The organism is Nocardiopsis baichengensis YIM 90130 (assembly GCF_000341205.1).
In the GTDB taxonomy this organism is placed as follows: domain Bacteria; phylum Actinomycetota; class Actinomycetes; order Streptosporangiales; family Streptosporangiaceae; genus Nocardiopsis_A; species Nocardiopsis_A halophila.
In genome coordinates, this window is record NZ_ANAS01000033.1 from 54,845 (window position 1) to 109,949 (window position 55,105).

A 55,105-nucleotide genomic window follows, 5' to 3' on the forward strand; every position below is an offset into this window, starting at 1 on the left:
GCCGTGGCCGCCATGGTCGAAGAGGCCGGCGAGTTCACCGGCACCATCGGCCAGCTCATAGAGGTCGTGCCCGCCCCCGAACCGCGGCCCAAATCCTGGCCGGTCGACGCGACCCGCGCGGCCGGACAGCTCAAGCGCGACGCCCCCGTGTTGAGGGCAGTGGGCATCACCGTCGAAGAGGCCGGCCGCTCCCGCGACCGCCACCGAAGCCGCCTCTACCGGATCGCGCTCACCTCAGGGGTAGAGACAGCCCCGCTGCAGCGTCCGCACCTCGCTCGCCCCACTGAAGTGGGCGATGAGGAGGACGGACACGTTTTTTCGGCCCATGCGACCACACCAGACCCGACAAAGCCAGCGTCCGCACCAGTGACCGAACAGAACGCCTGTTCAGAGGCGGCAGCGGACACTGCGGGGGCTGCGGACGCTGCCGCAGCCCAACTCTCTAATGACACTGCCCCGGAGCCGGTAGAGAGCGGAACCTGCCGCACCTGCCACCGCACATTCCGCCGCTACCAGGGCGGGACCGGCTACGGCGACCAGTGCGCCTCGTGCGCCCTGGGAGCCCCGCCGCCTTCGACCTCACCGGGGTGACCCGGCCTTCCCTGTCCGTGAACACGACGCGGCCCCGGCATCGCCTGCAAGCACTCGCCGGGGCCGCACCTCTACCTAGAGAGGCACACCCATCATGTCCGACACCTCGGCAACGGAGAAGGGCGAACGCGTCTTGGTCCGCCTGATCGGCCCCAAGGCGGCCATCGACCGACTGCTCGCCGGCCTCCCCGCCGACTGGGGCGCCGCCTGCGAGCGGCGCTTCCCCGCCCACACCCCCGGGCACGTCCGCGTCTACCTGGAGGTCACCCCCCGATGAACGCTCCCACCACCAACCGCGGACACCAGGGCTGGCTCACCCTTGACCAGGTGTGCGAGGAACTGCAGATCTCGCGGGACACCTTCTACGACTGGCGGAAGAAGGGGCGCGCGCCGAAGTGCGCGAAGCTCCCGAACGGGAGCCTGCGCATCCGCCGCTCCGAGTTCGAGAAGTTCATGACGAAGGCAGAGGCCAACGCCTGATGATCGACCCCAACGACCTGGGCTACCAGGTCCGGATCTGGAAGACCGAGGTCTATGAAGGAGCGCGGGTCAGGACGTACACCGTGCGCTGGCGTGTCGGTAAGAAGCCACACCGCCGGCCGCACGGTTCGTCCGCTCAGGCCGAAGCGTTCCGCTCCCAACTCGTACAGGCTCAGAGCAGGGGCGAAGGGTTCAGCATCACTCGTGGGCTCCCCGTGAGCCTTCTCCGGGCCGAAGCCGAGAAGGAGGCTGAGAAGCGGGCAGAGGTGACTTGGTACGACTTCGCGGTCTCCTACGTCGACCACAAGTGGCCGGACATCTCCGCAAAGCACCGGGGGAACATCGCGTTCGCGCTCACGATGGCGACGACCGCGCTGTTCACCACCGACCAGGGCATGCCGGACCCAGCTCTGCTCCGCACTGCACTCCGCAGGTTCGCGTTCAGCAAAACCTTCCGGGCGGGTGACCGTCCTCAGGATGTGGTGGACGCCCTGGAATGGGTCGCCGCGCATTCACGGCCGGTCGCTGACCTGGCGGATTCAGAGGTGGCCAGAGCCGCCGTCCAAGCGGCGATTCGTGACCTGCGCGGCAAGAAGCTGGTGATCGGCTCGCAGCGGCGCAATCACGGCATCCTCAGGGCGGCCCTGGCCCACGCGGTCGACAAGGGCCTGCTCGACAGGAACCCGATCGGCCCCCTGGAGGTCTCCAGCTCCCGGACGGTTCACCAGGTTGATCGGCGCTGCGTGGTCAACCCGGAGCAGGCCAGGTCCCTCCTGGACAAGGTTCGCGAGTACGGGTACGAGGAAACCGAGCAGCGGCAGGGCATGAAGTCCGGCCCGCGGCTGGTGGCGTTCTTCGGAGCGATGTACTACGCCGCGCTGCGCCCCGAAGAAGCGGTGAACCTCCACAAGCGCGACTTGTCCCTGCCGCCCCCGAAGCGCGAGGCCGGCGAGGACGGAAGCGAAGTCGTCACCTACGACTGGGGAACGATCTATGTAGGCGAGGTCACCCCGGACGCGCGGCCGGAGTTCACCGACGACGGCACCAGCCGCGACACCCGACAGAGCCCCAAGCAGCGAGCGGAGGGCGAGGTTCGGCCGGTCGCCTGCCCTCCCGAGCTGACCAGGCTGCTGTGGGAGCACATGGAGCAGTTCGGCACGGGCCCCATGGGCCGACTGTTCACCGGTGTCCGCGGCGGCCCTTTGTCCACGATCACCTACCGGCGCGCTTGGTCCTGGGCACGCGAGCAGGCCTTGAGCGAAGCCGACGTGGCCTCTCCCCTCGCACAGCGGCCGTACGACCTCCGGCACACGTGCGTGTCCACGTGGCTCAACGCAGGCGTGTCGGAGACGCTCGTGGCTCAGTGGGCAGGGCACAGCGTGGCTGTGCTGAAGCGGATCTATGCCAAGTGCCTCGTGGGAGAGGAGGACCGGGCCAAGCGGCAGATCGAGGAGGCGCACCGGCGTTTCTGAACTTCAGCGCGTATTCAGCGCAGCCACCCGCTGAGAGCCACCACGGTCCACCGACAACCACCGAGGCGTGAAGAAGCCCCGTGTCCTGCTGTGCAGGTCACGGGGCTTCTTTCGTGTTCTTCGAGTGTGGCCAGGGACGGGGTCGAACCGCCGACCTTCCGCTTTTCAGGCGGACGCTCGTACCAACTGAGCTACCTGGCCCCCGCCACTCTCGTGGCGCGCGGTCCTGACGGGATTTGAACCCGCGGCCTCCACCTTGACAGGGTGGCGAGCACTCCTAACTGCTCCACAGGACCTTGTATCCAGTTGTCGCGGCCGCCTCAGCGGCCGCTCTCCGTGTCTCTTATTGTGCCAGACCTTCAGCACTGCTTCGACCGGAGCCGTACCCCCAACCGGATTCGAACCGGCGTTACCGCCTTGAAAGGGCGGCGTCCTAGGCCACTAGACGATGGGGGCCTCGACGACGAACGAGGTCGCCAACCGCCCGCGTCGCCTGTCGTCGGGGACGCGTCAAGCATAGGGGAGATTCACCCCCAGTGCCAAAGCGTTTCATCCGCCCCGCCCTCCAGGGCCCTTCTAGATCGTCGCCCCAGGCGAACCCGGGTCGCGGCCGGGCGTGCCGCCCGACGGCGTCGGGGCCTCGGGGGAACCGGCAGGAGGAGAGCTCGGAGCCGGGGAACTCGGGGCCGGAGACGGCGGGGCCAGCGCACGGTCGGGCTCCTCCTCGATGTGCCGTTCGATCTGGGCCGACGTCAGCCCCAGGCCGCCCAGTGTGATGTCGTCCCAGGCCTGCAGGCGCTTGGTCTCGGTGTCGATGTAGAGCACCGAGGCCTCATAGGGCTTAGGGCGGTCGACGCCGCCTTCGAGGCCGCGCAGTCCGGCGCCGCCCGTCGACCCCTGGACGAGGTAGCGGGTGCCCGCCTCGGTCAGCTCGGTCCAGCGCCGGTGGCCGTGCCCGGACAGCACCAGCGGGACCAGGCCGTCGAACGCTTCCGCCTGGGCGGGATCGTGCAGCACCGCCACGTCCATGGGCGGGTCCTCCCCTGCCGCCTGCGCGGCCTGGGCCTCGCCGATGTCCCGCAGCTCGTCGCCGTCGGGGTTGTCGGCGGTCTTGTCGGGGGTGAAGCGGGGGTCGCCGGCCCCGTAGAAGACGATGCCGCCCACCTCCTGCGCCTCTTCGTCCAGGACCACCGCGTTGGGCTGGGCCTCGACCGCGCGCTGGGTGCCCATCGAGTCGTGGTTGCCGCGCACCCACACGTAGGGGACCTCGAGGTCGGCGATCTCGCCGGCGAACGCGTCCTCGGCGGCGCTGCCCCGGTCGGTCAGGTCGCCCGAGTCCACGACGAGGTCGACCTGGAACTGGTCCTGGATCGAGGAGATGACGTTCCAGGCCGCCGGGTTGAGGTGGATGTCGGAGACGTGGAGCACCCGGACGGTGGACTCGTCCCCTTCGTAGACCGGCAGGGTGGAGGTCACCTCGTACAGCCGCGACACGTTCCCGACCAGTGAGGCGAGTTGCTCGCGGTACTGGTCGAACCGGCTCACCACGGCCTCGGCGCTGCCCACGACCTGGGGCGCGCCGGCCAGCAGGCCCGAGTAGCGCGGCTCGGCGACGGCCGAGGGGTTGAACGTCGCCGCGGCGGACCCCCCGGCGGCGACGAAGGCGGCGAGCGCGGTGGCGGCGCTCAGCCCGGCGCGGCGCCAGTCGCGGAAGACGAGCAGGCCCACGAGCGCGGCCCCCAGGGCGGCGGAGGCCGCCGACTGCGCCATGAGCCGGATCACCCCGTCCCTGACCTCGCCGCCGATGGTCCGCCCCATCCGGTCGATCGCCTCGGGGTCCTCGAACATCTCCTCCGCGGCCGCCAGGCGGATCTCGTCGATGGAGGCCTCGAAGCGCAGAGGGGAGGAATGGGTGTCGAACTCCAGGGTGCCCAGCGGGGCCACGTCCACCACGGTCTCGCCGCGCCAGCTCGGTCCGACCGACAGGCTCACGTCCGCCGGGCCGATGGGGGTGAGCACCTGCCCGCCGAGCGCGAGGCCCAGCCATCCCCCGCCCAGGCCGGCCACGACCACCGCGGCGACCCGTCCGGCCTTCAGCAGGCCCTGCCGCCTCGCGGCGAGGCGGTCCCCGACCGCCGCGAGGACCGGTCTCAAGCGAGGCAACACGGTATCCATCATGCCCATACGCCCGGCAGAGGCAACGCCCTGAGCCCGAGGCGGCCGAGACCGCGGAGGATCACGCAGAATACGGGGTGTGGTCGAACTCAGCCGCGGCCGTTTCGAGGCCCTCGTCGCCGATGCCCTGGACACCATCCCCGAAGAGCTGACCAGCCTGATCGACAACGTGGTCATCACCGTGGAGGACGAACCGCCCGAGCCCGGGCTGCTGGGGCTCTACGAGGGGGTGCCGCTGACCGAGCGCGGCGAGTTCTACTCCGGGGTGCTCCCGGACCGGATCTCCATCTACTGGCGGGAGATCTGCGCCGTGTGCGAGACGCCGGAGCAGGTGGTGGAGGAGGTGCGCATCACCGTCGTGCACGAGGTGGCCCACCACTTCGGCATCGACGACGCGCGCCTGCACGAGCTCGGGTGGGGCTGACCGCGGCGGCGGAGCGCAACGAAAGCACGACGAATTCCGGCGAACCGCTTGCGAAATCCGGCCACCATCAGGGACTGTAGGTCATCGAATAGCGACCGAGAGTGACGCAGCAGCGCACCACGAGGGAGTCGCCGGTGGGTGATCCGCGCACGGGGCGCGAGCGGTCCGACGGGCCGTCCGATTGGAAGAGCGCCTACGCCGAGGTCGTCAGAATCCCCGAGTTCCGCACCCTGTGGCTCGCCCACGCCCTGTCCATGGCGGGCGGCTACCTGCTCAGCATCTCCGTCGTCCTGCTGGTCTACCAGCAGACCTCCTCCCCGCTGGCCGCGGGCGTGACCATCGCCCTGACCTTCATCCCGCAGATCATCGCCGGGCCGCTGCTGTCCGGCCTGTCCGACCTGCTGCCGCGCCGCCGCGTGATGCTCGCGGCCGACCTGGCGCGCGCCGCCCTGGTGTTCGGCATCGGGTTGCCGGGGCTGCCGCTGTGGGCGATCTGGGCGCTGCTGTTCTGCTCCATCCTGCCGATGGTGCCCTTCGGCGCCGCACGGGCCGCCCTGATGGCCGAGGTGCTGCAGGGGGAGCGGTACGTGGCCGCCTCGGCGATCATCAACCTCACCTCGCACGTGGGCACCCTGGCCGGGCTGATCGCCGGCGGCTGGGTGGTGGCCGCGGTGGGGCCGAACGCGGCGGTGATGGTCAACGCCCTGACCTTCCTGGTCTCGGCGCTGCTCATCCGGATGGGGGTGCGGGCGCGGCCGGCGCCGGCGGCCCCCGCCGGCGGGGCGGGGCCGGTTCCGGGGCTGTGGCGGGCCACCCGGGACGGCGCGCGGCTGGTCTTCGGCGACCCGCGGCTGCGCACCCTGGCGCTGTTCGCCTGGCTCGCCGGGTTCTACATGGTCCCCTACGGGCTCGCAGGGCCCCTGGCCGACGAGGCGGGCGCGGGGTCCGGGGCGGCGGGGCTGCTCATGGCCGGGCCGTCGCTGGGGGCGCTGGCCGGCGGCTTCGTGCTGACCCGGCTGATCGGGCCGCAGACCCGGATCCGGCTGATCGGACCGCTGGCGGTGGGCGGCTCGCTGCCGCTGCTGGCCTGGTGGGCCGATCCGCCGCTGTGGCTGATGACGGCGCTCCTGGTGGTCTCCGGCGCGCTGGCCTCCTACCAGCTGGTGGCCAACGCCGCCTTCGTCCTGTGCGTGCCGGACGAGGGCCGCGGCCTGGCGTTCGGCCTCGTGGCGGCGGGGCTGCAGGCGGCCCAGGGCGTGGGGATCGCGGTCGCCAGCCTCCTGGTGGAGGTGGCCGACATGCGCACGGTCGTCACCGGCGCCGGCCTGCTCGGCGTGGCGGGGGCGCTGGCCCTGGCCGTCCCCTGGGCCCACCTGTCCAAGGAGGCGGCCACACGGATGCGCGCCCCCGAGCCCACCGCGTGACCGCCCCGGGCCCGGCCGCTCACAGGTTCGACTGCTTGCCCTGGAAGTTGCGGATGATGTGCTCCAGTACGGACGTGTCGGTTCCCTCCTCCGGCATGATGAGCCAGGCGATGATGTAGAGCAGGATCCCGCTGCCGCCGAGGAGCGTGAACACCGCGAAGGCGAGGCGGACGATGTTGGCGTCGATTCCGATGAACTGTCCAATGCCGCCGCAGACACCTGTCAGCATCCTGTGCTCGGCGCTCCGGCGGAGCCGCTTCTTCTCCCAGTCGTTGCTCATACCCCCACCCTGCCCGCCGGCGGGGCCCCGCACATCAGGTAGTCCCCTGGGCGTCCCCTGACCCCAGCCCCTGAGCCCTGACGGGGCTCTGCCCAGGAATCCTCAGCTGTGCATCCCCGTTGCCACTCCGGTAAAGTGACGCCCGGAGTAGTGCGCCCAGCTAAGGGCCACGCACTCGGGGCCCTTAGCTCAATTGGCAGAGCAGCGGACTTTTAATCCGCGGGTTCAGGGTTCGATCCCCTGGGGGCCCACCACAAACTTGCAGGTCAGCAGCTTGCGTGGTGCCGTTCAGGGGTGGTGTGAACCTCACCTTCGGCTCCCCGTTCGCTCTCCAGCTCGGACTGAGCTCGCCCCCGGCCCAGCGGACAAGCCGAACCGCGCCCATCGCCGTCCCTCACGCGTTCAGGGACCGCCCCCAGGGGGCCGTCCCTGAACGCCCACCACGCTGCGCCCCGCCCCCACAAGACGCACTACGGCCAGCCAGCCGCCTGACCAGCTCGACGGCCCTCCCCTTCCCACCTGCGCGGCCCGAGAGTCGTGGCACGACGCCCTCCGGGGGGAGAGGCTCACTGCAGAGATCCCCTCCATCAACAAGCCGACCCCGGGACCGCACGAATGAAGGCCTCTCCTCTGCGGTCACCGGGGAGGACCATCGCCGTCGTGCACATACCGGGCAGCATCTCCGACGGGTGGCCCCTTACTCCCACGAGGTCGCCCACTTTCTTTGTCAACGGACAGCCACGCGGCAGGCCATCAACGGCGCAAGCATTTCAAATGTCATTATCTTCCTAGAATGAAATGGTCATCCTATGATTCCATCAATCGACTGCCTTTCAAGGAAATTTCCGCAGAGCACACCATGGGCACCTGAACAGGCGTAACCCAATTTGGCCGAGTTGGGCCACAAGTCCCCCATGGGAAACAGCGAGCAGACCGACCCTCCAGCTATCCAGGACGGACCCCTGCGAGGCTGGGCTAAATATGAGTGCGAAGTGAATATTCCTCATATTTATCCGCCTTGACCCTCTTCCACTATTCCAGTTATCTTTCGAATACCAGATCACGCAGTTGGATTTTCCCAGGTCAGAACAATGACTCGACTGCCGGCGGGTCGGCTCGCACACCGAGCGGCCCACCGGCACGTGCTGTGGCCGCCCCACGACGCCCGTGCCCCGGTGGAGAGGCGGCCCGCCCCACCGCATTGAGAATCCCGCTTCTCTCGTTGTGTCCGCCGCCGACGAAGACGGCGGGCTCAGTTGCGCGCGCACGTCCGAACTATTGGAGATGACATGCGCCGGACCACCCCCATCGCGCTGCTCTTCACACTGCTGACCGTCGCCTCATGCGCTGAATCCAGCGGAGGCGAACTGAACTCACAGGGAATACCCGGAACCCTCCGCGTCGGAGTCATCCCGAACGAGGCGCCCGACGAACAGCGGGCGCGTTACGCCCCGCTGGCGGAATACCTCGGACAGAAACTCCAGACCGAAGTCGAACTGTTCGTGGCCAGTGACTATGCAGGGGTCATCAGCGCACTTGCCGCGGACAAGGTGGACATCGCCTATGTCGGAGGCCTCACCTACGCCCAAGCCCTCGAACAGACCGATGTCGAACCGCTCGTCTCCGAGGTCGACCAGGAGACTGGAACACAGGAGTACCTGTCGGCAATTGTCGTTCGCGACGACAGCCCGCACCAGACGACTGAGGAGATCGTCGAAGCCGGTGAGACCTTCGCCTTCGGCGATGTCGGCTCCACGTCCGGGAGCCTCTATCCGAGGATGATGCTCAACGACGCCGGGGCGAACTGCTCCGCCGAGGAGATCACCGACTGCAGTCCATTGGAGCGCGTCTCCTTCACCGGCGGACACGATGCGACCGCGCAGGCCGTGGCCAACGGTTCGGCGGGGGCCGGCGGCCTGGAACTCAGGATCCTCCACCGGCTCGAAGAGGAAGGACACATCCCCGAAGGAGAGCTCAGGGTCGTCGAGGAGCGGCCTGTCATGGGCTACCTGTGGGTGATGCGCTCCGGTCTCGGCGATGAGGCCGCCGATTCCGTCCGGGAGACATTCGAAAGCCTGGAAGACCCGGAACTGCTCGATTTGATGCAGACGAGTGAATACCGGCCCGTCGATCCCTCCGACTACGACGAGATCAAGGAGAGCGCCGAAGAGCTCGGCCTCACCAGAGCCGACCTTTGAGCACCTCTCCGTTCAACGGGGACCTCTTAGAGGAAGAATCCATGCATATCGAGTTGTCGGACATCACTGCCGCCTTCAAGGAAAGAGACGACCCCGCGCTGGACGGCGTCTCGCTGACCATCGAGCGGGGCGAACACGTGGCGCTCCTCGGGCCCTCCGGCTCGGGGAAGACGACCCTCCTGCGCTGCCTGCTGGGTGCGGTTCGGCCCCTCTCCGGAACCGCCCGCGTGGACGGCCTCGACCCGACCGAACCGCGCGACCTGAGACGGATCCGGCGCAGTTCGGGGGTGATCCGGCAAGGCAATGACCTGATCCTGGCATTGCGCGCGCAGACCAACGCGGTCCTGGGCACCGCACCGGGGTGGACCGCCGCGGACTGGGTCACCATCCTGCGGGGACGGGTGCCCGCACGCTTCCGGGATCAGGTGTCCCGCCTGGCGGAGCGCCAGGGGATCCTTCCGTTCCTCAAGTCCCGAGCGGAGCACCTCTCGGGAGGCCAGCGCCAGCGGGTCGCTCTCGTGCGGGCCGTCCTCCCCCAGCCTCGGCTCCTGCTGGCTGACGAGCCTACGTCCGGGCTGGACCCGGTGACGGCCCGGGCCGCTGTTCAAGCCCTGCGGGAAGCCACAGGAGTGACCGTCGTCGTCTCGACTCACGACCTGGCGATCGCCCGCCGCTTCCCCCGCATCGTCGCCCTGCGCCAGGGGCGGATCTGCTTCGATGGCGACCATCTCTCCGAGGCCGACGCCGACGCCATTTACGACGAGCGGGTGGTGTCGGCATGAATTCCCCGAGCGGTGGCGCGGCACCGGGCCCCGCCGTCTCCGAAACACCCCCCGACTCAGCGAGCGCACCCCCCGCAATCCCGCATGAGCGCCGGTCCCGCACTCTCTGGCTGGTCCTAGCGGTCGCGACGGCCGCGATCGTCTGGTCTATGAACGGCACCGGCGTCAGCGTCGCCAGCCTGGTGAGCGGCTGGGAGGGCGCCCAGGAGATCCTGACCGGCCTCTTCCCGCCCGAGGTGGACCGTCCGCTACTGGCCTCGGTGGCACAGGCGGCCGTGGAGACATTGCAGATCTCGATCGCGGCGCTGTTCTTCGGCACCATCATGGGCCTGGTCCTCGCCGTCCTCATGGCGGGCAACGTGGGTTTCCCCGCCTGGCTGGCATCGGCCGCGAGCTTCGTCGCCATGGTCTTCCGGTCGGTTCCCGAGCTGCTGTGGGCACTGGTCTTCGTCGCCATGGTGGGGCTGGGCCCGACCGCCGGGGTCTATGCGATCTCCCTGCACGCCGCGGGTCTGCTGGCCAAGCTCGTCTCCGAGCAGCTGGAGGCCGTGGACCCCGCGCCTGTCGAGGCCATGGAGATGACCGGGGCATCGAAGGTGGCCGTCGGCCTGCTCTCCATCATCCCGCAAGCCCGGAACAACATCGCCTCGCTCATTCTCTACCAGTGGGAATGCAATATCCGCACGTCGGCGATCGTCGGATTCGTCGGCGCGGGCGGGATCGGCCAGGCGCTCGTGGTCGCGATGCAGCTGTTCCGGTACCAGGAGCTGGCCACTCTGATCCTGGCGCTCCTTGTGCTCGTCATCGTCGTCGATCAGATTTCGCGCTTCTTCAGGCGGCGCATGGGATCGGCGACCCGGTGAAGAGCGCCCCCTCTGAAGGAATACCCCTCCGGAAATGCAAGGGAAGTGTTCATGAAGTTCCTCTACGTCCTGCACGACCCGCCCTATGGGACCGAACGCGTCTACAACGCCCTTCGTTGGGCCAACGAGATCGTGAAGGACAAGGACCACGAGGCCAAGGTCTTCCTCTTCGGCGACTCCGTGATCGCGGCGGTCGCCGGCCAGAAGACTCCGGACGGCTTCTACAACACGGCCCGCCAGTGCGAGAGCTTTACCCGCAAAGGCGGGGAGATCGGCTGCTGCGGAACATGCATGGACGCCAGAGGCATGGACGACGAGGGGCTCGTCAGTGGTGCGCACCGCTCCTCCATGAAGGAGCTCACCGAGTGGACCCTGTGGGCCGACAAGGTCATCAACGTCTGATCTGACCTCTTTCGACGATGCGGGTGCACGCTGGGGCCACAGCTCTTGCGTGCACCCGCCCACCCGCGACTGCTAAGGAGCGGCATGGCCCGGTTCGGCATGCTGATCGACCTGAACACCTGCATCGGCTGCCACGCGTGTTCAGTCGCCTGCAAGAACGAGTTCGACGTCCCCCTCGGCGTCTTCAGGGACTCGGTCAAGTTCGTGGAGGAAGGGGAGTACCCCCAGGCGCGGAAACACTTCATCCCTGTCCTGTGCAACCAGTGCGAGGACGCGCCCTGCCTCACCGCCTGCCCGACGGAGGCGATCGACCGCCTGCCCAACGGCGAGGTGGTGATCAATGAGGGCGACTGCAACCTGAACAGGTACTGCATGTCGGCCTGCCCGTACGGGGCGATCTTCGAGAACCCCGAGACCGGGACCGCCGACAAGTGCACCTTCTGCGAGCACAGGACGTCGGTCGGCCAGGAGCCGGCCTGCGTCGAGGCCTGCCCCACGGGTTGCCGGATCTTCGGCGACCTGGAGGACCCCGAGAGCACGATCGCCACCCGACTCCGGGAGAACTCCGCCGACGTGTGGAAGCCGGAGGAGGGCACCACCCCCAAGGTCTTCTACATCGACCCGCGCAGAGCCCTCCCGTTGATCGCGGTCAACGGGGTCCAGCAGGACACGGAGAGCGACCTTGATGGCGAGTAGCAACGCCGCCATTGGGGCCTCCCCGCTTCTGGCGGCGCCTATGGAGCCGGAGCCGTGGGGCGTGATTCTGGCCGTGTACTTTTCGGCGGTGGGGCTTCCGAGCGGTATCGCCCTGGCGGGTCTGTGGTACGGGGCGCTCGCACCTGAGGACCGCCTGCGCACCGAGTGGCGAACAGCCTGGGCGGGCCTGGCGATGCTGGTGCTGGCAGGGGCCGCGCTGACGATCGACCTCGGTCGGCCCGAGCGGTTCTTCCTGATGATCACGCGTTTCGAGAACTGGAGCTCGCCCATCTCCCTCGGGGCCAAGCTCCTGGCTCTCAAGGGGCTCCTGCTGGTCATGGTGCTCTATTTTCAGTGGCGCCGGGCCGGTTCCTTCCGAGCAGCGTCCCGTGGTCGAGGGATCGCGGCGCTCGACCGCACGGCAGAGCGCGTGGATCAGGCCCTTCGATGGGCCGTCATGGTGGTCAGCGTCGCGTTGGCCCTGTACCCGGCCGCCGTCCTGTCCTGGACCTGGGTCTCCCCTCTGGGGGCGGCTCCCGGCGCCCTGCTGATCTTCCTGTCGACCTCCCTGCTGATGGGGGTCGCAGCGTTCGAGCTCCTCAACCGGGACACCGCGGTGCGCGACGGACCGCACATCGGCCTGGTCCGCTCGGCTCCCCTGGTCCTGCTCGTCGTCTACGCCGTGGCCCTGCTGTTCACCGTGCTCGCAGCCCGGGAGTCCAGCGCCTCACCGGCTGTGGACGACGCGCTGTCCGGGGCGTGGGCCCCGCTGTCCTACTACGGCGTCCTGGGTGCGGGGATAGCGGCACCGATGCTCCTCTTGGCCTCGGCCCCCCGCAGCAGGTGGGCCCGCGCCACATCCGCGCTGCTGATCATCGCAGGCGCTGGACTCGCCCGATTCACCGTCTTCGCCGTCTGAGAGGAGGGCGAGCATGCCCGAAACCAAGCCCGAAGTCCAGGGAACCGAAACCGCGCGGCAGGGCATCAGCCGCAGGGACCTCCTACGTTTGGGGGCCCTCGTCGGGGCAGCCGGTGCTGGGCTGGGGGGAATCGAATTCGCGCACCGCAGCCTCACCCCCATCCGCGATGATGCTCTCCCCCTGGTCGCCGATCAGATCCCCTCCATGTGCCAGATGTGCACGACCGCCTGCGGCATCATCGGCCACGTCAAGGACGGGCGCCTGCTCAAGGTCACCGGCAACCCCGAGGACCCCAACAGCCAGGGAGCGGTCTGCGGCAAGGGCGTGGCCGGCCCCTCGGTCCTCTACGACTCGCACCGCCAGCTCTACCCGCTCAGACGCGTGGGGAAGAGAGGGGAAGGACGCTGGAAGCGCATCTCCTGGGAGGAGGCCTACGAGGAGATCGCCTCGCACCTGAGGGCCATCAGGGAGAAGGGGAAACCCGAGGAGTTCGCCTTCCAGCAGGGCCGCAACCGCTCCAAGGACATCACCGGGCGCTTCCTGAACGCTTTCGGCACCCCGAGCTACTTCAACCACCGGGCGCTGTGCTCCAACAACCGGCGGGCCGCCATCGCCACCACCATCGGCGAGTCGGACTGGGACCTCGGCGACTTCGAGAACAGCCGCTTCATCCTCAACTTCGGCTCCAACTGGGCCGAGGCCCACCAGGGACACATCCCCGTGGCCATCAGGATGATGCGGGGCCGCCAGAAGGGCGCGAAGATCGTCACCTTCGAGACCCGGCTCTCTAACACCGCCGCGCTCTCGGACGAGTGGTTCTGCGTCAAGCCCGGCACCGACGGGATCATCGCCCTTGCAATGGCCAATGTCATCTGCCAGGAGCGCCTGTGGGACAAGGAGTGGTTCGACACTTGGGCCAACATCTCCGCCGATGAGTACGCCGACCACCTTCGGGAGTACACCCCCGAGCGCGCAGCCGAGGAGAGCGGGGTCCCGGCCGAGGACATCGCCCGCATCGCCCGCGAGTTCGCCGACGCAGCCCCGCGCAGCACCACGATCTGCAACCGCGGCTCGCAGGCCCACAGGAACGGCTACTACAACGACCGCGCCATCACCGCCCTGAACGCTCTCGTCGGCAGCATGGGCAAGGAGGGCGGATGGTGCTGGCATCCCATCTCCTCCTGGGACAAGGAGGCGATCCCCGAACCCGAGCCCGTACCCGAAAAGCCCTCGGCGCGCAGCATCATCGCCGAAGCCAAGGAATGGCCCCTGGCCAATGCCTTCCCCGGCAAGCAGATGAAGGTCGCCGAGGTCATCTACCTGTGGATCAAGGAGGGGCGGCAGAAGGTCTCCGCCCTGATGACCTACAACGCCGACACCGCTTGGGCCTGGCCCGAAGCTCAACTCGTCCGAAGCGTGCTGGAGGACGAGGACCTCATCCCCTTCCACGTGTGCATCGACGTCATGTACTCCGAGACCGCCCACTTGGCGGACATCGTTCTGCCATGGACGACGTACCTGGAGCGCTGGGACATCGACTCCCGACCGGCGCAGGGGCTCGTCGACTACGTCGGTCTGCGACAGCCGGTGGTCCCGCCCCGGGGCGAGTCGAAGGACGTCCGCGAGATCCTCCCCGAGCTCGCAAGACGGATCGGCGGGGGGATGGAGGAGTACTTCCCCTGGAAGACGACCGAGGAATACCTGGAAGAGTACTTCGCCCCCGTCCCCGGCGGGTTCGACCACATGAAGAAGAACGGGATATGGATCGATCCCGAGAAGGAGCCCTGGTATGAGCCGTACGAAAAAGAGCTCGACGAGGCGGAGCTGGAAGGGGCCGAGGAGGACTCCGAAACCGGGGTGATCTATCGGCAGGACGAGGACGGGGAGAAGACCGCCGTCGGCATCCGCATCGACGGCGTCGCCAAGCGCGGTTTCCTCACCCCCTCCCGCAAAGTGGAGATCCGCAGCGACTTCGCCGTCGACGAGGGGAAGAAAGCCGGCCGCGACGTGGCCGCGCTGCCCATCTACGAGCCCGTCCCCAGCCACCAGCGGGAGTTCACCGATGGGCACCTGATCATGACCAGCTACAAGATCAACGTGCACAACGCACACCGCACCATGCAGTCCAAGTGGCTCCAGGAGATCTCCCACACCAACCCCGCCCTCCTCAACACCGCCACCGCCAAGGAACTGGGCATCGAGGACGGCGACTGGATCGAAGTCACCAGCTTCCGCCCCGACGACGAACACGTCCCGATGGGGGACGGCTCCGAGTTCAACTCGCTGCGCACCCGGGTCCGCCTGACCGAGGGGGTGCACCCGCTGGTGATCGCCATCTCCCACAACGCCGGGCGCAGCGTGGGCGGACCGTTCGCGACCAACGGCAAGGACGAGTCCACCAATCCCGGGCAGGACGTCCCGGACGACCCCGACCTGTCCCGACTGTGGTGGAAGAAGGCTCTGAGCGTGCCCCAGAACGACCTCATCCCCATCTACCCGGACCCGGTGAGCGGCGGCCAGTCCTTCAACGACACCGTGGTGAAGGTGGTGAAGCTGTGACCACCACCCGCGAGCACCGGCCGGAGGCCCGAGAGCTGCAGGCGGCGGTCTCCGTCCTGCACCTGGCCTCCCGACTGTTCGCCCGCGAGGTCGACGACCGGGCGCACCGGCGGCTCCTCTCCGTCGCCTCTCCTCCCCTGCTGCCCTCCGAGGACGCGGTACCACAGGAGGCCCTTCTCGATGAGCTGGCCGCGGAGTTCTGCCGCCTGTTCATCGGCCCGGACCCGGCCTGCCCGCCCTACGCCTCGGTGCACCTGGGCCGAGTCAAGTCCGGAGGCCGCTCAGCGCAGGCCATGGAGGACTTCTTGAACCACCGGGGCCTGAGCGCCGACATCTCGCCGGGCGACGCCATCGTCGACGCCGACCACATCTCCATCCAACTGGCGCTTCTCGGGCACCTGCTCCAGGAGCAGCACGAGGGGACCGCCTCCGGACTCATGACCGCCCGGGAGGCGGGCGCCGCCACGCGGGAGCTGCTGGACGCGCACATCATGCCCTGGGTCCCCGACTACCTGGACCTGCTCGAACATGAGGCACGCCTGCTTCCCTACTCGGCGCTGCCGTCCCTGTGCACGGCATGCCTGCAGACCGTTCAGGCGTACACGAACTCGACTCCGGCAGGAGGAGAACCGTGATCGAGACCTTGAGGACGGCCTACCGCCGGGACCCGGCGCTGCGGGGAGTCCGCGCGGCCGAGATCGTCTTGTACCCCGGACTCTGGGCGGTCTGGACCCACCGCATCGCCCACATGCTCGACCGCACCGGGCTCCCCTTCGTTCCCCGGCTCATCTCCCAGACGAGCCGTTGGCTCACCGGTATCGAGATCCACCCAGGAGCCGTGATCGGGCGCCGCTGCTTCATCGACCACGGCATGGGCGTGGTCATCGGTGAGACCGCCGAGGTCGGCGACGACGTGATGATCTACCACGGCGTAACGCTCGGCAGCAAAGGGTGGTGGACCTCAGGGAAGGGCGACAAGCGCCATCCGACCGTCGGAGACCGGGTGGTCCTGGGTGCCGGGGCGAGCGTTCTCGGCCCGGTCTCCATCGGTGAGGACGCCGTCGTCGGCTCCGGCTCAGTGGTCCTGCGCGACGTCCCCAGCGGATCGTCGGTCCACCCACCCCAGGCCGCCGTCCTGCCCCCGCTCATCGCACAGAACGGCTCCACGACCGAACGCCCCATCGACTACTTCATCTGAGAGATCAGACGACAGCACAGCAAGGGAGAACGATGTCCCGCATCCATTCCTCGGTCACCGAGCTGGTGGGGCGTACGCCCCTGGTCGAGCTCTCCCGGTTCGGCGCCGACCTGCCGGCCAGGATCGTGGGCAAGCTCGAATCGGCCAACCCCGGAGGGAGCGTCAAGGACCGCATCGCGCTGGCGATGATCGAGGACGCGGAGTCGCGCGGTGTCCTCGAACCCGGCCACCAACTCATCGAGCCCACCAGTGGCAACACCGGGATCGGACTCGCCATGGTGGCCGCCGCCAAGGGCTACCACATCACCTTCACCATGCCCGAGAGCATGAGCGTGGAGCGGCGGACCCTCTTCAAGGCCTACGGCGCCGACCTCGTCCTGACCCCTGCCGCCGACGGCATGCCCGGGGCGATCGAGAAGGCCCGCGAACTCGCCGAACGCCACGGGTGGTTCTGGCCCCGCCAGTTCAGCAACCCCGCCAACCCCGAGGTCCATCGCCACACCACCGCCCTGGAGATCTGGAACGACACCGGCGGTGAGATCGACGTCTTCGTCTCCGGGATCGGCACCGGCGGGACCATCACCGGTGTCGGCGAGGTCCTGAAGGAGAAGAATCCCGACCTGACCGTCATCGCGGTGGAGCCGGTGGACTCGCCCGTCCTCTCCGGTGGCGACCCCGGCCCCCACGGCATCCAGGGCATCGGGGCGGGCTTCGTTCCCGAGGTCCTGCAGACCGAGATCTACGACAGGGTCCAGGCCGTGTCGCTAGAGGCCGCCTTCGAATGCTCCCGACGCCTGGCCCGCTCCGAGGGCATTCTGTCGGGGATCTCAGCGGGCGCGGCCTTGCACGCCGCAACGCTCGCCGCCCAGCGTGAGGAGAACAAGGGCGCCACCGTGGTGGCGATCCTCCCCGATACCGGGGAGCGCTACCTGAGCACGCCGCTTTTCGGCGAAGCTTGACCGGCAGGGGGGGGCACGGCGGGCACGTCCGAGCCCCTCGTGCCGCGCCGCCTCACAACGGCCATCACCTGTGTCCCGCGGAGAAATCTCATTGCCCCGCCCCGAAGACGTCCTGGTAGACGCCGGAGACCGCTCGTGTGTGCAGCTCCTGCTCGAACTGCGCAAGCGAATGCAAGGACTCGCGCCGGGAACCCGCGTGCGCATTCGGGCCTCCGACCCTGCCGCCCCGCTCGACCTGCCCGCGTGGTGCCACCTGACCGGACACGAATACCTGGGGGAGACAGACGGCGACGGCACCCCCTGCTACGTCCTCCGTGTCGCCGCTGCGCCCCGCCCCACCGACGACGTCTCTCCCTGGAAGCCGGCACCGTGATCTCGCCTGTCGGCGGGGGCCTTGCACTGGGTCACCCGCCACAGGCGGCGCGGGAGGTCGCCCTCCTCGAAAGGGTGGACCTCCGACAGGTCCCACCCCCGGGCCAGCTCGTCGACCAGGAGGCGGTCGAAGAAGTGCACCGCGAACCCGCCGTGCTCGTAGATGTCGTCGCCGTGGGAGACGCCCTGACCGTAGTGGGCGTCGCCGGTGTGGCGCACCGAGTAGACGAACGCGCCGCCCGGCCGCAGGACGCGGGCGACCTCACCGGCGAGCGCGCGGATGCGGTCGGTGCTCAGCGCCATGCACAGCAGCCTGTGCGCCGTCACCGCGTCCACCGACGCGTCATCGAAGGGGAGCGGTTCGCGTGCGTCGTGCAGGACCGTGCGCACCGAGCCGGACAGGCCTCGCTCGGCGGCCGCGGCGTCGAGCTGCTCAAGGCCGGAGGGGCTGAAGTCGGTCGCCGTCACGTCGAGGCCCTGGCCGCCGAGCCACAGCGCGTCGCGCCCATGGCCCGCGCCCAGCTCCAGCACTCTGCCGCCGCCCCGCTCGGCGAGCACGGCGGCAGCGTGGAGGGCGACCGGAGAGGGCCGGTCGCCGTACATCCGCGGGTGCTGGCTCCAGTGCTCCCTCTCCTCGTGCGCGACGTCCATCGGAGCCCCTCTCGACGGCTTCCTGGGCGAACGCGGGCCCATGGCGTCCACCCCCTCCCGTAGCCTATTCTTCCAAAGAACCTTGGATTAACGGAGCGGAGCCATGGACAAGGCCGATCTCTACGACACCATCGCCCAGACCGGCAAGGCGCTGTCCAGCGGCAAGCGCCTGGAACTGCTCGAACTTCTGGCCCAGGGCGAACGCCCCGTGCAGGAGCTGGCCGGCCTCTCGGCGCTCAAACTCACCACGGCCTCGGCCCACCTCCAGGTACTGCGCCGCGCCGGACTGGTGGCCACACGCAACGAGGGGACCAAGGTCTTCTACCGCCTCTCCGGCGACGACGTGGCCCCCCTGCTGTCGATGCTGTGCGCGGTCGCCGACCGGCACCGGGCCGAGGTGGAGGCGGTGCGCCGCACCTACCTCGGCGGCGACGGGGTGCGCCAGGTGGGCCGCGAGGAACTCCTCGCCGCCGTCTCCGACGGCAGCGCCGTCGTCCTGGACGTGCGCCCGGCCGAGGAGTACGCCTCCGGCCACATCCCCGGCGCGGTGTCCATCCCCCTGCAAGAGCTCCCCGAGCGCCTCGCCGAGATACCCGAGGACGCCGAGGTCGTCGCCTACTGCCGGGGGAAGTACTGCGTGCTGTCCTACGAGGCGGTGCACATGCTCAACGAGCACGGGCGCCGTGCAGCGGTGCTGGACGAGGGCGTCCTCGAATGGCGCTCGGAGGGCCTGAACCTTTCCGCCTGACAACACGCCCCTTCTCACCTCTTGTGAAAGGCCCCCCGTGACCACCACACCGACCGCCCTGCATCCGGCCCAGAAGCGCATCCTGACCGTCCTGGTCGCCGCCCAAGTGCTCAGCGGCGCCGGACTCGCCGCCGGCATCACCGTCGGCGCCCTGCTCGCCCAGGAGATGCTCGGCAGCACGGGCCTGGCCGGCCTGCCGAGCGCACTGTTCACCATCGGCTCGGCCGCCGCCGCCGTCACCGTCGGCCGCCTCTCCCAGAGCTCGGGCCGCAGAGCCGGCCTGGCCACCGGATACGCCGCCGGCGCGGCGGGGGCACTGGGCGTCGTGGCCGCCGCGGCGACCGACAGCGTCCTGCTGCTGTTCGTGTCGCTGTTCGTCTACGGCGCCGGGACCGCCACCAACCTCCAGGCCCGCTACGCGGGGGCCGACCTGGCGGCGCCCCACCGGCGCGGCCGGTCGGTCAGCACCGTCCTGGTCGCCACCACGCTGGGCGCGGTCGTGGGCCCCAACCTGGTCGAGCCGACCGGGTGGCTGGCCGAAGCCTGGGGGATCACTCCGCTGGCCGGACCGTTCGCCCTGGCCGCGCTCGCCTACGGTGCCGCCGCGGTGGTGCTGTGGGTGATGCTGCGCCCCGACCCGCTCACCACCGCCAAGGCCCTGGCCGAGGACGAGGCGGAATCGGGCGACCAGGACCGGTCGGGGGAGCCGGAGGTGAGCGGCTACACCCTCCACCTGGTGCTGGGGGCGGGGGTCATGGTCATCACGCAGATGGTGATGGTCGCGATCATGACCATGACCCCGGTCCACATGCAGCACAACGGCCACAGCGTCGGCGCCGCGGGCCTGGTCATCGCCGTGCACATCGGTTCGATGTACCTGCCCTCGCCGTTGAGCGGCATCCTGGTGGATCGCTTCGGCCGCCTTCCGCTGGCCACCGCCTCGGGCGTCACCCTTCTTGCGGCGGGCCTGCTGGCCGCGTTCGCGCCGCCCCAGTCGGTGCCGCTGCTGGCCGTGGCCCTGGGGTTGCTGGGCCTGGGCTGGAACTTCGGCCTGGTCGCGGGTACGGCGATCATCACCGACACCGTTCCGCTGGCCACCCGCGCCAAGACCCAGGGCACGGTCGACGTGGCCATCGCCGTATCCGGCGCCGGAGGCGGCATGGCCTCGGGCATGGTCGTCGCAGTAGGCAGCTACGGCCTGCTCTCGGTCGCCGGGGGTGTGATCGCCCTGGCCATCGTTCCCGCCATCTTCTTCGCCACCCGCCAGCAGAAAGCCGTCCCCGTGAGCTCCTGAGACAGACGCTCGTAGCGCGTCCCCGCGCGAACGCACAAGGCACTGTGCCGTCCGAACGGCCGGGGCCCCGCCCGGGTGTCTCACCACGGCGCGGACGGGGCCACACTCCGGCTCAGTTCCGCACGGCGGCTCCGTCCAGCGGGATCATCGCTGCCGTTGCCTCCGCGGCCTCCCGCGCGACCTCCGGGAGCACGGTCTGGTAGGTGTCCTGGGTGAAGAAAGTGGTCGCATGCCCGAGCTCGGCCGAGACCACCTTCACATCAACCCCCGCCGCCAGACTCAACGACGCCGCCCCGTGACGCAGGCCGTGCAGCCCGATCGGCGGCAGGCCCGCCTCGGCGGCGATGCGGTGGAACAGGTCGGTCACCCACGCCGGATGCAAACCCGCACCATCTGCGTGGGTGAACACCCGCCCGCCGTCGGCCCACTCTTCCCCCGCTTTGAGGCGCTCCTCGGATTGGCGGCGCCGCCAGTCCTTCAGCACCTTCGCCGTCTTGGCGTCGAGGGTGATGGTGCGCTTGCCGGCCTCGCTCTTGGGGGTGGAGGTGACGGTCTCCCACCCGAGCTGGACGACCTGGGTGCGGATGTCGATCTGCCCGTCGGCCAACCGCACATGCTCCCACTCCAGTCCGACGGCTTCGCCGCGGCGCGGCCCCTTGTGCGCGATCAGGTGGAACAGGGGGTAGAGCCGGTCCCTGCGGGCACGTAGCAGGAAGGCGGCGGTCTGCTCGGGGGTCCACACCATCACCGGCGAGGGAACCTTCCCCGTGGCGCGGTAGTGCTTGATGCGGTCTGCGGTCCACGCCATCGGCCGCACCCGCGGCGCCGACTCCAGGGCCACGTGCGAGGCCGCGTTGATCTGCACGGGAAGGTCGGGGCGGGCGATCGCCGCGTTCAGGGCCGAACGCAGCGTGGCGCGGATGCGCTGCTTGGTCGCCGCCGAGACGATGCGCCGCCCCCGCACCGACGCTTGAAGCTTGGGGTCTTCGGATTCTTTGCAGGCGCGGATGTGCTCGTTGTGCTCGGCGACGGCGTCGAACATCGCCTGCACGTGCCCGACCTGGAGGCGGTCCAGGCGCACCCACCCGATATTGGGGGCGATGTGGTTGTCGATGTGCCCCTGGTAGGAGCGGCGCGTACCCGGCGCGAGCTTCTTCTTTCCCTCCAGCCACTCGCCCAGCCACGCGGCCAGGGTCGGGATCTCCTCGCGCACCCCGGCCCCGGCGCCGATGTGCTTGCGGGCCTCGGCCTCGCTGGGAAGGCCGCGCCGATTCCTGATTGCCTTCTGGATCAGGTCGGCGATGCGCACCGCCGCCTGCTCGTCGCCGTCGGCCAGATCGAGCAGGGCTTTGACGCGGTCGAGCTCGTCCAGCGCGTCAGTCTGGGAGTTGAGTCCGGTGCGGCGGGCCTGCCTGCGTCCCCCGTCGCTGGTGCGGGGAAGCTCGATCTGGAAGGCCCAGCTGCCGTGCGCGGAGTTCCAGGACCCGCTGGGCCGCTTGAGCCTGGGGCATTTGGCGCCGAGCAGCTTCCCGGACCGCTCGTCGCGGCAGGTACACCGCTTGAAGGTGGTGCCTTCGGTGTTGGCCATCAGCTCTCCGAGTCGACGTCTCTCCATCCAGCACCCCACGCGCCCCACGGCCACCTGGGGGCAGGAAACCCCTTGGTGGCCGGGGTTGTGCGGGGGCTGGTGCCCGCCGGGGTGGCGGGCCAGGGGTCAGCTGCGCTCTTCTCTGCACCAGGTCGCAAGCGGATCAGGCGAGGTATCCAGCGGACCGGCCGAAGAACCTCGCCCGCCCCCGCCGCTCGGCGAGGACCTCGGCGCACGGGGGCTGCTGGGCGCGATCGGGGACACGGTGCCGATACGAGGCGGCCCCGGGAGGGCGGGCCAGCCCGGCCCCGGTGACGGGCAGGAGGGCAGCCACGGCCCCCCACCCCGCCGGTCACGACCACCCGCCCACCAGCGCCCCACAGCGGCCTCACCGGCACGGCGGGCCTCGTAGGCTCGCCCCGGGGCGCCGGGGCGGTGTCGTCGCCGCTGTCGGCCCCACGCGCGGCCCCAGCGCCAGGGACCGATCCATCCCAGGCCGGACTGCAGGCAGCCTCATCTTCACCCGCCTCCCCAGCGCCGCCCGGCTGGGGTTCGAGGTCAACGAGAGCTCGGCGCTACCAATGGACCGGGCTCCAGGACGTGACCTCCGGCCTTCGCCTGCACGGCATCGCGTCGCCCCCGCTGCGTTCCTGTTCCTGCTCGCCCTCACACCCGCCTATAGAGCCACTCCGGACCCCGGTGTTGGACACGCGCGCACCCTTCGGCCCCCGCGAGGAGGCACAGGCGGCCCCCTTGTCGGGGCCGTCCCCTTGGGGCGCACGGGGTACCCCGTTTCTTCTCCGCCCACCATTGACAGCATTTCCAATGAACGCACCCGCATGGTCCACGTCGAATGGAACAGTTTGTCAGCCCCGACGGGAAGCCAAGCCGTGGAATTTTTTCGGCGGACCTCCACGGGACTAGATCCGCGCACGCACACTTAGAGCCCCGCACGATTAGAAACTTCCGAACTTCCCAGGGAGCGCCACACGCGGGAGATCATCGACACCCAAAAGGCCGCGCCGACATTGATAATGGATATGATCCATCCGCCAATAGAAGAGTTATTGGAGGAAGGGTAGGTACGGGTAGCTGAGAGACAGGCGGGCTGCACTGGAACCACAGGCGCCCGGGGTAGCGAGCGGACCTCGGCCGCTGCGGCGGCCCGCCCACGATGGAGGGACTACACCTACGTTGTAGGAGTCAGGGCTCCCGACTAATGTCCCTGAATACGGTCTGACCTGCTGTGATGTCGCCCGACTGGGGCTTGGGGTTTAATCCCAAGCCAAAGCCCAAGGGAAAGCCCAAGCCGAACCCACGTCGTACCCAACCCAAGGCCCAAGGGGGCCTTCAGGCCGCATCAGCGGCCCGCCCACAGAGGAGGAACCTACGGTCGCGCTTACCAAACGGTCGAGGTCGGCTGTTCCCTGTAGGGGCGGAAGTCCGCCACTGGTGCGGTATCGATCCGCCAGGTTCCAGGAGAACCCTCTGCAAGGCTCGTGAACAGACTCTGTCGCTCTTCTTCTTGAGCGAGGCCGGTAAGCGCGTCCGCGGCTTGTTAGCAGCGACGATGGCGCTCGACCGTCACCCAGGGCTCACTTCGCGAGCTGGTTTTTCGTCGAGCCCGAGCCCTATCGGTCGCGGTTCAACAGCGTTCGGGCGTGGCCGTGAAGCAGCGGAGCGAGTTCCGGATCGTCGCCACGCTCAATGCGCAGCAGAAGACGAGCGATAACGTAGAGCTGCGCGCGCACGCCGTCGGGGGTGTCGAGCTGGTCGGCGAAGACCTCCCGCACCCTTCCAGCGGTCCCCGGCTGCAACAGGCTGTGGCACAACAGGGTCGCGCCGTCGAGTCCGGCCGGCGCCCGCCCCCAGCCTTCCCAATCGAGGATGCCCAGCTCGGGCCCGAGCACGTTGTTCCAATGCAGGTCCGCGTGAACGGTGCGCCATACCTGAACCGTCGGGTCGATGGCGTCACCGAAGAACACCAGCAACCGGCGCGAGATGTCTTCCTGGGCGACCGCGATCCGCTCCGTCGGGGTCCGCCCGACCCGGTCGAGTGCGCCCCGTAGGTCTGCCCACCAGGCGTCGGAGAGCCGCGGGTCGTCGCGCAGTTCGGCGGTCGGCGAACACACGCGCCCGGGAAGGCGGGGCATCAGCTCGGCGCGCACGCGCTCGGGCGCCTCATCCCATTCGGTGACCTCGACGACCTCGGGCTTGGGAACGCCCGTGATCGACGACGAATCGGCGTTGCCGGTCCAGAACTCGCCATGTGCCCAGCTCATGTGCTCGGTCGTCACGCGAACCCACATGTCCCCGCGGCGCCCTGTGGCGGGCGCGCCGATGCTGCGGTCGCGCCACCCGAACACCGCGTCGCCGGCCAAGGTCGCCCCGAAGCCCTCGGCCGCTCGGGCGAGCAGGTCGCGCATGCGGGCGCGGTGGCGCTGGTCGGCGAGTGTCTGGGCGGTGGTCATGAGTCGATGATGTGGCGAAGGTACTTGCCGGGGCCGGACAGGTAGCGGCGCCAGTGGTCGACCATCTCCAGTTCATCCCACTTGGTCCGGCGCGCGCCGTGGTCGCCGACTTCGATGATGTCGGCGCCGGGGGTCCCCGACAGGATCGGGCTGTGCGTGGCGCAGATGATCTGTGAGCCGGACTCGGCGAGCTCGTGCATGAGTCCGACCAGGCGAAGGCAGGACATGAAGCTAAGCGCCGCTTCGGGTTCGTCCATCAGGTACAGGCCGGGCTTGTCGAACATGGCGTTCAGGATGATCAGGAACCCTTCGCCGTGGCTGTGCTCGGACAGGTTCTCGTCCCAGTAGCCGTGCATGCCCGAGACGGCTTCGGCGAACCCGAACGTCGTTTCGGCGCGCAGGAAGTAGCCGGTGCGGGAGCGGCGCCCGGAGCTCATCTGCCGGGCGCCGCGTTGGGTCAGGTCCAGGCGCAACCGCTCGCCCAGCGGCGTCTTGGGGCGGTTGTTGGCGTACTTGCGTCCGGCGCGACCGCCGCGCGCGTCCAGTCCGTAGGCTTCGGCGATCCCTTCGACCAGGGTCGACTTGCCCGAGCCGTTCTCGCCGACCAGGAACGTAACCGGCGCGTGGAACTCCAGTGGTTCGGAGAGCAGTCGGCCGACGGCCGGCACCGTGTACGGCCAGTCGTTCGGGTCCGGGGGGTCGAGTCCTTCGGGGAGGTCGATGCCTTGGACGAACACGCTGTTCCTCTACCGGTAGTTCGGTGCGCAGTTGCCCGCGGGGGTGCAGTCCCCCTTGGGCTGACACGCCGGGCTGCACGAGGGTCCGCACTGCGGGTCGCACATCTTCGGCACGCACGTAGACGCTTCGGTGAACTCCGCTTGGAGCTCACCCACCACGGTAGCCATTCGGTCGCTGTTCAGGATGGTGCTCAACGACTGCTCTCGCACGTTGCCGACCGGAAGCCAGCGGGTGAAGACGCACGGCCACACCGTGCCGTCCGGAGCGACGGCGAGATTGCCGTGCGCGCACCGCCCGCACAGTACCGAGGTGTCGGGCTCGGCGTCGGTCCGGGCGCCGCGGCCGACGCCGCGAAGGTCGTCGTAGCGGACTTCGTCGAGGCCCAGGTCGACGAGCATGCGGCTCGCCTGGTCGCTTCGCTGGGACTCCAGAACACCGATGACACCGGCGCGCAAGGGGATGTCGCGCCGCTTGGCCTCGGTGATGTTGGCGAGCGTGCGCGCGTGGGTGGGGCGCTGGGTGATCTTCGCGTGCTCGTCGGGGTCGTCGGAGTACCACGACGTCGCCAACCGCACGCCGGGGCGCTCGAAGACCTCCCACAGTTCCGCGGGGACGTGCACGAGGTTGGTGAAGACCTCGACTTCGAGACGCCGGTCGAGCACGTGCTCGATCAGCTCGCCGAGATCGGGGGGAAGCACCGGTTCGCCACCGATGAACTGAACCATCCCGGCGCCGGCCTCGGCGACGTCGTCGATGACGCGTCGCCAGTCCTGGGCGGTCATGGTGCCGTGGGTGCCGTCGGGGCCGCTGTCGGCGTAGCAATGGGTACACGCCAACTGGCACTTGCCGGTGATCTCCAACCAGACGAAGCGCAGGGGCGGAACGTGGTTGGTGGGCGTGGTCTTCTCAAGGGGGGCGTCACGACAGTCCTTTCCGAAGCGGTCGTGCGGGTTACTGGTTCCCCCACGCCCAGGACGGAACAACGGGCACGCGAGGGGTCTATGTCGGCCCCGGAAGGAAGGGGCGTTTCCAGCGTCAGTGAGCCTTGGGAAGCGGGGACCCGAGGTCGGTCACCGGAGTATCCGCACGCAGTACCCGGACCGGCGCCGTTCGGGCGTAGGCGGCGACGGCCAGTGAGAGCTTGGGCTCTCCGTCCGGATTCCGGTACGTGTGCAGGAAGTCGAGGAAGGCGCGGCTGACCCGCGCCCGACCTTCGAGAAGTGCGAGGTTCGCTCGACCGTGCCGGGCTTCGAGCTCCTGGGCTGTCAGGGCGTCGGGTTTCTCGACGAGTCCGACCACGTGGTCACCGTCGCAGACCAGGACGCCGCGGTGTGCGGCTTCGGCTCGGGCGTAGGGGCGCGCGAACACCGCCGTCTCGGCGCCGAGCTCGCCCAGGGACGCCACGGGACGCGCGCCGGGGTACAGGTTGTCGGAGTACAGCACGTAGAGATGTCTCGGACGGTCGAGATAGTCGTCGGCGTTGAGCACGGACGTGATGTCGCTGTAGGGGCCGCTCTGGGGGATCAGGTCGAGGGCCACCTCGGGCCACCGCTGGGGTGTTGGGGCTGTGGAGGCGAGCCGGTCATAGGTGTCGGGCATGTTCAGGACGCGGCTCGCCCAGGCCGCGAACGCTGCGTAGTAGGGATGGTGCACCATTACGGCCCGCACGTTTCCCAGCTCCGCGACTTCCTCTAGCAGAAGCGCAATTCCCGGTCGCCCCTGAACCGGAAAGTATTCCTTCGGGAGGAACCGGGACCAATCGGCTCGGCGCGTCCCCAGTCCTCCGGCGGCGATCACCGCAAAGTTCCGTTTCGCCTTGACCGATTCCATTGGTACGCCCCGTTCGCTAGGGTGCCGGTATGGATACACGAGTGACGGGCCTCCTCGTGGAGGATGGGCAAGTTCTCTTGCTCGACCAGGACACCGACGGGCCTCGGCGGTGGAGTCTGCCCGGTGGGCGGGTCGAGGAAGGCGAAGCGCTCGGCGACGCCTTGGTGCGCGAGATGCGCGAAGAGACGGGTATCGAAGTTGAAGTCGGGCGACTTCTCTACGTGTGCGACCACATCGTTCCCCAAAAGGACCTTCACGTCATTCACATGACTTTCGAGGTGCGTAAAGTGGGCGGGTCTCTCGGCGAAATCGCCGAAGGGTTGGACACCCGCCCGATTCGCGGTGTGGAGTTCGTGAAAACCGCCGAGCTTCCCGAGCGGGGATTCAGTGAGACCTTCGCCCGTCTGGTCGACGACGGGTTCCCGGGCGCCGGCTCGTACATGGGGCCCAAGTCGGCGATCGGGCTATGACAAGAGCGTGATCGCCTCCTGGTCGAGCTCGGCCAGGGGGGGCGCCCGCGGTCGCCGAGGCCGGCGACCCAGCGGTTCAGGCGGTCGGCGATCTCCCGGGGCGGGGACCGCGACACGACGACCACAGGAGCGTCCGGGAACATGCTGAGAAAGCCCGGGGCGGTGAAGTAGAGGTTCGTCTCTTTGATGACGTGGGGTCCGCCGTGGTACTTGTTCCGGCGGAACGCCTCGGCCCAGTGGGTAGCCAGTGGCGAACGGGCGACGTGACCGGTCGGGGCGTTGCTCAACGGTGCCAAGGGGTGTTCTCTGCCGAGCTGTCGCCGAAGGGGTTCGTTGTGCTGGGTCGTCGAGGCTCGCAAGGAGTCGAGGACCCAGTTCGACCCGACGCGCTCGGAGGTCCCCAACACGAGAATCGGAGGGCGCGTCAACTCGGTATCCATGTCTTATGTCCTCCTCGGGGGTAGAGGCCCGAAAGCCGTCGGAGTTGCAGGGGGTAAGCCTCCTGAGGGCGCAGCATCCGAATCGGTGGCGGGCACATGGCATGTCCTGTGGGGCACCGACTCGATCTGCCAAGGTCCGCAGGGCGGCCTGTGCGGTGGCTTGCCTGCCGCGCCGCCCGGCCGAGGGCGGGGCGTGATGGCACGGCGGGTGCACTTCCGACGGGGGCCGGGTGCCGGGCACGGGGAAGTCACGCCCGGCCCTCAGTGCGGGTGCCGGCCCCGCCCCCTCGGGCCGGGGCCGGCAGTCTCAGGTGACGCGGACAGCGTCGGCGTTCCACCAGCCGTACTCGGTTCCGAGGCCGCCGAGTTCGTCGGCGACGACGGCGAGGCGTTCGCGGGTGGCGTCGCCATCCTCCAGGCCGTGCTCGGCGCAGAACGCCTGCTCCTGGTCGGCGGACATCGTGATGCGCACCTGCATCCTGACCTCCTCAGGATCCATCGTGTCCCCCTCTCTGTTTCTGCCGCAGGTCAGCGGCAGGTCTGTAGAGGGGGGAGATCACCTGCAGCCGCAGGGGCGGGGCTGGTCGGCCGGGTAGCTGGTGCCGCAGTGCGGGCATGTGCGGTAGGGGCGGCCTGAGGAGTCGGGCACCGGTCGTCACTCCTCACCCTCCGGAGCCACCCGGGGCAGGCGCCGGACCCCGCGCATGTGATCCAGTATCGCCTCGCCCTGGTAGACAACGGCCCGCCACCACGCCGCAGTGTCCTCGTCCTCGGTGGTGCGGGCGCCGGTCATCGCGACGTCGAGGAGGGCCTGGAGGACGGCCTGGTGCTCATCGTGGCCGGGACGGAGCCGGAGACCGCCGCGCGCGTCATCGGTCAGAGTGAGGACCGCGTCGCCGGTCTCGGCGTCGAGGTAGGCCCACACCACGCCCGCGTCCGGGACGGGGTCGAGGTCGGCCGCCTCGGCGGAGGACACGGCGGGGACAGGTCGGGGGTAGAGCTGTCGGGTCATCACGCCGCCCTCCCCGTGCCGTCGGCGGGCACCCAGTACCAGCCGCTCCGTTCGGACCGCTGGCCGGGCATCTGGCCGGTGCGCACTCGGCACCGGACGGTGCCCGGGGTGACGCCGAGGCGGGCGGCGGCCTCCCGCGCAGTGAGGGTCTCGGGAGCGCGCAGGGTATCGTCCGCCCACCCCGGCCTCCACGACTGGGAAGAGGCGTCGCGGTGGTCGCCGTGGTGTCCCGAGGGCAGCGTGCAGGGGACGCGGTGGCGGCCGACGCCGGGACCCCACCCGGGGCGGCGCTGCCCGCACTGCTGGTCGCCGGTGGGCATCTATGCCACCTCCCGCATGGTGTCGGCGAGCAGTCGCCGCTCGTCGGCATCCGCCGAGGTGGCGGGGACGTAGGGGCGGGCGTATGCCACGCCGGTAAGCGCGGCCAGCGCGTCGTCGAGGACGTCCACGCTGCTGGTGGTGATGACGGTGTCCTCATCACGGCGGGACTGGGCCCGGTACGGGGTCGGGGACCCATGGTCGTAGGTGATCCACCAGTCGGAGCGGTGGCGGCTGGCGACCTCGCAGAACCGACCGTACCCGGGGATCCGATCGGTGCCGTAGCTGCGGGTTCGGGCGGCGTGGCGCCCCGGCCGCCTCAGCGCCGGCGGGGACTGCGGGCGCGCGCCCCGCTCGGAGCGCTGGTAAGAGTCCAAAACGGACACGTCCATACGTGCCTCCTCGGGAGTCGCCGGGTGGGAAGGCCCGGCTGCTTCAGGTGGAGCCATCGTCACACAGCCCGGACTATATTCTCAATGCCCATGTTTGAAGTCGGTGCGAGAATCTAACCTGCACAGTGAGGTCAAGGTTGGGCGGTGTACTAATTTGTCTGCTGGTGGGAAGTTCGGCGTAGGATCACAGGCGAGAGCCACTTCGACGAGGAGCGACCCGACGATGGCCAGCAGCCCTCCCCTCCGCCGTCGGCGCCTGTCCCGGCGCCTGCGTGAACTACGGGAGGCGAGCGGCTACACGTCGGAGTACGTGACCGCTGAGGCGAAGCGCCGTGGTGGAAAGTGGTCGCGGGGCAAGCTCACGCGGATCGAGAACAACGAGTGGACCAGGCCCGACCCCAAGGACGTCGAGGCCCTGCTGGACATCTACAAGGTGACCGATCCGCAGGAGCGCGACGCCTACCTCACCCTCGCCAAGCAGGCGCGCCAGCGCGGATGGTGGGTCAGCTACTCCGACGTTGTCGGCAAAGGGACCTACGTCGGTCTCGAAATCGAAGCGTCCCGCATCCGCACCTACGAGGCCCTCGTCGTCCCCGGCCTCCTCCAGACCGAGGCGTATGCCCGCGCCGTGATGAGCAGCCACGGCGTCACCGACCCCAGCGACATCGACCGCCGCGTCGAGGCGCGGGAGATGCGCAAGCAGATCCTCGCGAAGGCCGACGCGCCGCGCATCTGGGCGATCATCGACGAGGCCGCCCTGCGCAAGATCCCCGCCGACATCCGCGAGGAGCAACTGCGATACCTGGTCGACATCCAGCGGCCGTCACTGCGCATCCAGGTTCTCCCGGACAGTGCCGGCCTCCACGCCGCCACCGCTGGGTCGTTCGTGATCCTGGACTTCCCGGAGGACCCGCCGGTCGTATACCGGGAAGATGTAATGTCCGAGCTGTTCTACGAGGACCCGGTCGAGGTCGACCATTGCGAGATGGTCTACGACCATGTCCACGCCTCGGCGCTGAGCGTGGAAGAGTCCCAACAGTTCCTCGAAGAACTGATCAGCGCATCCCAGTAGGAGAACACCAATGCCTGCCGCATCCCACAGGCTGGTCTTCCGGAAGTCCAGCTACTCCCAGGGCAAGACGCAGAACTGCGTCGAGGTCGCCGACGCCCCCGGGGCATCCGCTGTTCGTGACAGCAAGCATCCGGGCGCCGGCCATCTCCAGTTCCCGGCCACCGAGTGGCGAGCGTTCCTGGAGGACCTCAAGGCCGACCGCATCTGACCGACCACACACGAGCGGCCCCCGGCGCACATGCCGGGGGCCGCTCGCATGCTTACCTGAAGCATCCCGAAGCCATCGTAAGGGGTGTTGCGGCGCTCACCTAGCGGCGGCTGTGTCCGGTCAGGTGGCCGCGGCCACGCGTGCGTCCTGGTAGGCGGTCACGGCGGAAGAGCGGTCGCTGGCGCCGGTTGGGGATGCGGACGACCGCCTACGGCTGCTTGCCGGTCCCGCCGCACATCGTGCACGGGACCATCACTACGGTCCCGTCCTGGGACTGCTGCACCTGCCCACGCCCGGCGCAACCCGAGCAGTTGACCTCTTTGCGGTGCTCACCCATCGCGTCCTCCGATCACGTTGTCCGGACGGTCCAGCCACACGTGCTGCCCCTGTCGGTCGACGAGCAGCCCGAGACGGTCGCGGCCCGGGGACCCCATCCCCAGCCACTCCAGGTAGACCTCCTCCAGCTCCGCCCACAAGGAGCGGGGGCCGCTCTCCTCCACGTCGGGCCCCTCCCCGCCCGTGCGGATGGCGAGGGCGTAGGAGCCGGTGCCCGGGTCCCACAACCCGATCCGGTCGTCAGGGGCGCCCAGGGCGTCGATCGCGACCCCGGGGAGGAGCGCCGCCGCCACCACCTCCAGGCCCCGGTCCGCGCCGGCGATGCGCATCGGGTCGACGCGGCCGATGGAGTCGCGGCGGTGGCCATTCGGTTGGGGGATCGGTCGGCGCTGGGAGCGCAGCATCATGAACGAGGTGTCGCCGTAGAAGCGCCCCACGGCGCGCCCGCCGCCCAGGCCCGTCAGGGCCACCGTGTGTGCCCTCACCTGCACCGGCGCCCAGGGCAGGACCATCACGCCGCCGGGGCGCAGCTGCTCTGCCCACACGGCCGGGATACCGGCCACGGCGCAGGTGACGTGCACCCGGTCGAAGGGCGCGCCCTCAGGGTGCCCCTGCGCGCCGTCGCCCACGACGAGACGGGGCGCGAGTCCGGCGCGCTTGAGGTTCCCCTCGGCATGCGCGGCGACTTGGGCGTCGACCTCGACCGTGGTCACCCGGTCCTCGCCCAGGCGCGCGGCCAGTAGACCGGCGGTCCATCCGGTACCGGTGCCGATCTCCAGTACCCGGTCGCCGGGATGGGGGGCGAGCAGCCGGAGGAAGTCCAGCACGAGGCCGGGGGCGGTCGAGGAGCTGGTGGGCAGCCCCGTGGTGTCCGGCGTGAGGGGGGCGGCGCCGTCGTCCACCTGGGTGAGGATGGTGGTGTCGCTGTAGACCGCCTCCCGCCACCGGTCGGGGTCGCTGCTGCGGTCGATCAACTGGTGGCCGGCCACGGCCCGGTCGGGGATGAAGTGTTCGCGCGGTACGGCGCGGAACTCCTCATCCCAGTCGGGCACGGCCAAGGCGGTGAGACGGTCAACGTCGGCATCGGCCATGAGACGACGGTAACTGTGCGGGTGCGGTCTGTCAGGAGGTGACCGGGGCCGGTCACCCACGTCACCTCACCGACCCCGGCCAGGCGGCCGTGGCCACAAGCTCGCCCTGGTAAGGAGCGGCCGGGCGGTCACCGTGTCCGGCCACGGGCCGCTCGGCCGGGGCGGGGGCCGGGCGGACCCCGGCCAGCTCCAGCGCCGCCTCGACCCGGCGGACGATCCGGCGGCCGGTGCGCTCCGAGCAGCCGGTCATGGCGGCCACCTCGCCGTGGCCGACCGACCACGTCCTCGTAGAGACCGAGCCCGCCCTGCACCGGGTTCCGCGTCGGCTTGCGCCGGACGCCGATGTCGTGGGGGTGTTCCTAGCGACCATGGACGCGGCGATGGACCGGCGCCCCTGGGCCGACTCCACCACCCTGTTCCACCTGACCGGCGGGTTCGACTCGGGCACGGTGGCCACCCGCGGGGCCGAGCGCCACCCCGGCCTGTTCCCCACAGCGACCCTGCTGATCGGCGGGCCGGGGCGAAAGCAGCAGATCAGGCGCCGCGCCGAGATGCGCGAGCGCGTGCGGTTCGCCGACCCCGACCTCGTCATCTACGCCATGGAGTACCCGCCGCTGGCGCCCGGGTGCCGCTGGGTCGCCGGGCACCCGGTGTCGCCGACGGAGGACCCCTTGCACCACCCGTTCACCATGATGGCGCGTGCTGTCGCCGAGGCTGGCGCCCGCACGGTCGTGACCGGCCTCGGCGGCGACGAGATGGTCGCCCTCACCCAGAAGGAGGAGCCGCACGAGGGGCCCGGGGACATCAGCGACGCCCAGATCCTGCCCTGGGTCGGGCCGCGCGCACGGCAGGTGCTGGAGTTCGCCGACGACGGGATCGCGCCCCCGGCACGGGTGAACTCCATGACGCTGCTGTCGCTGGAGACGACCGCGCCGATCCTGCTGTGGGAGGGGCTGTGGCCGGTGCACCCGTTCGCCGACCCGGCGATGGTCGAGCTCGGCGAGCAGTTGCCGTTCGCCTGGCGCGAGTTGAAACAGGTACAGCGTCGGCGCCTGGCGTCGCTGGGCATGAGCGAGGACGTCGTACACCCGGTCGAGCGCGAGTCCTTCGCCGAGGTCGTCGAGCACGCGCTGACGGCCCACGCGCCGGAGCTGTTCGCTCGTATGCTGGCCGACGGATCGCCGCTGTTCGACGACGCTCTGGTCGACCCGGACGGGCTGCGCTCGGCGGTGGAGAACCTGACCGCGGGGGCCTACAGCGAAGAGCGGGACGGGAAGACCCTGGAAGTGCTGAGCCTGCACATGAGCGCCACCGCCTTCCTGCGTTGAGAGGACACGCCATGTTCACCATGCGCCCCGCCACCACGGCCGACACCGCCGACGTCGCGAAGATGATCGCCGCGCGCTGCGACTGGCAGGAACAGCACGGACTGGAATCCTGGCGCGGAGAGGTCGAGGACCTGGCAGGACAGGCCGGAAGCGGCACCATGTGGGTTCTCGAAAACGGCGGGCGCATCGTCGGCTGCACCACCGTCATGGACCAGGCACCCCCGAAGGACTGGACCCCCGAGGAGGCCGCGGAACCTGCGCTTTACCTGTTCACGACCGTGACCGACCCCGCCTACCAGGCACACAAGCCCGGGACGCTGATCGCGCTGTGGGCGGTGGACCGGGCGGCACGGCAGGGGCGCACGTGGGTTCGGCGGGGGTGTTTCTTCCCCGAGCTTGTCACGTATTACAGGACACAGGGGTTCGCCCTGGTCAAGGAGCAGGAGCGAAGCGCCGGACACCTGTACCTGCTCGCGCGCCGGGCAGAACGCCTCGACCTGGGACGGCTCGGGATCACTGAGGCCTGAGGAAAGAGCCGCGCTGTGCAGGACCAGCCCTGGACCCATGCGCCCCTCGTGGCCGTGGACCTGGAAGGCACCGGCGCCCAGGACAAGGAGCACGAGGCGATCCTGGAGGTCGCGCTGGTGCCCCTGCACGGCGGCTCCCCCGACATGGCCCGCGCGTGGGAGACCCTGGTTAACCCGGGGCGGCCGGTTCCCAAGCGCCCGTGGATCTCACCGGGGCTGACCGACGAGGTACTCGCCGACGCACCATCCCCTGAGCAGGTGGGGCAGTAGCTGGAGCGCAGGGTGACCGGGGTGTGCCTAGTGGGCCACAACGTAGGGGTGGAGTGGAAGCTGTTGCACCGCCACCACCCGGGGCTGCGCCCCGCCGGTCTGGTGGACACGCTGAAGCTGGCACGCAACACGGGGGTTGCGGCCCCGCGAGGGCTCGGCGCCCTGTTGGACCGGTTCGACCTGCGCGGCCTCGTTGGAGAGCTGGTGCCGGACGGTCGGCCGCACCGCGCCCTATGGGACACGGTCGGGGCCGCAGTTCTGCTACAGCATCTGGCGCAGGACTTCCCCGAAGTACCAACGGTCGGGAAGCTACTGGAGCAGGGCGAAGTCCCTGTGGGCGCGGAACCGGATGAGGCGACGCTCTTCTGAACCGCACCGATTGGACACCGTCATGTCGTCCAGGAGGCGCTCGTTTGCATCACGGCACGGACCGCCGAAAGGCGTTCTGGACCGCCGCCCAGATCCCGGGCGTCAGGCTGCGGCCGGAGCTCGCAGCAAGGCGGCAAGCTCGTCCACAAGCCGCCGGGCCGCCCCCTGCGCATCCGCCCACGGGTGGGTGCACTGGGCGCCGTCGGCGCCGCGCCAGCAGAACGCTCCGCCGCGCACCCACACGGTGACCCCGCCCGGCAGCGAGACCACCGACACCCGGGCGTCCGCCGCCCCGAACACCCGCCCCACCCCGGCGGTCCGCAGTGCCGCGAGCAACGCCTGCGCCGCCCCCGCAGCATCACCCTGGTAGCCGCCCTGGGGCCGGTGCCCTGCCCGGGGCGCTGGCACCCCTGCAGGCGCGCCAGCGGCGCGTCGGCGTCCTCCGAACGCCCGAGCGGGTCCCGTTGCCCCGCGCGGGCGGGGCCGCACCAGCCACAGCGGCCCGGTGCTCTGAACGGTCTCGGTGGCGATAGCGGTGGTGGTCAGCATGGACGCCCCTCCCGGGCCCGGCGCCGCCGTGCGCGGCGCGATCACCACCGATGAACCCGCACCTCGACGAGAACCTTCAATACCACGCGGAAAAGTACCTCGAGAACCTCTTTGGAGGAAGTACAGCCGCGGTCATGGCCAGATGTGGCAACCTCCATCCCATACAAGGTCTTTGTGCGACCATCAGCGCTATGCCTCTCACACAGTTCGAACCTCTCGCTGATGACGAAGACCCGACGATCAACGACTACTACCGACCCATCAGAAGCACTCGCTTGCACATCGACGAACTGGAAAGATTGCTAGCTTTCCTAAAGCAAAATACCGAATCAATGAAAATAGCAGCAGGAAATGTGTACAGAAAAAAGAACAAAAGGAAAGATAGGCCCGCTTATTGGCTAACCACGCCAGATGCATTGGCGCTAATGAAGCGCAGAGACCGTAAGCATGTATGGATTTTTACAGAAAACCCAAAACTTGAAATTAGGCTCGGCGACTCATTGGCATACATAAAGACCAACGACACATCCCCTCAGGTACATGACATCGCAGATCGCTTCCATGAACTTGTTTCATACAGACACCCCAAGATGGCCAATCTTTGGCACTTCGGATTCAAGCGCTGGATGTTGATCCTATCCTCAGCCATCGTGGCATCCTTTTTGATAGTCAGTGGAGGAGAATTTACCTCACATGCACATATCAGAAACACTCTCACAGTCCCCGTTGCCACAATCGGATTCATCTATATCTTGACAGCATTTGCAACACGATTCACTGGCAGAGCCCCCATAAGCTCTCGCAGAAGCAAATGGCTCTCAACTATCATTGCAACAATACTGCTTCCACCAGCGATCGAATGGGTCTATGATAAACTTAATTGGGTGATAGACGTTCTCAGTAAGCTGTTTTCCGTGAACCCCAGCCCACGCATAAATGGTTCGCGATAAGCTTCACACTCACCCTGCCGCGTCGATCTCAGCCTGGATGGTCAAATTGCGTAGCGTTTCGTGGTTGGCGTCCAGCTGAACGAAACAGGATGGCGGCTCGGGTATGTTCCGTGAGGCCTAGAGAAATAATCCGGTAACCACCTGTCGTGGTGGATTGGTTGGGTGCATTCTGAGGGTGCCACGATCCGCCGATGGAAGGACCTTCGACGATGCGGTTCCTTGTGTTGGCCGGTGCGCCGGCGCTGTTGGTGATGGCGGGATGCGGCGGTTCGGGGGAGGCAGATCCGGACGAGGATACGTCGTCATCGCTGTCCGCATCGTGGTTCACCGTGAAGGTCACGACCAGCTCGGGGTCGATCGGGCGGAATCACGATGACCGGTTCTGCGCGTGGGTGGGTACCTCATATGTACTGCGCGACGATGACGGCGGCATCGTGGCCGAGGGGGATGCGGAGTCCCGGGTCGAGGGCAAGGCCGAGGCCAACGGTGAGCCCGCACAGATCGGCAAGGTGACGTCGCTGGATCCTTATGAGTGCGTAATGGACTTCCGGGTTGAGGAGGTGCCGCGCGGAGAGTTCTTCGAACTGGAGGTGAGCACCGAGTCGGTCCCCGACGGCGAGGAGTTCACCGAGAAGGTGGTGCTGTCACGGGAAGATCTGGATTCGGTGGTGAAACTGGAGTTTACCCAATGAAGCTGGGCTGGTCCGGCTCAACGTGCTACCCCCAGTAAGCGAAGCCGGACCGGGCGGGGCCCGGCGCGACGGGGTGTGTCCACTGGACGCTCGTGGAATGGCGAAGGGCCCAGGTAAGAGACTACCCCCGCGTGGGTGAGGGCGGTCTGCACCACAGCTCGTCGGCCGATCGCTCCGCGTTCGCTCTGTAGCTGGCGGACAGCGTGCCCCATCCCCGGGGAAGGCCTCCTGTCGAGGTTCTCGGACGCGAGGTGCTCGCCTCGTGGCGGTGTTCAGCGTGCGAGGGCCTCGCGACTTCGGTAGTGGTGGGCGCGGCGGGTCCCACTCAAAATTGGACAAAACCACCATTCACCAGCGGTTCAACCAGCAGCGGAGCGGACTTTTAATCCGCGGGTTCAGGGTTCGATCCCCTGGGGGCCCACCGCAGAGCCCTCAGGTCGGCGCAGTGCGATCAGCGTGCAGATCTGGGGGCTTTCCCGCTTCAGGCCTGCTCTTCCTGCCCCGGGGCCTCCCAGGTCCACAGGAGGGCGATGTCCACTCTGGTGAAGCGTCGGCCCGCCGGGGTGTCCGCCGCGGTGCACCTGACTCTCAGGCCGGCGGAACGGTGCAGTCGGTCGTCGGGGCGGTGGAAGTACACCACCTGCCCGGACGTGGCCCGCACCTCCCGCCGTCCCCGTCCGCCGGGCCGTCCACCAGCACGTCGCCGTGCACGTGGTGCGTCCTCTCACCGGCGGCCCGTGCGCCGTCCAGGAACGCCGCCACCTCGTCGATGCCGCGCAGGACCCCGCCCTTCGGGGACCGGACCTCCACATCGTCGGCGTAGACCCGGTGCACCTCCTCGTGGCGCCCCTGGTCCAAGAGCAGGGCCAGACGGGCGAAGAGCTCGGTGATCTCGGCGCGGTCGGTCGTCGTCGCGTCCACGGGCCCCACTTTCGCTGGTTAAGCCAACATAGGCGCCGCCAACCATAACCACCTTCATTGGCCCTGCCAACAGTGTTACGGTGGCCGCGTGGACGAGACCCCTGAACGCCTGGCCGGCAAGCCCAGCTGGCTCATCTCCCAGCTGTCCGTACACGTCCACCGGCTCGTGGCCGACGCCTTCTCCGCGGAAGGGGCGCGCGGGTACCACTACCGGATCCTGGCCGCCCTCGACGAGTTCGGGGCGACGAGCCAGATCCGACTCGCCCAGCGCAGCAACATGGACCGGAGCGACGTCGTGGCCGCGATCAACGAGCTGGCCGCGCACGGCTTCGTCGAGCGCTCCCCCGACCCCGACGACCGCAGGCGCAACCTGGTCTCCCTCACCGACGCCGGGACACAGCGCCTGGAGGAGCTGGAGAAGGTGATCGAGGGGGTCCAGGAAGACCTCCTCTCCCCTCTCCCCCAGGATGAGCGGGCCGCGCTGTCACGCCTGATGGGCCGGCTCCTCGCCCACCACAGGACACGCTGAACAGAGCCCCGCGGCCGCCGCGCCCCGTCAGCCCGTGCGCGGCAGCGCACCGTCCAGGAGGACCTCCGCCGCCGCCCGTGCATGGCGCCCGTAGTCCCCGTCGCCCAGCACCATCGCGCGGCTGGCGGCTCCGTCCGCGAGCGTCACGAGTTGTTCGGCGAGCGCGGCGGGCTCGCGGCACCCCAGCTCCGTCAGCAGTTCGGTCACCGACCGCACCATCAGCAGTTTCCGTTCGCGGGCGTAGGAGTGGACCGCGCTCTGCGGATCGGGGAACTCGGCGGCGGCGTCGATGAACGGACAGCCGCGCACCGGCCCCGTGTCGTCCGCGGGAAGGCTGAACAGGGCGAGGATCCGCTCTCTGGCAGGGATGTCCTCGTCGGCCAGCACACCCTCCAGGGTGCGCCCCGTCGAGGCGAGGTCCTGCAGGTGGGCGAGGACCAGGTCGCTCTTGGTCCGGAAGTGCGCGTAGAGGGTGCGCTTGGAGACCGGCGCCTGCTCGGCGACCTGCTCCATGCCGGTCGCGTTGATCCCCTGGACCGCGAACAGCCGGGCGGCGGCGGCCAGGATGCGCTCGCGCCCTCCCCGCCCCTGCCGTCGGGACGCCGTCGTCACCGTGCTCATGGGGCAAGTGTACGCACCCGTTTACTTCAGGCGAAGCGGTCGACTACACTCCTCTCGAAGTAAACGGATGTGTTTACTTAAGACTTGAGGAGAGCCCCATGAGCGAATCGGTCTTCACCGAACTGAGCGGATACGCGGAGAGGCTGATCCGCGGCCGCCACGCGACACGCGCGTTCCGCCCCGACCCCGTCCCCGAGGACACGGTGCGCGCGATCTTCGCCCTCGCGGGAAGCGCGCCGTCCAACTCCAATGCGCAGCCGTGGCGGGTCGAGGTGGTCGGCGGCGCTCGGCGCGAACGCCTGGCGAACGCCCTGCAGGCCGCCCACTCCGAGCGGCGCACGTCGGTCGACTTCCCGTACTCCGAGGACATGTACACCCCCGTCCACCAGGAACGGCGGGCGGCTTTCGGCGCCGGGCTGTACAGAGCTCTGGGCATCGGCGCCGACGACCACGCGGCACGCGCGGCCTACGACGCAAAGAGCCTGCGCTTCTACGGGGCGCCGCACGCCGCGTTCCTGTTCGTCACCGGCGACGGCGGGGCGCGACTGGCCGCCGACGTCGGCGCCTACATGCAGACGCTGCTTCTGGCCATGGCCGCCTACGGCGTCGACAGCTGCCCACAGGGCCTGCTCAGCTTCTACGCCGACACCGTCAGAGACGAACTCGAGGTCGCCGATGGGAGACTGCTGGTGGGCGTCTCCTTCGGCTACGCCGACGAGAACGCCCCCGTGAACCGGGTCACCACCGGGCGCGCCGACCTAGAGGCGACCACCGCCTTCCACCTCTGAGCGACCGACGTTGGGAGGTGCCCTCACGCCCACCACCGACTTCCGTTCTAGGGGAGAACCGTCCGTCCGGCTGAGGAGACGGCAGGGGGCGGGTCCCTAGCGTGAGGGGGACGTTGGATTCGAACCGATTGGACTTCCCGCAATGCAGGTCCTCGACGCCGCCCTGCCGGCCGACCTTCTCGCCCAGTACGGGGGCGTCGCCCTCCTCGCCCTCACCGGGCTCGCCATGCTGGCCTACGTCGTCTTCATCGTCGCCGCCTTCCTCGGCAGCCTGACCTCGCGGCTCGACTTCGGGATGAAGCTCGTGTGGGCCGTCTTCATCATCTGCGCGCCGTTCCTCGGCGCCCTCTGCTGGTTCCTGATCGGCAGGAGGAGCGCGGCCGCCATGGCGCGATGAGGCCGGGGCCGGTGAGCGGGGCCTCGTCCGCCTTCTGTGGGTCCCTTGTGGTTGTCTTCTTCCATGGGTGTTGAAATGGAACGCTTCCTTCGGCTCCTGAACGCGCTGCCCGACGTGGAGCACAAGGAGTCCGCTCAGTGGACCTCCTTCAGCGTCCATGACAAGAAGTTCGGCTACCTGTGGCCGCGCACCAGGACCGTCGGCCTGAAGCAGACGCTCTCCGAACAGCTCGCCCTCGTCGCCGAACGGCCCGACGTGTTCGAGGTCCAGTTCACCGCCGGCGGATACGGCTGGGTCGTCGTCCACCTCGACAAGATCGACCTGGACGAGCTGAGCGAACTCGTCCTGGAGGCGTGGCGGCTCTCGGCGCCTGAGCACCTGCTGGAGGACCTTCCTACTCCGGAGAGCCTCGTGGAGCACTGACCTGCCCAGCGGTCGGTACTCTTCCTGGGTGGTTCCGGGACGGTGGGAGGAAGAGCGGACGTTGAGCGTGCGGCTGATGGTGCGGACACTGCGCGGGCTGGAGGACGTCTCCGCGCGGGAGATCGAGGAGCGCGGGCTCGGCACCGTGGAGCGGCTGCGCCACCGCGAGGTCTGGTTCGCCTCTGAGGCACCGGACGCCCGACTCCTTGATCTGCGCACCGTGGACGATGTCTTCCTGCTCGCCGCGACGCTGGACGGGATCGGACACACCAAGGCCGAGCTCGAACGCTTCGCCGGGCCCGCGCGCTCCGTGCCCTGGAACGACCTTCTGGGCCTGCGCGGACGGTGCGGCGGGCCGGCGTCGGCGACGCGCATCGATGTGGTCGCCTCCTACCTCGGCAAGCGCAACTACAACCGCTACGACATCGAGGACGCCGTCGGGCTCCAGGCGGCCGAGGTGCTCGGGCTGCCCTACCGTTCCCGGCGGGAGGGACGCCCTCCTGAGGGCGGGGAGCCGTTTCCGATCCGGGTCACTCTGGAGGGCCCGGAGGCCGCCCTGGCCGTGCGGCTCACCGACCGGCCGATGCACCGCCGCGCCTACAAGCAGGAATCGGTGCCCGGAACGCTCCACCCGCCGCTCGCGGCGGCGATGGCCCGCCTGGCCGACCTCACCCCCGGCGCCCGGGTGCTGGACCCGACCTGCGGCACCGGCACGATCCTCGTCGAATCGCAACTGATGACCCCCGGGCTGCGCCTCCTCGGCACGGACCGCGACCCCGCGGCCCTTCCCATGGCCGCGAGCAACTCCGCCGCCGCGCGCGCTCCGGAGGAGGCGCCGATCGCCTACGCGGTCGCGGACGCCGGACGCCTCCCGCTCCCCGACGGGGCGGTCGACCGGGTCGTCGGCAATCCTCCCTGGGGCCTCCAGGTGGAGCCGAACGGCTCCCTGGCCCGGCGCCCCAAGCGGTACTACGGAGAGATCCAGCGGGTGCTGAAGCCGGACGGCGGCCTGGCCGTCCTGCTGCTGAACGACCCCGACGAGCACGTCCGCATCGCGGAGTCGGTCGGCCTGCGGGTCTGCGACTCCTTCACGGTGAGCCTGTTCGGCACCCACCCCTCGGTCGTGGCGATGCGGCGCTGAGAACCCATTGCGCCCCGGACTGTGGCGTGGTTAACATCACGGGCATCGAAGCGCTTCGACTCCATCCGGAGGAGGGGAGGAGGTGCCCGTGTCCATCGCCGACGTCGCCCGGCACGCCGGGGTCTCGCCGAGCACCGTCTCCTACGTCCTCAGCGGCAAGCGCTCCATCTCCGAGGACACCCGCCGCAGGGTGCTGGAGAGCGTCCGCGTCCTCGGCTACCGGCCGCACGCCGGGGCCCGCGCCCTGGCCAGCAGCCGGTCCAACGTCATCGCGCTCGTCGTTCCCCTGCGCTCCGACGTGCACGTCCCCGTCGCGATGCGGTTCGCCGTGTCGGTGGTGACCCGGGCCCGCGCGCACGACCACGACGTCCTGCTCCTCACCCAGGCCGAGGGGGCCGACGGGCTGCGCCGGGTCGCCGGGTCGTCGATGGTCGACGCGATCGTGGTGATGGACGTCGAGATCGACGACGCCCGCATCCCGGTGCTGCGCGAGCTGGGCCTGCCCGCGGTGCTCATCGGGGTGCCCGCCGACACCGCCGGCCTGGCCTGCGTCGACCTGGACTTCCAGGAGGCCGGGCGGCTGTGCGCGCGGCACCTGGTGGACCTGGGCCACCGGCGCCTGGCCTTCGTCGGGGAGCCGCCGGCCGTCTACGAGCGCCGCACCGGCTTCGCCGAGCGCACCCTGGCCGGGTTCCGCGAGGCCGCGCGCGAGCGGGGCGCCGAGGCGCCGGCCGTGCTGCCCTGCGAGCCGACCCGGGCCGCCGCCGAGCAGGCCGCCCGGCGGCTGCTGCGCGACCACCCCGGGGTGACCGGGCTGGTGGTGCAGAACGAGTCCGCGGCCGAACCGCTGGTCGCCGCCCTGAGCGCGGCGGGCCGCACGGTCCCCGGCGACCTGTCCGTGGTGGCCATCGGCGCCGACGACGTCGCCGAGGGCACCGCTCCCCCGCTCTCCTCGGTCGGGCTGCCCGCCGAGGAGCTCGCCGAACGCGCCGTCGAGCTGGCCGTGCGCGGCCTCGGCGGCGACGCCCCCGCGGGCGTCACCCTGCTTCCGCCGACCCTGGTGGACCGCTCCAGCACCGCGCCGGCCCCCCGCCGCGCCGGCGCCTGACCCCTCCCCGGCCCCGATCCCCCGTCGGCTCCGACCTCCCGTTCCCGACCGTTCCCGCCCCTGGTCGCCCCGGCCGCCCTGCGCACCCCCGGACGAACGGCACCCGCATTCCGAACGGCGTCATCGAAGCGATTCGACTCCCTGGAGGCCCCCGTGACCCGTCCCGCACCCCCGCGCCCCGTCCCCGCCCTGCTCGCCGCGGGCCTGCTCACCGCCGCGGCCGCGTGCTCCGGCGGAGGAGGGGGCGGCGACGGCGACGCCTCGACCCTGTCCTCGCTCGACTACAACATCGCCGAGCCGCAGAACACGGCCACCGAAGAGATGCTCGAGGCGTGCGCCGACGAGGCCGGCGTCGCCGTCGAGCGCGAGGAGCTGCCGCGCGACCAGCTCATGCCGCGCCTGCTCCAGGGCGCGTCCCAGCAGGACCTGCCCGACCTGATGCTCATCGACAACCCCGACCTCCCCCAGGTCGCCGCCACCGGCGCGCTGGTGCCGCTTGAGGAGGCGGGCGTGCCCACCGACGCCTTCTTCCCCTCGGTGCTTGAGGCCGGCACCCACGACGGCACCCTGTACGGCATCGCGACGGGCGTGAACGGGCTCGCGCTGTTCTACGACACCGAGAAGCTGGACGAGGCGGGTCTGGAGCCCCCGGAGACCTGGGAGGAGCTGCGTTCCGCCGCTGAGGAGCTGACCGACGGCGATACCAACGGCCTGGCCTTCTCAGCGATCGGCCACGAAGAGGGGACGTGGACCTTCGAACCGTTCTTCTGGTCCAACGGCGCTGAGCTCACCCAGGTCGACTCCCCTGAGGCCGTGGAGGCCTTGGAGCTGTGGCAGGACCTGGTGGAGGACGGATCGGTCTCCCAATCGACCGTCAACTGGTCCCAGGCCGATGTGAAGGACCAGTTCGTCGGCGGCAGGGCGGCGATGATGGTGAACGGCTCGTGGCAGCTCCCGGTCCTGGACGAGGAGGACGTCGAGTACGGAGTCGTCCCGCTGCCCGTGCCCGAGGCCGGAACCGATCCCGCCACGCCGATGGGCGGCGAGGTGTGGGCCGTCGCGCGCAGCGGCGGCGAGCGCGAGGCGAAGGCCGTCGAGGTGCTGCAGTGCCTGGTCGACGACGACAACATGACCGAGTGGGCCGAGCTCAACGCCTATGTGCCCGGCAAGGAGGGGCTCGCCGGAGCGCTGGCCGAGGAGGACCCCGGCATGGCGCCGTTCGTGGAGTCGGTGCCCTCCGCCCGTTCCCGGACGGCCGAGCTCGGCGCGGACTACCCGTCGGTCTCCTCCGCCCTCGCCGACGCCGTCCAGGCCGTGCTCGCGGGGGACGCGACGCCTGAGGAGGCGCTCTCCCAGGCGCAGGAGTCCGTGCCCGCCTCCTGACCCGCGCCCCGCGCTCCGACGCCCCCAGGAGGCCCCCATGCAGACCCGCCGCCGGAGCGGCGCGCGCTCCCGGAGGCTCACGGGCGCCGCGTTCCTCGCGCCGCTCGTGGTGTACATCGCCGTGTTCTTCGGCTACCCGCTGGCCACCAACGCGGGGATGTCCGTCCGGGAGTACACGGCCGCGTCCTTCTACACCGGCGAGGCGCCGTTCGTGGGCCTGGCGAACTACGCCCGCCTGCTGGGCGACCCGCTCTTCGCCACGACCCTCGCCAACACCGCCCTGTTCACCGCCGGCTCGCTGGCCTTCCAGTTCGGCATCGGCCTGGCCCTGGCCGTGTTCTTCCAGCGCCGCTTCCCCCTCAACGGGCTGCTGCGCTCCCTGCTGCTGGTGCCCTGGCTGCTGCCGCTGGTGGTGTCGGGGACCGTGTGGCGCTGGATCTACGACCAGGAGTACGGGGTCCTCAACCAGGCCCTGCTCGGGCTGAGCGGCGCCGTGGAGGAGGCGACCGGCCTGGCGTTCCTGGGGTCGGGGATCGCCTGGCTCTCCAGCACCGACCTGGCCCTGGCGTCGGTGACCGCCGCCAACGTCTGGGTCGGCATCCCGTTCAACATGGTCATCCTCTACGGCGGCCTGCAGAACATCCCCCGGCAGCTCTACGAGGCGGCCGAGCTGGACGGCGCCGGCCCCTGGCAGCGCTTCCGGCACGTCACCTGGCCGCTGCTGCGGCCGGTGACCGCGGTGGTGCTGATGCTCGGCCTCGTCTACACGCTCAAGGTCTTCGACGTGATCATGGTCCTCACCCAGGGCGGGCCCGCCAACGCCTCGCACACCCTGACCACCTGGTCCTACCAGCTCTCCTTCACCGAACTGGACTTCGGGGCGGGCGCCGCCGCGGGCAACGTCCTCATCCTCATCGCCCTGGCGTTCGCCCTGGTCTACCTGCGCTCCGCCCGCACCGCCGACGAGGGGGGAGCACGATGACCCGGCCCCGGTCGCTGCGCACCACCGCCGCCGCCGTCCTCATCGTGGGCGTTCTGCTGTTCCCCCTGTACTGGATGGTGAACGCCTCCCTCCAGCCGGCGGCGGCGCTGCTGGAGACGCCGCCGCGCTGGCACCCCCTGGGCGGAACGCTCGAGGGGTACCGGGAGGCGGTCGACGGGCAGGGCGGCGCGCTCCTCAACAGCACGGTCGTCGCCGTCGGCACGGTCCTGCTGACGCTCGCCGTGGCCGTCCCCGCCGCCTATGCGCTGAGCCGGTTCCCCCTCCCGGGCGGGCGGACCGTGCTCTTCGCCCTGCTGCTGGTGCAGATGATCCCGGGCATCGTCATGGCCAACTCGCTGTACGCGGTGATGAACACGGCCGGCCTGCTCGACACCTACGCGGCGATGATCCTCGCCGACTCGACGCTGGCCGTCCCGTTCGCGGTCCTCATCCTGCGCGCCTTCATGGTGACCATCCCCCGCGCGCTCACCGAGGCGGCCGAGGTCGACGGCGCAGGCCCCCTCCGGGTGCTCGTGACGGTCGTCCTCCCGGTGAGCCGGAACGCGGTGATCACCTCCGCCCTGTTCGCGTTCCTGTTCGCCTGGGCCGACTTCCTGTTCGCCGTCACCCTCAACAACGACGACGCGGTGCGCCCGGTGACCGTCGCCATCTACCGCTTCATCGGCGCGCACACCGCCGACTGGAACGGCGTCATGGCCACCGGGGTCATCGCGTCCGTCCCCGCGGCGATCCTGCTCGTCGTCGCCCAGCGCTACGTCGCCGCCGGGGTCACCGGCGGCGCCCTCAAGGACTGAGGACCGCTCACCCCGAACCGCCCAACGGAAAGGACAGCGCGTGTTCCACGAGATCGACGGGGGAATCGAATGGCGCGGCGGCCACCAGGTCGTGCGTATCGAGGCCTGGGGCGACGATGCCGTCCGCGTCCGGGCCGGCCTGCACTCCCTGATCGACGACCTGCCCGGAGCGCTGGGCCCGCGCCCGGACCACGGCGCCGAGACGGCGGTCGAGGAGGACCGGGCCGTGCTCTCCAACGGCGCCGTCACCGTCGAGGTGAGCGGCGAGGGGATGCTGCGCTTCCTGCGCGGCGGGACCGGGGAGGAGCTGTTCGCCGAGGAACGGGCCCACTTCTGGTGGCCCGGCCCGCGCGTGTTCACCTCCACCGGGAACGGCTACTACCGCATCGAACAGCGCTTCCGCGCCTATGAGGGCGAGCGCATCTTCGGCCTGGGCCAGCACACCCACGGCCTGTTCGACCAGAAGGGCGCCGTGGTCGACCTCGTGCAGCGCAACGCCGAAGTGTCCATCCCCTTCCTGGTGTCCTCCCGCGGGTACGGGCTGCTCTGGAACAGCCCTGCGATCGGCCGCGTCGAGCCGGCCGAGACCGGCACGCGATGGGTCGCGGACAGCGCCCGGCAGATCGACTACTGGGTCACCGCGGGCCGCCCGGCCGACATCCTGTCCCGCTACGCCGACGCGACCGGACACGCACCGCCGCTCCCCGAGTGGGCCTCCGGCTTCTGGCAGTGCAAGCTGCGCTACCGCACCCAGGAGGAGCTGCTGGAGGTCGCGCGCGAGTACAAGCGCCGCGGCGTCCCCCTCTCGGTGATCGTCGCGGACTTCTTCCACTGGACCCACCTGGGCGACTGGAGGTTCGACCCTGAGGAGTGGCCGGACCCCGCGGCCATGGTGCGGGAGCTGCGCGAGATGGGCACCGAGCTGATGGTGTCGGTGTGGCCGTCGGTCAGCCCGCTCAGTGAGAACTACGGGGAGATGATGCGCGCCGGCCACCTGGTCGCCACCGAGCAGGGTCCGCCGGTGCACGCCGACTGGGCGGACAAGGGCGTCGACTCCCATGTGCAGGTGTCCTTCTACGACGCCACGAACCCGGACGCGCGCCGGTACCTGTGGGACAGAATCCGGCGGAACTACCTGGCGGCCGGCGTCCGCGTGTGGTGGTTGGACGCCTGCGAGCCGGAGATCCGGCCCGGCCACCCGGGGAACCTGCGCTTCCACGCCGGCCCGGGGAACGAGGTCGGCAACATCTACCCCGCCGAACACGCGCGGGGCTTCTACGAAGGGATGCACGCGGCGGGCGAGACCGAGGTCGTCACCCTGTGCCGCTCGGCATGGGCGGGCAGCCAGCGCTACGGCGCCGCCCTCTGGTCGGGCGACATCCCCGCGACGTTCGCCTCCCTTCAGGCGCAGATCCGCGCCGGCCTGAACACGGCGCTGTCGGGCATCCCCTGGTGGACCACCGACATCGGGGGCTTCCACGGCGGGGACCAGGACTCCCCCGAGTACCGGGAGCTCCTCGTCCGCTGGTTCCAGTACGGCGTGTTCTGCCCCCTGTTCCGCCTGCACGGCTACCGCGAGCCGTTCCGGAACGAGCTGCACCCGGCCATGTCGGGCGGCCCCAATGAGATCTGGTCCTACGGCGAAGAGGTGTACGACCTCCTCCGCGACCTGGTCATGCTGCGCGAGCGGCTGAGGCCCTACGTCATGGAGCAGATGAGAACGGCCCACGAGCGGGGCCTCCCCCCGATGCGCCCGCTCTTCGTCGACCACCCGGACGACACCCACTGCTGGGGGGTCGGCGACCAGTTCATGTTCGGCCCCGACCTGCTGGTCGCCCCCGTCACCGAGTACGGCGCCCGGGAGCGGGACGTGTACCTGCCCGGCGGAACCGACTGGGCCGACCCGTGGACGGGCGAGGTCCACTCGGGCGGCCGCACCCTTCGCCTCGCCACCCCCCTGGACCGGGCCCCGGTACTGACCCGAAACGGTGCCCGGCTGCCCCTCCGTTCCCCCGTCTGAAGGAGGAAGTCCTGTGGCCCTCTCCATCCCCCGCCCGCGCGGCCTCACGGCCGCGCTGGCGGCGGCGGTGATCGCGCTCCCGTTCGGGGCCGCGCCCGCCGCCGCCGACGACCTCCCGTTCCGCGATCCCGACCTTCCTCTCCAGCAGCGTGTCGACGACCTCCTCGGGCGGCTGACCACCGATGAGAAGGTCTCGCTCCTGCACCAGTACCAACCCGCCGTCCCCAGGCTGGGGATGGAGCCGTTCCGGACCGGAAGCGAAGCGCTGCACGGGGTCGCCTGGCTCGGTGAGGCCACGGTGTTCCCGCAGGCCGTCGGGCTCCGGGCGACGTGGGACACCGGACTCGTCGAACGCGTCGGCGACGTCACCGGCACCGAGATGCGGGGCTTCCACGCCCAGGACCCCGAGGCCCACGGCCTCAACGTGTGGGCCCCGGTGGCCGACCCGCTGCGCGACCCGCGCTGGGGCCGCAACGAGGAGGGCTACTCCGAGGAGCCCCTGCTGGTCGGCGCGATGGCGGACGCCTACGCCGGCGGCCTCCGCGGCGACGACGACTTCTACCTGAAAACGGCTCCGTCCCTCAAACACTTCGCCGGATACGGCATCGAGGAACAGCGCGACGTGACCTCGGTGACGGTGCCCCCGCGCACGCTGCACGAGTTCGTCCACCCCTCGTTCCGGCCCGCGATCGCGTCCGGGAACGCGACCGGCGTGATGGCCTCCTACAACCTCATCAACGGGCGCCCCGCGCACCTGACCCCGCTGCTGGACGACGTGCGCTCCTGGAGCGACGAAGACCTCATGGTGGTCAGCGACGCCTACGCCCCGACCAACGTCGTCGAGAGCCAGCGGTACTACGACGACCATGCCGAGTCCCACGCCGCCATGCTCCGGGCCGGCATCGACAGCTACACCGACCAGGACGACGACTCCAGTGTCACCGTCGGGCGGTTCGAGGAGGCGCTCGACCGGGGGCTGGTCGGCGAGGAGGACCTGGACCGGGCGGTGGGGCGCATCCTCTCCGTGCGCTTCCGCCTCGGCGAGTTCGACCCGCCCGACCGGGTCCCCTACTCCGGCATCACCCCCGGCGTGATCGACGCCCCCGAGCACCGGGAGCTGGCCCGCGAGGCCGCGTCGGCCCAGACCACCCTGCTGCGGAACGACGGGGCCCTGCCGCTGGACCCCGGCGCCGACACCGACGTGGCCGTGGTCGGGCCGCTGGCCGACACCCTGTACGAGGACTGGTACAGCGGCACCATGCCCTACCGCTCCACCCCCGCCGACGGCGTCGCCGAGCGGCTCGGCGGCGCCGGGTCGGTCGGCGTCAGCGAGGGCGCGGACCGGATCGCGCTGCGCAACGGGGACGGCTACGTCACCGCCTCCTCCGACGGGGACGGCGGCGTGCTGCGGGTCGGCGGCGCGGACGGCGGGGAGCCCGGCGAGGAGCAGGCGCTCACCGTCTTCGACTGGGGCGAGGGCGTGGTCACCCTGCGCACCGACGCCAACGGCAGGGTGGTCGGCCTGGGCGGGGAGAACCTGCTCTACAACGACCAGGACCAGCCCAACGGATGGTTCGTGCAGCAGCTCTTCCGCTTCGAGGAGACCGACGGCGGCGTCGCGCTGAAGTACGCCGGCTACGACGAGTGGAACCGCAAGTACATCGCGGTCGACGGCGACGGGCGCCTGTCGGTCTCGGCCGACACGGTCGAGGACGCGGCGGTGTTCGATCGCGAGGTGCTCTCCAGCGGCACCGAGGAGGCCGTGGCGGTGGCCGAGGACGCCGACGCGGCCGTGGTGGTCCTGGGGAACATGCCGTTCATCAACGGCCGCGAGACCGACGACCGCGAGGAGATCGAACTGCCGCCCGCCCAGCAGGAGCTGCTGGAGGCGGTCACCGAGGCCAACCCGCGCACCGTCCTGGTCGTGGAGAGCAGCTACCCGATGGCGATCCCCTGGGCGGAGGAGAACGTCCCCGCGGTGCTGTGGACCTCGCACGCCGGGCAGGAGACCGGCAACGCCCTGGCGGCGGTCCTCTACGGCGACGAGGAGCCCCGGGGGCGCCTGCCCCAGACGTGGTACCGGTCCACCGGGGACCTGCCGGACATGGGCGTCTACGACGTCCGGCAGTCCGGGCACACCTACCGCCACTTCGAGGGCGAGGCGCTGTACCCCTTCGGGCACGGTCTGTCCTACACCTCCTTCGCCTACGGGAAGCCGGAGATCGACCGGAGGAAGGTCGGCCCGGACGGCACCGTGACGGTGCGGGTACCGGTCACCAACACCGGCGACCGCGACGGCGAGGAGGTCGTGCAGCTGTACTCGCGCCAGCTCCACTCGCGCACCGACCAGCCGCTCAAGCGCCTGCGCGATTACGCGCGGGTGAGCGTCCCGGCGGGCGGCACGGTCACCGCCGAGCTCACCGTCGACGCGTCCGACCTGGCGTTCTGGGACGTGACACGGGGCCGGGAGGTCGTGGAGAAGGCGAAGCACGAGCTGATGGTCGGCGCTTCGGCGGACGACGTCCGGCACCGCGCGCGCATCTTCGTGGACGGAGAGAGGATCCCGGCCCGCGATCTGACCGAGCAGACCCGCGCCGCCGACTTCGACCGCTACTCGGGGATCGCCCTCGCCGACGAGACGAAGGTGGAGGGCGACACCGTGGAGGCGCAGGCCGGGGACTGGATCGCGTTCGACGGCACGTCCCTGAAGCCGAAGCCGGCGACGTTCACCGCGCGCGCTGCCTCCACGAGCGGTGGGGGCGCGGTGGAGGTGCGCATCGGCGCTCCTGAGGGCAGGAAGGCGGGTGAGGTGTCGATCGGTGGGACCGGCGGCATCTACTCCTATGAGGAGTTCACCGGTGACCTGAAGAAGGTCCCCGGCGGAAGGAAGGACGTCTACCTGGTCTTCACGGGCGACGTCCGGCTCAGCTCCTTCTCCCTCGAGTGAAGAGCGTGCGGGGCCCGTCCTCACGGCGCGGGCCCCGGGCGCCGGGCCGGGCGTCGTCCGGCTGGGCCCGATCGGGCATGGAGTATTCCGCGATCAGTATCGTCGGCCCGCGTAACAAGGCCGACAAGCTCGTGGGGCGGCTCGCCCTGATGGCCTGTCCCGCCCGCCGGGGGCCGTCCTAGGATCTCCGGGGGAGCCGTCGCCGCCGGTCAGGAGCCGCCATGGAGGAGACCGCCGCACAGGTCGAGGAGGCCGTCGGGATCGCCGTCGTCGGCGCCGGGCTGATGGGTGCCGCCACGGCCCGCGCCCTGGCCCGGCGCGGGCACGGGGTCGCCCTCTTCGAGCGCCACGGCCCCGGGCACGGCCTCGGCAGCTCGCACGGCAGCGCCCGCATCGTGCGTCGCGCCTATGCCGACGCGCGGCACGTCCGCCTCACCGGCCGGGCCATGGAGCTCTGGCGTGCGACCGAGGAGGAGTCCGGCCGGGCGCTGCTCAGGATGACGGGCGGGGTCGACCACGGGGGCGCCGACGTCGGCGCGATCGCTTCCGCCCTGGACGGCGAAGGGGTCCCCTACGAGGCCCTCACCCCCGCGGAGGCCGAGCGGCGCTGGCCGGGCGCGCGCTTCGAGGGCAGGGTGCTCTTCCACCCTGAGGCCGGGACCGTCGACCCCGAAGGCGCGGTCTGGGCGTTCATCGAGCTCGCCCGGCGCGACGGATGCGCCTTCCACCCCCGCACGGCCGTCCTGGGGATCTCCCTGCGAGGAGACCACGCCGTCCTCACCACGAGCGCGGGCACGGTGCGCGCCGACCGGGTCGTCGTGGCGGCGGGGGCCTGGGCGTCCGACCTCTTGGAGGGGCCGGATCCGGTCGTACCGCTCCCCCGGTTGACCGTGACGCAGCAGCAGGTCTTCCACTTCCCCCGCCGCGCGCTGGCGGGCGACGCCCCGACGATCATCCACCACCGCGACCCGCTGACCTACAGCCTCTCGGGCGGACGCGACGGCGGCCCCGGCGACGGCCGCAAGATCGCGGAGTTCCTCGACCCCCTCGGCCCTCCCGTCACTCCGGACAACCGGAGCGGGGTGGTCGATCCCCGCGCGCGCGAGCGCGTCACCGCCTACGTGCGCGAGTGGCTTCCCGGTCTGGCTCCTGAACCGTTCAACGAGGCCACGTGCCTGTACACGGCGACCCCGGACGAGGAGTTCGTCCTCGACCGGTCGGGGCCGGTCGTCGTCTGCTCCCCCTGCTCCGGCCACGGGGCGAAGTACGCACCGCTCATCGGCGAGCTGACGGCCGACCTCGCCGAAGGCGGGGATCCCGGCGACCCCTCCTTTGCACTGGACGCCCCGCGGGGGTGACCCCGGGCGCGCTCCGGGCGCCGCGGCTACGCTGCCTCCATGGCCCCCACCGATCCCCCGCCGAGCGCCGCGGCGCGCGCGCCCGGCCTCTCCGGGCCGGGAACCGCCGCGCTCATCGCCACGACCCTGCTGGCGGGCGTGGGCGTCCTCTGGACGCTCTTCACCGCGCTCCTCGTCAGCGAACCGCCCGAGTGCTTCCTGGCCTTGACCGATATGGGCCGCGCCCAGTGCGAGCAGGCCCGGGAGCAGGGCGACCACAGCATGGTCCCCTCCTACGCGCTCGCGGCGACGGCCGTGGCCGTGGCGGCCGCCACCGTCGCCGCCTGGGTGCTGGCCCGGCGGCGGCCGTGGGTGCCCTGGGCCGCCCTGGCCGCCGTGCCCGCGGGCACGCTGCTCGGGCTGATCGCGTTCACACCCGACCCCTGAGCCCGGCGCGGCGGTTCAGCACCGCTCAGCTCAGGGACTGCTCGTGTCCGCCGTGGTGCAGCGGACGCCTCGGCTCCCGCGTCTCGTCGCCCGGGACGGGTGCCTCGTCGGCGTCGGAGCGTCCGGCCCGGTAGGCGTCCCGCTCCGTGTCCACCTCCGGCACCGGTGGCCCGGCGGGCGTCCAGGCCGCGGTGAGGCCGTAGACGACCAGCACGTCCACGGCGATCACCAGCACCGCCCAGACCGGGTAGGGCTCGACGAAGGCGAGCTGGGCGACCGCGTTCAGGCCGGCGGCCAGGACGCCGACGGCCCGCGCCCACATCCGGCCGCTCAGCGCGGCGGCCCCGGCCGCCATGAGCACCGCGCCCCACACCGCCAGCACCAGGCCCCACACGGCGTAGTCGAACAGCAGGGTCCCGCCCTGCTCCACGCGGTAGAAGTCCGAGGCGAAGGACGCCACCATCCCCTGCACGAAATTGATCGCCCCGCCGAAGACCAGCATCGACGCGGCGAAGACGCGCCAGCCGTCCGTGCGCTTCCGGCTCATGCGCTTCCCCCCGTTCCGGGGCCGCGGCCCCGTACCGCCGGCCCCCTCAGGCCACCGTGCACGAACGGCGGCGCGCCGTTCCACGCCCGGTCCGCCACCTGCGGGCAAATTCTCAGCCATCCCCGCGCTTCGTGGGCCGGGCGCGCACATGCATGCGCTCCCCCTGGCGCCCGAACAGGCTGAGGATCTCCACCGGCCCCTCGCCCGTGGTGCCGAACCAGTGCGGCAGGCGCGTGTCGAACTCCGCGGCCTCGCCCGGGCCCAGCACCAGGTCGTGGTCGGCCAGGACCAGGCGCAGCCGGCCCGCCATGACGTAGAACCACTCGTAGCCCTCGTGGGTCTGCGGGTCGGGGGTGTCCCGGTCTGCGGGGATGATCATCTTGTACGCCTGGATGGAGCCGGGCTGGCGGGTCAGCGGCACCACGGTCGCGCCGTACCGCTGCACCGGCTTCATCCGGATCCGGGGGTCGCCCACCTCCGGCGCCCCCACCAGCTCGTCCAGCGGCACCTGGTGCGCCTGGGAGATCGGCAGCAGCAGCTCCAGGCTGGGCCTGCGCTGCCCCGACTCCAGGCGCGAGAGGGTGCTCTTGGAGATGCCGGTCGCCGCGGCCAGCTCCGCCAGCGTCACGCCGCGCCCGGTGCGCAGCCGCTTCAGCCTCGGGCCGACCTCGTCGAGCGCCTCGTTCAGTGCCGCGTCGTCGCGTGCCCGCTCATCACCGCCCATACCCGCCATTGCAGCACCCCGTCCCGGAAACAGCAACAATGATTGCCGTTTTCATTTCCTCCGGCGCATGCTGTCCGCGGAGGTGGTCACGATGACCGAGATCAAGGACGCCGCCGTCGTCGGCGGCGGCGCGGCGGGGCTCAGCGCGGCGCTGGTCCTGGCGCGGGCGCTGCGCTCGGTGGCGGTGGTCGACGCGGGCGAGCCGCGCAACGCCCCGGCCGCGCACATGCACAACTACCTGGGGCGGGAGGGGATTCCACCCCAGGAGTTCCTGGCGATCGGCCGTAAGGAGGCCGAGGGGTACGGCGCCGAGGTCATCGATGCGCGCGCCGTGCGGGCCGAGCGCGCGGGGGACGGATTCCGGGTGCTCCTCGCCGGCGGCGGCGCCGTGGAGGCACGGCGCCTCGTCATCGCCACCGGACTCCGGGACGAGCTTCCGGAGCTGCCCGGGCTCCGCGAGGGCTGGGGCCGGTACGTGCTGCACTGCCCCTACTGCCACGGCTATGAGGTGCGCGACCGGCCGATCGGCGTGCTCGGCACGGGGCCGCACGCCACGATGCAGGCGCTCATGCTGAAGAAGTGGTCCTCCGACCTCGTCTACTTCACGCACGGGCGGGAGCTCGGCGCCGACGACCGCCTCCGCCTGGAGGCGCGCGGGGTCCGCCTCGTCGAGGGCAGGATCCGCGGGCTCAAGGCCGCCGACGGCGAGCTCCAAGAGGTGGAGCTGGACGACGGAACCGCCGTTCCGCGCACCGCCGTGTTCGCCCCGCCGACGATGGTCCCCTCTGGGACGCTGCTGGACGACCTGGGATGCGCGCGCGATGAGGACGGAAGCG

61 protein-coding genes and 4 tRNA genes (2 of these 65 cut by a window edge) are annotated in these 55,105 nt (G+C 70.1%); 43 read left to right on the top strand and 22 right to left on the bottom strand.

The features are described from left to right. The 4 genes from C892_RS29430 to C892_RS0122880 form a co-directional block, all read left to right on the top strand. Positions 1–591, top strand: partial view of an AICE element replication initiation protein gene (locus tag C892_RS29430; RefSeq protein WP_017559088.1) — the end only. The gene continues 1,212 nt to the left of window position 1, outside the view; 591 of the gene's 1,803 nt are visible here — the last part of the coding sequence; its start codon lies off the left edge, out of view; it ends in the stop codon at positions 589–591. Between the two features lie 94 nt (positions 592–685). After that, positions 686–868 carry a hypothetical protein gene (locus C892_RS0122870; RefSeq protein WP_017559089.1) on the top strand — a complete coding sequence of 61 codons (183 nt, stop codon included), beginning with the start codon at positions 686–688 and terminating at the stop codon, positions 866–868. Beyond that, positions 865–1,071, top strand: coding sequence for a helix-turn-helix transcriptional regulator (locus tag C892_RS0122875; protein WP_017559090.1), 207 nt, complete (start codon positions 865–867; stop codon positions 1,069–1,071). The genes C892_RS0122870 and C892_RS0122875 overlap by 4 nt, the downstream gene beginning before the upstream one ends. Next, positions 1,071–2,543 carry a tyrosine-type recombinase/integrase gene (locus C892_RS0122880; protein WP_017559091.1) on the top strand — a complete coding sequence of 491 codons (1,473 nt, stop codon included), beginning with the start codon at positions 1,071–1,073 and terminating at the stop codon, positions 2,541–2,543. Before C892_RS0122875 ends, C892_RS0122880 begins: the two co-directional genes overlap by 1 nt. Positions 2,544–2,670: 127 nt before the next feature. On the opposite strand, the gene C892_RS0122885 is transcribed toward C892_RS0122880, so the two are convergent. The 4 genes from C892_RS0122885 to C892_RS0122900 form a co-directional block, all read right to left on the bottom strand. Beyond that, positions 2,671–2,744, bottom strand: a tRNA-Phe gene (locus tag C892_RS0122885). 20 nt (positions 2,745–2,764) lie between these two features. Next, a tRNA-Asp gene (locus C892_RS0122890) sits at positions 2,765–2,839 on the bottom strand. A gap of 87 nt (positions 2,840–2,926) precedes the next feature. Beyond that, positions 2,927–2,999 (bottom strand) — tRNA-Glu (locus C892_RS0122895). Between the two features lie 120 nt (positions 3,000–3,119). Next, positions 3,120–4,697: a metallophosphoesterase family protein gene (locus tag C892_RS0122900; protein ID WP_017559092.1), complete on the bottom strand. Its 1,578-nt coding sequence runs from the start codon at positions 4,695–4,697 to the stop codon at positions 3,120–3,122. Between the two features lie 100 nt (positions 4,698–4,797). Between C892_RS0122900 and C892_RS0122905 the strand changes: the two genes are divergently transcribed. Both C892_RS0122905 and C892_RS0122910 read left to right on the top strand, forming a co-directional pair. After that, complete coding sequence (locus C892_RS0122905; protein ID WP_017540861.1) at positions 4,798–5,142, top strand: metallopeptidase family protein; 345 nt, start codon at positions 4,798–4,800, stop codon at positions 5,140–5,142. Positions 5,143–5,276: 134 nt separating this feature from the next. Further along, positions 5,277–6,566: an MFS transporter gene (locus C892_RS0122910; protein WP_017559093.1), complete on the top strand. Its 1,290-nt coding sequence runs from the start codon at positions 5,277–5,279 to the stop codon at positions 6,564–6,566. Between the two features lie 19 nt (positions 6,567–6,585). Here the strand turns inward: C892_RS0122910 and C892_RS0122915 are convergent, their stop codons facing one another. Further along, on the bottom strand, positions 6,586–6,846 hold the full coding sequence (locus tag C892_RS0122915; RefSeq protein WP_017559094.1) for a PspC domain-containing protein: 261 nt from the start codon (positions 6,844–6,846) through the stop codon (positions 6,586–6,588). Positions 6,847–7,024: 178 nt separating this feature from the next. On the opposite strand from C892_RS0122915, the gene C892_RS0122920 reads away from it, so the two are divergent. From C892_RS0122920 to C892_RS30890, 12 genes are all read left to right on the top strand, one after another. Further along, positions 7,025–7,100, top strand: a tRNA-Lys gene (locus tag C892_RS0122920). Positions 7,101–8,135: 1,035 nt separating this feature from the next. Beyond that, the gene (gene phnD / locus C892_RS0122925) at positions 8,136–9,044 is read left to right on the top strand and encodes a phosphate/phosphite/phosphonate ABC transporter substrate-binding protein (RefSeq protein WP_017559095.1); all 909 of its coding nucleotides are present in this window, start codon (positions 8,136–8,138) and stop codon (positions 9,042–9,044) included. A 41-nt stretch (positions 9,045–9,085) separates the two neighbouring features. Continuing rightward, the gene (locus C892_RS29435) at positions 9,086–9,826 is read left to right on the top strand and encodes a phosphonate ABC transporter ATP-binding protein (protein WP_017559096.1); all 741 of its coding nucleotides are present in this window, start codon (positions 9,086–9,088) and stop codon (positions 9,824–9,826) included. Continuing rightward, positions 9,823–10,689, top strand: a complete 867-nt coding sequence (gene phnE, locus C892_RS29440) for a phosphonate ABC transporter, permease protein PhnE (RefSeq protein ID WP_083934455.1) — start codon at positions 9,823–9,825, stop codon at positions 10,687–10,689. Before C892_RS29435 ends, phnE begins: the two co-directional genes overlap by 4 nt. Before the next feature lie 51 nt (positions 10,690–10,740). Continuing rightward, a complete protein-coding gene (locus C892_RS0122940; RefSeq protein ID WP_026124570.1) occupies positions 10,741–11,091 on the top strand; it encodes a DsrE/DsrF/TusD sulfur relay family protein in 351 nt (116 codons plus the stop codon). Positions 11,092–11,175: 84 nt separating this feature from the next. Next, positions 11,176–11,787, top strand: coding sequence for a 4Fe-4S dicluster domain-containing protein (locus tag C892_RS29445; RefSeq protein WP_017559099.1), 612 nt, complete (start codon positions 11,176–11,178; stop codon positions 11,785–11,787). Next, positions 11,777–12,706: an NrfD/PsrC family molybdoenzyme membrane anchor subunit gene (gene nrfD / locus C892_RS0122950; RefSeq protein ID WP_017559100.1), complete on the top strand. Its 930-nt coding sequence runs from the start codon at positions 11,777–11,779 to the stop codon at positions 12,704–12,706. Before C892_RS29445 ends, nrfD begins: the two co-directional genes overlap by 11 nt. Positions 12,707–12,911: 205 nt before the next feature. Next, positions 12,912–15,266 carry a molybdopterin-containing oxidoreductase family protein gene (locus tag C892_RS0122955; RefSeq protein WP_017559101.1) on the top strand — a complete coding sequence of 785 codons (2,355 nt, stop codon included), beginning with the start codon at positions 12,912–12,914 and terminating at the stop codon, positions 15,264–15,266. Continuing rightward, entirely contained in the window at positions 15,263–15,901 is a 639-nt protein-coding gene (locus C892_RS0122960) for a TorD/DmsD family molecular chaperone (protein WP_017559102.1), read from the top strand. The genes C892_RS0122955 and C892_RS0122960 overlap by 4 nt, the downstream gene beginning before the upstream one ends. Then, positions 15,898–16,464, top strand: a complete 567-nt coding sequence (gene epsC / locus C892_RS29450) for a serine O-acetyltransferase EpsC (protein WP_017559103.1) — start codon at positions 15,898–15,900, stop codon at positions 16,462–16,464. Before C892_RS0122960 ends, epsC begins: the two co-directional genes overlap by 4 nt. Positions 16,465–16,496: 32 nt before the next feature. Beyond that, positions 16,497–17,423 (top strand): cysteine synthase A, encoded by a 927-nt coding sequence (gene cysK, locus C892_RS0122970; protein WP_017559104.1) that lies wholly within the window; start codon positions 16,497–16,499, stop codon positions 17,421–17,423. 169 nt (positions 17,424–17,592) lie between these two features. Further along, positions 17,593–17,796: a sulfurtransferase TusA family protein gene (locus tag C892_RS30890; protein ID WP_239647503.1), complete on the top strand. Its 204-nt coding sequence runs from the start codon at positions 17,593–17,595 to the stop codon at positions 17,794–17,796. Here C892_RS30890 and C892_RS0122975 read toward each other — a convergent pair. Further along, positions 17,727–18,446, bottom strand: a complete 720-nt coding sequence (locus C892_RS0122975; protein WP_017559105.1) for a class I SAM-dependent methyltransferase — start codon at positions 18,444–18,446, stop codon at positions 17,727–17,729. The two genes, C892_RS30890 and C892_RS0122975, sit on opposite strands and share 70 nt — an antisense overlap. Before the next feature lie 103 nt (positions 18,447–18,549). Here C892_RS0122975 and C892_RS0122980 point away from each other — a divergent pair, with 103 nt between their 5' ends. After that, entirely contained in the window at positions 18,550–19,194 is a 645-nt protein-coding gene (locus tag C892_RS0122980) for an ArsR/SmtB family transcription factor (protein WP_017559106.1), read from the top strand. 37 nt (positions 19,195–19,231) lie between these two features. Continuing rightward, entirely contained in the window at positions 19,232–20,488 is a 1,257-nt protein-coding gene (locus C892_RS0122985) for an MFS transporter (RefSeq protein WP_017559107.1), read from the top strand. 112 nt (positions 20,489–20,600) lie between these two features. Here the strand turns inward: C892_RS0122985 and C892_RS0122990 are convergent, their stop codons facing one another. The 5 genes from C892_RS0122990 to C892_RS0123010 form a co-directional block, all read right to left on the bottom strand. Further along, a complete protein-coding gene (locus tag C892_RS0122990) occupies positions 20,601–22,076 on the bottom strand; it encodes a tyrosine-type recombinase/integrase (protein ID WP_017559108.1) in 1,476 nt (491 codons plus the stop codon). A gap of 1,631 nt (positions 22,077–23,707) precedes the next feature. Then, a complete protein-coding gene (locus C892_RS0122995) occupies positions 23,708–24,547 on the bottom strand; it encodes a hypothetical protein (protein ID WP_017559109.1) in 840 nt (279 codons plus the stop codon). Further along, positions 24,544–25,284, bottom strand: a complete 741-nt coding sequence (locus C892_RS0123000; RefSeq protein ID WP_017559110.1) for an AAA family ATPase — start codon at positions 25,282–25,284, stop codon at positions 24,544–24,546. The genes C892_RS0122995 and C892_RS0123000 overlap by 4 nt, the downstream gene beginning before the upstream one ends. Before the next feature lie 9 nt (positions 25,285–25,293). Then, the gene (locus C892_RS0123005; RefSeq protein WP_017559111.1) at positions 25,294–26,145 is read right to left on the bottom strand and encodes a radical SAM/SPASM domain-containing protein; all 852 of its coding nucleotides are present in this window, start codon (positions 26,143–26,145) and stop codon (positions 25,294–25,296) included. A gap of 175 nt (positions 26,146–26,320) precedes the next feature. Further along, entirely contained in the window at positions 26,321–27,115 is a 795-nt protein-coding gene (locus C892_RS0123010) for a sugar phosphate nucleotidyltransferase (RefSeq protein ID WP_152513457.1), read from the bottom strand. 29 nt (positions 27,116–27,144) lie between these two features. On the opposite strand from C892_RS0123010, the gene C892_RS0123015 reads away from it, so the two are divergent. Then, positions 27,145–27,585: an NUDIX domain-containing protein gene (locus tag C892_RS0123015; protein ID WP_239647493.1), complete on the top strand. Its 441-nt coding sequence runs from the start codon at positions 27,145–27,147 to the stop codon at positions 27,583–27,585. A gap of 747 nt (positions 27,586–28,332) precedes the next feature. On the opposite strand, the gene C892_RS31920 is transcribed toward C892_RS0123015, so the two are convergent. From C892_RS31920 to C892_RS0123035, 4 genes are all read right to left on the bottom strand, one after another. After that, positions 28,333–28,503 carry a hypothetical protein gene (locus C892_RS31920; protein ID WP_017559114.1) on the bottom strand — a complete coding sequence of 57 codons (171 nt, stop codon included), beginning with the start codon at positions 28,501–28,503 and terminating at the stop codon, positions 28,333–28,335. Between the two features lie 177 nt (positions 28,504–28,680). After that, entirely contained in the window at positions 28,681–29,037 is a 357-nt protein-coding gene (locus C892_RS0123025; RefSeq protein WP_239647494.1) for a hypothetical protein, read from the bottom strand. Further along, a complete protein-coding gene (locus C892_RS0123030; protein ID WP_017559116.1) occupies positions 29,037–29,357 on the bottom strand; it encodes a helix-turn-helix domain-containing protein in 321 nt (106 codons plus the stop codon). Before C892_RS0123030 ends, C892_RS0123025 begins: the two co-directional genes overlap by 1 nt. Then, entirely contained in the window at positions 29,358–29,747 is a 390-nt protein-coding gene (locus C892_RS0123035; RefSeq protein WP_017559117.1) for a hypothetical protein, read from the bottom strand. Between the two features lie 223 nt (positions 29,748–29,970). Here C892_RS0123035 and C892_RS0123040 point away from each other — a divergent pair, with 223 nt between their 5' ends. Next, positions 29,971–30,819 carry a helix-turn-helix domain-containing protein gene (locus C892_RS0123040; protein WP_017559118.1) on the top strand — a complete coding sequence of 283 codons (849 nt, stop codon included), beginning with the start codon at positions 29,971–29,973 and terminating at the stop codon, positions 30,817–30,819. Between the two features lie 10 nt (positions 30,820–30,829). After that, positions 30,830–31,027 (top strand): DUF397 domain-containing protein, encoded by a 198-nt coding sequence (locus C892_RS0123045; RefSeq protein WP_017559119.1) that lies wholly within the window; start codon positions 30,830–30,832, stop codon positions 31,025–31,027. A gap of 329 nt (positions 31,028–31,356) precedes the next feature. On the opposite strand, the gene C892_RS0123055 is transcribed toward C892_RS0123045, so the two are convergent. Both C892_RS0123055 and C892_RS0123060 read right to left on the bottom strand, forming a co-directional pair. After that, on the bottom strand, positions 31,357–32,454 hold the full coding sequence (locus C892_RS0123055; protein ID WP_017559121.1) for a methyltransferase domain-containing protein: 1,098 nt from the start codon (positions 32,452–32,454) through the stop codon (positions 31,357–31,359). 61 nt (positions 32,455–32,515) lie between these two features. After that, entirely contained in the window at positions 32,516–32,704 is a 189-nt protein-coding gene (locus tag C892_RS0123060) for a hypothetical protein (RefSeq protein WP_017559122.1), read from the bottom strand. Here C892_RS0123060 and C892_RS29455 point away from each other — a divergent pair. Genes C892_RS29455 through C892_RS0123080 form a run of 4 tightly spaced genes read left to right on the top strand, consistent with a single transcriptional unit; the run spans position 32,703 to position 34,948 of the window. After that, positions 32,703–33,782 carry an asparagine synthase-related protein gene (locus tag C892_RS29455; protein WP_239647495.1) on the top strand — a complete coding sequence of 360 codons (1,080 nt, stop codon included), beginning with the start codon at positions 32,703–32,705 and terminating at the stop codon, positions 33,780–33,782. The two genes, C892_RS0123060 and C892_RS29455, sit on opposite strands and share 2 nt — an antisense overlap. Positions 33,783–33,793: 11 nt before the next feature. Further along, a complete protein-coding gene (locus C892_RS0123070) occupies positions 33,794–34,309 on the top strand; it encodes a GNAT family N-acetyltransferase (RefSeq protein ID WP_017559124.1) in 516 nt (171 codons plus the stop codon). A gap of 15 nt (positions 34,310–34,324) precedes the next feature. Beyond that, complete coding sequence (locus C892_RS0123075; RefSeq protein WP_017559125.1) at positions 34,325–34,579, top strand: 3'-5' exonuclease; 255 nt, start codon at positions 34,325–34,327, stop codon at positions 34,577–34,579. A gap of 48 nt (positions 34,580–34,627) precedes the next feature. Continuing rightward, positions 34,628–34,948: a 3'-5' exonuclease family protein gene (locus C892_RS0123080; protein ID WP_239647496.1), complete on the top strand. Its 321-nt coding sequence runs from the start codon at positions 34,628–34,630 to the stop codon at positions 34,946–34,948. A 102-nt stretch (positions 34,949–35,050) separates the two neighbouring features. Here C892_RS0123080 and C892_RS0123085 read toward each other — a convergent pair whose 3' ends face one another. Continuing rightward, on the bottom strand, positions 35,051–35,284 hold the full coding sequence (locus tag C892_RS0123085) for a hypothetical protein (protein WP_239647497.1): 234 nt from the start codon (positions 35,282–35,284) through the stop codon (positions 35,051–35,053). Between the two features lie 263 nt (positions 35,285–35,547). Here C892_RS0123085 and C892_RS31460 point away from each other — a divergent pair, with 263 nt between their 5' ends. Continuing rightward, positions 35,548–36,447: a hypothetical protein gene (locus C892_RS31460; RefSeq protein ID WP_152513458.1), complete on the top strand. Its 900-nt coding sequence runs from the start codon at positions 35,548–35,550 to the stop codon at positions 36,445–36,447. 209 nt (positions 36,448–36,656) lie between these two features. Continuing rightward, a complete protein-coding gene (locus C892_RS0123090) occupies positions 36,657–37,139 on the top strand; it encodes a hypothetical protein (protein WP_017559128.1) in 483 nt (160 codons plus the stop codon). Positions 37,140–37,727: 588 nt separating this feature from the next. On the opposite strand, the gene C892_RS29460 is transcribed toward C892_RS0123090, so the two are convergent. Further along, positions 37,728–38,060 carry a nuclear transport factor 2 family protein gene (locus C892_RS29460; RefSeq protein ID WP_017559129.1) on the bottom strand — a complete coding sequence of 111 codons (333 nt, stop codon included), beginning with the start codon at positions 38,058–38,060 and terminating at the stop codon, positions 37,728–37,730. 88 nt (positions 38,061–38,148) lie between these two features. Between C892_RS29460 and C892_RS0123100 the strand changes: the two genes are divergently transcribed. Further along, positions 38,149–38,589: a MarR family winged helix-turn-helix transcriptional regulator gene (locus C892_RS0123100; protein WP_017540871.1), complete on the top strand. Its 441-nt coding sequence runs from the start codon at positions 38,149–38,151 to the stop codon at positions 38,587–38,589. Positions 38,590–38,616: 27 nt separating this feature from the next. Here the strand turns inward: C892_RS0123100 and C892_RS0123105 are convergent, their stop codons facing one another. Beyond that, complete coding sequence (locus C892_RS0123105) at positions 38,617–39,210, bottom strand: TetR/AcrR family transcriptional regulator (RefSeq protein ID WP_017559130.1); 594 nt, start codon at positions 39,208–39,210, stop codon at positions 38,617–38,619. Between the two features lie 98 nt (positions 39,211–39,308). On the opposite strand from C892_RS0123105, the gene C892_RS0123110 reads away from it, so the two are divergent. The 12 genes from C892_RS0123110 (at position 39,309) to C892_RS0123165 (ending at position 52,998) form a co-directional block, all read left to right on the top strand. After that, positions 39,309–39,998, top strand: a complete 690-nt coding sequence (locus tag C892_RS0123110) for a nitroreductase (protein WP_017559131.1) — start codon at positions 39,309–39,311, stop codon at positions 39,996–39,998. Positions 39,999–40,140: 142 nt separating this feature from the next. Continuing rightward, positions 40,141–40,395 carry a PLD nuclease N-terminal domain-containing protein gene (locus C892_RS0123115; RefSeq protein ID WP_017559132.1) on the top strand — a complete coding sequence of 85 codons (255 nt, stop codon included), beginning with the start codon at positions 40,141–40,143 and terminating at the stop codon, positions 40,393–40,395. Between the two features lie 63 nt (positions 40,396–40,458). Further along, a complete protein-coding gene (locus C892_RS0123120; protein WP_026124572.1) occupies positions 40,459–40,818 on the top strand; it encodes an MmcQ/YjbR family DNA-binding protein in 360 nt (119 codons plus the stop codon). A gap of 67 nt (positions 40,819–40,885) precedes the next feature. Further along, positions 40,886–41,959 carry a methyltransferase domain-containing protein gene (locus C892_RS0123125; RefSeq protein ID WP_017559133.1) on the top strand — a complete coding sequence of 358 codons (1,074 nt, stop codon included), beginning with the start codon at positions 40,886–40,888 and terminating at the stop codon, positions 41,957–41,959. An 88-nt stretch (positions 41,960–42,047) separates the two neighbouring features. Next, positions 42,048–43,067 (top strand): LacI family DNA-binding transcriptional regulator, encoded by a 1,020-nt coding sequence (locus tag C892_RS0123130; RefSeq protein WP_026124574.1) that lies wholly within the window; start codon positions 42,048–42,050, stop codon positions 43,065–43,067. Positions 43,068–43,220: 153 nt separating this feature from the next. Next, complete coding sequence (locus tag C892_RS0123135) at positions 43,221–44,450, top strand: sugar ABC transporter substrate-binding protein (RefSeq protein WP_017559135.1); 1,230 nt, start codon at positions 43,221–43,223, stop codon at positions 44,448–44,450. A gap of 37 nt (positions 44,451–44,487) precedes the next feature. Further along, complete coding sequence (locus C892_RS0123140; RefSeq protein ID WP_017540883.1) at positions 44,488–45,432, top strand: carbohydrate ABC transporter permease; 945 nt, start codon at positions 44,488–44,490, stop codon at positions 45,430–45,432. Then, complete coding sequence (locus tag C892_RS0123145) at positions 45,429–46,247, top strand: carbohydrate ABC transporter permease (RefSeq protein WP_017540884.1); 819 nt, start codon at positions 45,429–45,431, stop codon at positions 46,245–46,247. Before C892_RS0123140 ends, C892_RS0123145 begins: the two co-directional genes overlap by 4 nt. 40 nt (positions 46,248–46,287) lie before the next feature. Further along, positions 46,288–48,267 carry a glycoside hydrolase family 31 protein gene (locus C892_RS0123150; RefSeq protein WP_017559136.1) on the top strand — a complete coding sequence of 660 codons (1,980 nt, stop codon included), beginning with the start codon at positions 46,288–46,290 and terminating at the stop codon, positions 48,265–48,267. A 13-nt stretch (positions 48,268–48,280) separates the two neighbouring features. Continuing rightward, on the top strand, positions 48,281–51,214 hold the full coding sequence (locus tag C892_RS0123155) for a glycoside hydrolase family 3 protein (RefSeq protein WP_017559137.1): 2,934 nt from the start codon (positions 48,281–48,283) through the stop codon (positions 51,212–51,214). 221 nt (positions 51,215–51,435) lie between these two features. After that, entirely contained in the window at positions 51,436–52,572 is a 1,137-nt protein-coding gene (locus C892_RS0123160) for an FAD-dependent oxidoreductase (RefSeq protein WP_017559138.1), read from the top strand. A gap of 39 nt (positions 52,573–52,611) precedes the next feature. Beyond that, positions 52,612–52,998, top strand: coding sequence for a hypothetical protein (locus C892_RS0123165; RefSeq protein WP_017559139.1), 387 nt, complete (start codon positions 52,612–52,614; stop codon positions 52,996–52,998). 25 nt (positions 52,999–53,023) lie between these two features. Here the strand turns inward: C892_RS0123165 and C892_RS0123170 are convergent, their stop codons facing one another. Both C892_RS0123170 and C892_RS0123175 read right to left on the bottom strand, forming a co-directional pair. Then, entirely contained in the window at positions 53,024–53,545 is a 522-nt protein-coding gene (locus C892_RS0123170) for a DUF7144 family membrane protein (RefSeq protein ID WP_017559140.1), read from the bottom strand. A gap of 112 nt (positions 53,546–53,657) precedes the next feature. Further along, entirely contained in the window at positions 53,658–54,269 is a 612-nt protein-coding gene (locus C892_RS0123175; RefSeq protein ID WP_017540898.1) for a helix-turn-helix domain-containing protein, read from the bottom strand. A gap of 67 nt (positions 54,270–54,336) precedes the next feature. Here C892_RS0123175 and C892_RS0123180 point away from each other — a divergent pair, with 67 nt between their 5' ends. Further along, positions 54,337–55,105, top strand: the 5' portion of a protein-coding gene (locus tag C892_RS0123180) for an NAD(P)/FAD-dependent oxidoreductase (RefSeq protein ID WP_017559141.1). It continues 182 nt past the right edge of the window; the window shows 769 of its 951 coding nt (coding positions 1–769); the start codon lies at positions 54,337–54,339; its stop codon lies beyond the right edge, outside the window.

Excerpts from the sequence above, each read along its gene's own strand:
- C892_RS0123030 (WP_017559116.1), bottom strand. The coding sequence starts at position 29,357 with ATGCCCACCGGCGACCAGCAGTGCGGGCAGCGCCGCCCCGGGTGGGGT.
- C892_RS0123070 (WP_017559124.1), top strand. The coding sequence starts at position 33,794 with ATGTTCACCATGCGCCCCGCCACCACGGCCGACACCGCCGACGTCGCG.
- C892_RS0123035 (WP_017559117.1), bottom strand. The coding sequence starts at position 29,747 with ATGGACGTGTCCGTTTTGGACTCTTACCAGCGCTCCGAGCGGGGCGCG.
- C892_RS0122880 (WP_017559091.1), top strand. The coding sequence starts at position 1,071 with ATGATCGACCCCAACGACCTGGGCTACCAGGTCCGGATCTGGAAGACC.
- C892_RS0122990 (WP_017559108.1), bottom strand. The coding sequence starts at position 22,076 with ATGGCCAACACCGAAGGCACCACCTTCAAGCGGTGTACCTGCCGCGAC.
- C892_RS29445 (WP_017559099.1), top strand. The coding sequence starts at position 11,176 with ATGGCCCGGTTCGGCATGCTGATCGACCTGAACACCTGCATCGGCTGC.
- C892_RS0122955 (WP_017559101.1), top strand. The coding sequence starts at position 12,912 with ATGTGCCAGATGTGCACGACCGCCTGCGGCATCATCGGCCACGTCAAG.
- C892_RS0123120 (WP_026124572.1), top strand. The coding sequence starts at position 40,459 with ATGGGTGTTGAAATGGAACGCTTCCTTCGGCTCCTGAACGCGCTGCCC.
- cysK (WP_017559104.1), top strand. The coding sequence starts at position 16,497 with ATGTCCCGCATCCATTCCTCGGTCACCGAGCTGGTGGGGCGTACGCCC.
- C892_RS0123145 (WP_017540884.1), top strand. The coding sequence starts at position 45,429 with ATGACCCGGCCCCGGTCGCTGCGCACCACCGCCGCCGCCGTCCTCATC.
- nrfD (WP_017559100.1), top strand. The coding sequence starts at position 11,777 with ATGGCGAGTAGCAACGCCGCCATTGGGGCCTCCCCGCTTCTGGCGGCG.
- C892_RS0122980 (WP_017559106.1), top strand. The coding sequence starts at position 18,550 with ATGGACAAGGCCGATCTCTACGACACCATCGCCCAGACCGGCAAGGCG.
- C892_RS0123010 (WP_152513457.1), bottom strand. The coding sequence starts at position 27,115 with ATGGAATCGGTCAAGGCGAAACGGAACTTTGCGGTGATCGCCGCCGGA.
- C892_RS0123115 (WP_017559132.1), top strand. The coding sequence starts at position 40,141 with ATGCAGGTCCTCGACGCCGCCCTGCCGGCCGACCTTCTCGCCCAGTAC.
- C892_RS0123170 (WP_017559140.1), bottom strand. The coding sequence starts at position 53,545 with ATGAGCCGGAAGCGCACGGACGGCTGGCGCGTCTTCGCCGCGTCGATG.
- phnD (WP_017559095.1), top strand. The coding sequence starts at position 8,136 with ATGCGCCGGACCACCCCCATCGCGCTGCTCTTCACACTGCTGACCGTC.
- C892_RS0122915 (WP_017559094.1), bottom strand. The coding sequence starts at position 6,846 with ATGAGCAACGACTGGGAGAAGAAGCGGCTCCGCCGGAGCGCCGAGCAC.
- phnE (WP_083934455.1), top strand. The coding sequence starts at position 9,823 with ATGAATTCCCCGAGCGGTGGCGCGGCACCGGGCCCCGCCGTCTCCGAA.
- C892_RS0123040 (WP_017559118.1), top strand. The coding sequence starts at position 29,971 with ATGGCCAGCAGCCCTCCCCTCCGCCGTCGGCGCCTGTCCCGGCGCCTG.
- C892_RS0122940 (WP_026124570.1), top strand. The coding sequence starts at position 10,741 with ATGAAGTTCCTCTACGTCCTGCACGACCCGCCCTATGGGACCGAACGC.
- C892_RS0123165 (WP_017559139.1), top strand. The coding sequence starts at position 52,612 with ATGGCCCCCACCGATCCCCCGCCGAGCGCCGCGGCGCGCGCGCCCGGC.
- C892_RS0123140 (WP_017540883.1), top strand. The coding sequence starts at position 44,488 with ATGCAGACCCGCCGCCGGAGCGGCGCGCGCTCCCGGAGGCTCACGGGC.
- C892_RS0122975 (WP_017559105.1), bottom strand. The coding sequence starts at position 18,446 with ATGGACGTCGCGCACGAGGAGAGGGAGCACTGGAGCCAGCACCCGCGG.
- C892_RS31920 (WP_017559114.1), bottom strand. The coding sequence starts at position 28,503 with ATGCAGGTGCGCATCACGATGTCCGCCGACCAGGAGCAGGCGTTCTGC.
- C892_RS31460 (WP_152513458.1), top strand. The coding sequence starts at position 35,548 with ATGAACCCGCACCTCGACGAGAACCTTCAATACCACGCGGAAAAGTAC.
- C892_RS29435 (WP_017559096.1), top strand. The coding sequence starts at position 9,086 with ATGCATATCGAGTTGTCGGACATCACTGCCGCCTTCAAGGAAAGAGAC.
- C892_RS0122870 (WP_017559089.1), top strand. The coding sequence starts at position 686 with ATGTCCGACACCTCGGCAACGGAGAAGGGCGAACGCGTCTTGGTCCGC.
- C892_RS29455 (WP_239647495.1), top strand. The coding sequence starts at position 32,703 with ATGGCGGCCACCTCGCCGTGGCCGACCGACCACGTCCTCGTAGAGACC.
- C892_RS0123110 (WP_017559131.1), top strand. The coding sequence starts at position 39,309 with ATGAGCGAATCGGTCTTCACCGAACTGAGCGGATACGCGGAGAGGCTG.
- C892_RS0123025 (WP_239647494.1), bottom strand. The coding sequence starts at position 29,037 with ATGACCCGACAGCTCTACCCCCGACCTGTCCCCGCCGTGTCCTCCGCC.
- C892_RS0123015 (WP_239647493.1), top strand. The coding sequence starts at position 27,145 with ATGGATACACGAGTGACGGGCCTCCTCGTGGAGGATGGGCAAGTTCTC.
- C892_RS0123160 (WP_017559138.1), top strand. The coding sequence starts at position 51,436 with ATGGAGGAGACCGCCGCACAGGTCGAGGAGGCCGTCGGGATCGCCGTC.
- C892_RS0123045 (WP_017559119.1), top strand. The coding sequence starts at position 30,830 with ATGCCTGCCGCATCCCACAGGCTGGTCTTCCGGAAGTCCAGCTACTCC.
- C892_RS0122875 (WP_017559090.1), top strand. The coding sequence starts at position 865 with ATGAACGCTCCCACCACCAACCGCGGACACCAGGGCTGGCTCACCCTT.
- C892_RS0123105 (WP_017559130.1), bottom strand. The coding sequence starts at position 39,210 with ATGAGCACGGTGACGACGGCGTCCCGACGGCAGGGGCGGGGAGGGCGC.
- C892_RS0123090 (WP_017559128.1), top strand. The coding sequence starts at position 36,657 with ATGCGGTTCCTTGTGTTGGCCGGTGCGCCGGCGCTGTTGGTGATGGCG.
- C892_RS0123175 (WP_017540898.1), bottom strand. The coding sequence starts at position 54,269 with ATGGGCGGTGATGAGCGGGCACGCGACGACGCGGCACTGAACGAGGCG.
- C892_RS30890 (WP_239647503.1), top strand. The coding sequence starts at position 17,593 with ATGCAAGGACTCGCGCCGGGAACCCGCGTGCGCATTCGGGCCTCCGAC.
- C892_RS0123060 (WP_017559122.1), bottom strand. The coding sequence starts at position 32,704 with ATGACCGGCTGCTCGGAGCGCACCGGCCGCCGGATCGTCCGCCGGGTC.
- C892_RS0123055 (WP_017559121.1), bottom strand. The coding sequence starts at position 32,454 with ATGGCCGATGCCGACGTTGACCGTCTCACCGCCTTGGCCGTGCCCGAC.
- C892_RS0122995 (WP_017559109.1), bottom strand. The coding sequence starts at position 24,547 with ATGACCACCGCCCAGACACTCGCCGACCAGCGCCACCGCGCCCGCATG.